General features: G+C 73.0%; 48 protein-coding genes and 1 tRNA gene (1 of these 49 running past the window's edge). 25 read left to right on the top strand and 24 right to left on the bottom strand.

The window, feature by feature from the left end; genetic code table 11:
* Nucleotides 1-116 precede the first annotated feature (116 nt).
* The 4 genes from BGP03_RS22975 to BGP03_RS22960 all read right to left on the bottom strand — a co-directional run bounded on the left by BGP03_RS22975 (nt 117) and on the right by BGP03_RS22960 (nt 3866).
* A complete protein-coding gene (locus BGP03_RS22975; RefSeq protein ID WP_296374691.1) occupies nt 117-626 on the bottom strand; it encodes a (2Fe-2S)-binding protein in 510 nt (169 codons plus the stop codon).
* A 4-nt stretch (nt 627-630) separates the two neighbouring features.
* Nucleotides 631-2940: a xanthine dehydrogenase family protein molybdopterin-binding subunit gene (locus BGP03_RS22970; RefSeq protein ID WP_296374876.1), complete on the bottom strand. Its 2310-nt coding sequence runs from the start codon at nt 2938-2940 to the stop codon at nt 631-633.
* A gap of 174 nt (nt 2941-3114) precedes the next feature.
* Nucleotides 3115-3498, bottom strand: coding sequence for a limonene-1,2-epoxide hydrolase family protein (locus BGP03_RS22965; protein ID WP_296374693.1), 384 nt, complete (start codon nt 3496-3498; stop codon nt 3115-3117).
* Nucleotides 3495-3866 carry a hypothetical protein gene (locus BGP03_RS22960; RefSeq protein ID WP_298796932.1) on the bottom strand — a complete coding sequence of 124 codons (372 nt, stop codon included), beginning with the start codon at nt 3864-3866 and terminating at the stop codon, nt 3495-3497. Before BGP03_RS22960 ends, BGP03_RS22965 begins: the two co-directional genes overlap by 4 nt.
* Before the next feature lie 76 nt (nt 3867-3942).
* On the opposite strand from BGP03_RS22960, the gene BGP03_RS22955 reads away from it, so the two are divergent.
* Nucleotides 3943-5172 carry a cytochrome P450 gene (locus BGP03_RS22955; protein ID WP_296374697.1) on the top strand — a complete coding sequence of 410 codons (1230 nt, stop codon included), beginning with the start codon at nt 3943-3945 and terminating at the stop codon, nt 5170-5172.
* A complete protein-coding gene (locus BGP03_RS22950) occupies nt 5169-5387 on the top strand; it encodes a ferredoxin (RefSeq protein WP_296374699.1) in 219 nt (72 codons plus the stop codon). The genes BGP03_RS22955 and BGP03_RS22950 overlap by 4 nt, the downstream gene beginning before the upstream one ends.
* 11 nt (nt 5388-5398) lie before the next feature.
* On the opposite strand, the gene BGP03_RS22945 is transcribed toward BGP03_RS22950, so the two are convergent.
* A complete protein-coding gene (locus BGP03_RS22945; protein WP_298796936.1) occupies nt 5399-5854 on the bottom strand; it encodes a cupin domain-containing protein in 456 nt (151 codons plus the stop codon).
* A 392-nt stretch (nt 5855-6246) separates the two neighbouring features.
* Between BGP03_RS22945 and BGP03_RS22940 the strand changes: the two genes are divergently transcribed.
* Complete coding sequence (locus BGP03_RS22940; protein ID WP_296374704.1) at nt 6247-6411, top strand: hypothetical protein; 165 nt, start codon at nt 6247-6249, stop codon at nt 6409-6411.
* Nucleotides 6412-6744: 333 nt separating this feature from the next.
* Here the strand turns inward: BGP03_RS22940 and BGP03_RS22935 are convergent, their stop codons facing one another.
* The 3 genes from BGP03_RS22935 to BGP03_RS22925 all read right to left on the bottom strand — a co-directional run bounded on the left by BGP03_RS22935 (nt 6745) and on the right by BGP03_RS22925 (nt 10823).
* On the bottom strand, nt 6745-9102 hold the full coding sequence (locus tag BGP03_RS22935; protein ID WP_298796937.1) for an acetyl-CoA acetyltransferase: 2358 nt from the start codon (nt 9100-9102) through the stop codon (nt 6745-6747).
* Nucleotides 9099-10145: an MBL fold metallo-hydrolase gene (locus BGP03_RS22930; protein ID WP_298796939.1), complete on the bottom strand. Its 1047-nt coding sequence runs from the start codon at nt 10143-10145 to the stop codon at nt 9099-9101. Before BGP03_RS22930 ends, BGP03_RS22935 begins: the two co-directional genes overlap by 4 nt.
* Nucleotides 10146-10223: 78 nt before the next feature.
* Entirely contained in the window at nt 10224-10823 is a 600-nt protein-coding gene (locus tag BGP03_RS22925) for a TetR/AcrR family transcriptional regulator (protein ID WP_296374710.1), read from the bottom strand.
* A gap of 80 nt (nt 10824-10903) precedes the next feature.
* On the opposite strand from BGP03_RS22925, the gene BGP03_RS22920 reads away from it, so the two are divergent.
* Genes BGP03_RS22920 through BGP03_RS22910 form a run of 3 tightly spaced genes read left to right on the top strand, consistent with a single transcriptional unit; the run spans nt 10904 to nt 15389 of the window.
* Entirely contained in the window at nt 10904-13006 is a 2103-nt protein-coding gene (locus BGP03_RS22920) for an acetate--CoA ligase family protein (RefSeq protein WP_298796941.1), read from the top strand.
* On the top strand, nt 13006-14127 hold the full coding sequence (locus BGP03_RS22915; protein ID WP_298796943.1) for a nitronate monooxygenase: 1122 nt from the start codon (nt 13006-13008) through the stop codon (nt 14125-14127). The genes BGP03_RS22920 and BGP03_RS22915 overlap by 1 nt, the downstream gene beginning before the upstream one ends.
* Nucleotides 14124-15389 (top strand): cytochrome P450, encoded by a 1266-nt coding sequence (locus BGP03_RS22910; RefSeq protein ID WP_298796946.1) that lies wholly within the window; start codon nt 14124-14126, stop codon nt 15387-15389. Before BGP03_RS22915 ends, BGP03_RS22910 begins: the two co-directional genes overlap by 4 nt.
* 237 nt (nt 15390-15626) lie before the next feature.
* On the opposite strand, the gene BGP03_RS22905 is transcribed toward BGP03_RS22910, so the two are convergent.
* Nucleotides 15627-16679 (bottom strand): winged helix DNA-binding domain-containing protein, encoded by a 1053-nt coding sequence (locus BGP03_RS22905; protein WP_298796949.1) that lies wholly within the window; start codon nt 16677-16679, stop codon nt 15627-15629.
* Nucleotides 16680-16835: 156 nt separating this feature from the next.
* Between BGP03_RS22905 and BGP03_RS22900 the strand changes: the two genes are divergently transcribed.
* A complete protein-coding gene (locus tag BGP03_RS22900) occupies nt 16836-17348 on the top strand; it encodes a hypothetical protein (RefSeq protein WP_296374720.1) in 513 nt (170 codons plus the stop codon).
* Nucleotides 17349-17608: 260 nt separating this feature from the next.
* Here the strand turns inward: BGP03_RS22900 and BGP03_RS22895 are convergent, their stop codons facing one another.
* Complete coding sequence (locus BGP03_RS22895) at nt 17609-18814, bottom strand: plasmid pRiA4b ORF-3 family protein (protein ID WP_298796951.1); 1206 nt, start codon at nt 18812-18814, stop codon at nt 17609-17611.
* A 1509-nt stretch (nt 18815-20323) separates the two neighbouring features.
* Nucleotides 20324-20411: transfer RNA gene (locus tag BGP03_RS22890), tRNA-Leu, on the bottom strand.
* A gap of 90 nt (nt 20412-20501) precedes the next feature.
* Here BGP03_RS22890 and BGP03_RS22885 point away from each other — a divergent pair.
* Genes BGP03_RS22885 through BGP03_RS22865 form a run of 5 tightly spaced genes read left to right on the top strand, consistent with a single transcriptional unit; the run spans nt 20502 to nt 24365 of the window.
* On the top strand, nt 20502-21818 hold the full coding sequence (locus BGP03_RS22885; RefSeq protein ID WP_296374723.1) for a M20/M25/M40 family metallo-hydrolase: 1317 nt from the start codon (nt 20502-20504) through the stop codon (nt 21816-21818).
* A gap of 24 nt (nt 21819-21842) precedes the next feature.
* Nucleotides 21843-22136, top strand: a complete 294-nt coding sequence (locus tag BGP03_RS22880) for a hypothetical protein (RefSeq protein ID WP_296374725.1) — start codon at nt 21843-21845, stop codon at nt 22134-22136.
* 17 nt (nt 22137-22153) lie between these two features.
* A complete protein-coding gene (locus BGP03_RS22875; protein ID WP_296374727.1) occupies nt 22154-22924 on the top strand; it encodes an SDR family oxidoreductase in 771 nt (256 codons plus the stop codon).
* A complete protein-coding gene (locus tag BGP03_RS22870) occupies nt 22924-23904 on the top strand; it encodes an NADPH:quinone oxidoreductase family protein (protein WP_296374729.1) in 981 nt (326 codons plus the stop codon). Before BGP03_RS22875 ends, BGP03_RS22870 begins: the two co-directional genes overlap by 1 nt.
* A complete protein-coding gene (locus BGP03_RS22865; protein WP_298796954.1) occupies nt 23901-24365 on the top strand; it encodes a GNAT family N-acetyltransferase in 465 nt (154 codons plus the stop codon). The genes BGP03_RS22870 and BGP03_RS22865 overlap by 4 nt, the downstream gene beginning before the upstream one ends.
* Before the next feature lie 272 nt (nt 24366-24637).
* On the opposite strand, the gene BGP03_RS22860 is transcribed toward BGP03_RS22865, so the two are convergent.
* Nucleotides 24638-24898 carry a DUF5703 family protein gene (locus BGP03_RS22860; protein WP_296374733.1) on the bottom strand — a complete coding sequence of 87 codons (261 nt, stop codon included), beginning with the start codon at nt 24896-24898 and terminating at the stop codon, nt 24638-24640.
* Between the two features lie 85 nt (nt 24899-24983).
* Nucleotides 24984-25937, bottom strand: coding sequence for an aldo/keto reductase (locus BGP03_RS22855; protein ID WP_296374735.1), 954 nt, complete (start codon nt 25935-25937; stop codon nt 24984-24986).
* Between the two features lie 43 nt (nt 25938-25980).
* Between BGP03_RS22855 and BGP03_RS22850 the strand changes: the two genes are divergently transcribed.
* Complete coding sequence (locus BGP03_RS22850; protein ID WP_296374737.1) at nt 25981-26802, top strand: undecaprenyl-diphosphate phosphatase; 822 nt, start codon at nt 25981-25983, stop codon at nt 26800-26802.
* Nucleotides 26803-26824: 22 nt separating this feature from the next.
* On the opposite strand, the gene BGP03_RS22845 is transcribed toward BGP03_RS22850, so the two are convergent.
* Nucleotides 26825-26956: a hypothetical protein gene (locus BGP03_RS22845; RefSeq protein WP_298796957.1), complete on the bottom strand. Its 132-nt coding sequence runs from the start codon at nt 26954-26956 to the stop codon at nt 26825-26827.
* Nucleotides 26957-27019: 63 nt separating this feature from the next.
* On the opposite strand from BGP03_RS22845, the gene BGP03_RS22840 reads away from it, so the two are divergent.
* The 5 genes from BGP03_RS22840 to ygiD are packed head-to-tail and all read left to right on the top strand — an operon-like array spanning nt 27020 to nt 30237.
* A complete protein-coding gene (locus BGP03_RS22840; protein ID WP_298796959.1) occupies nt 27020-27736 on the top strand; it encodes a histidine phosphatase family protein in 717 nt (238 codons plus the stop codon).
* A gap of 50 nt (nt 27737-27786) precedes the next feature.
* Nucleotides 27787-28356 carry a DUF3090 domain-containing protein gene (locus BGP03_RS22835; RefSeq protein WP_296374742.1) on the top strand — a complete coding sequence of 190 codons (570 nt, stop codon included), beginning with the start codon at nt 27787-27789 and terminating at the stop codon, nt 28354-28356.
* Between the two features lie 7 nt (nt 28357-28363).
* Entirely contained in the window at nt 28364-29161 is a 798-nt protein-coding gene (locus BGP03_RS22830) for an SCO1664 family protein (protein ID WP_296374744.1), read from the top strand.
* Nucleotides 29162-29204: 43 nt separating this feature from the next.
* The gene (locus BGP03_RS22825; protein WP_296374746.1) at nt 29205-29372 is read left to right on the top strand and encodes a hypothetical protein; all 168 of its coding nucleotides are present in this window, start codon (nt 29205-29207) and stop codon (nt 29370-29372) included.
* 10 nt (nt 29373-29382) lie between these two features.
* Complete coding sequence (ygiD, locus tag BGP03_RS22820) at nt 29383-30237, top strand: 4,5-DOPA dioxygenase extradiol (protein WP_298796962.1); 855 nt, start codon at nt 29383-29385, stop codon at nt 30235-30237.
* A gap of 33 nt (nt 30238-30270) precedes the next feature.
* Here ygiD and BGP03_RS22815 read toward each other — a convergent pair whose 3' ends face one another.
* The gene (locus tag BGP03_RS22815; RefSeq protein ID WP_298796964.1) at nt 30271-31020 is read right to left on the bottom strand and encodes a histidine phosphatase family protein; all 750 of its coding nucleotides are present in this window, start codon (nt 31018-31020) and stop codon (nt 30271-30273) included.
* Nucleotides 31021-31130: 110 nt separating this feature from the next.
* Here BGP03_RS22815 and BGP03_RS22810 point away from each other — a divergent pair, with 110 nt between their 5' ends.
* Nucleotides 31131-31997 carry an LLM class F420-dependent oxidoreductase gene (locus tag BGP03_RS22810; protein WP_296374751.1) on the top strand — a complete coding sequence of 289 codons (867 nt, stop codon included), beginning with the start codon at nt 31131-31133 and terminating at the stop codon, nt 31995-31997.
* Between the two features lie 11 nt (nt 31998-32008).
* Here the strand turns inward: BGP03_RS22810 and BGP03_RS22805 are convergent, their stop codons facing one another.
* Nucleotides 32009-32815: a polysaccharide deacetylase family protein gene (locus BGP03_RS22805; protein WP_298796965.1), complete on the bottom strand. Its 807-nt coding sequence runs from the start codon at nt 32813-32815 to the stop codon at nt 32009-32011.
* 193 nt (nt 32816-33008) lie between these two features.
* Between BGP03_RS22805 and gndA the strand changes: the two genes are divergently transcribed.
* Nucleotides 33009-34457, top strand: a complete 1449-nt coding sequence (gene gndA, locus BGP03_RS22800) for an NADP-dependent phosphogluconate dehydrogenase (RefSeq protein ID WP_298796967.1) — start codon at nt 33009-33011, stop codon at nt 34455-34457.
* A 79-nt stretch (nt 34458-34536) separates the two neighbouring features.
* Here gndA and BGP03_RS22795 read toward each other — a convergent pair whose 3' ends face one another.
* Together BGP03_RS22795 and BGP03_RS22790 are read right to left on the bottom strand one after the other, a co-directional pair.
* Entirely contained in the window at nt 34537-35988 is a 1452-nt protein-coding gene (locus BGP03_RS22795) for an NAD(P)/FAD-dependent oxidoreductase (protein WP_298796969.1), read from the bottom strand.
* Nucleotides 35989-36052: 64 nt separating this feature from the next.
* Nucleotides 36053-36640, bottom strand: a complete 588-nt coding sequence (locus BGP03_RS22790; RefSeq protein WP_298796971.1) for a Uma2 family endonuclease — start codon at nt 36638-36640, stop codon at nt 36053-36055.
* Nucleotides 36641-36821: 181 nt separating this feature from the next.
* Here BGP03_RS22790 and BGP03_RS22785 point away from each other — a divergent pair, with 181 nt between their 5' ends.
* From BGP03_RS22785 to BGP03_RS22770, 4 genes are read left to right on the top strand one after another with little or no spacing between them, the layout of a single operon-like run.
* Nucleotides 36822-38348 (top strand): AMP-binding protein, encoded by a 1527-nt coding sequence (locus BGP03_RS22785; RefSeq protein WP_298796973.1) that lies wholly within the window; start codon nt 36822-36824, stop codon nt 38346-38348.
* A 40-nt stretch (nt 38349-38388) separates the two neighbouring features.
* Nucleotides 38389-39153: a polysaccharide deacetylase family protein gene (locus BGP03_RS22780; protein WP_298796974.1), complete on the top strand. Its 765-nt coding sequence runs from the start codon at nt 38389-38391 to the stop codon at nt 39151-39153.
* On the top strand, nt 39150-40346 hold the full coding sequence (locus BGP03_RS22775; protein ID WP_296374765.1) for a YncE family protein: 1197 nt from the start codon (nt 39150-39152) through the stop codon (nt 40344-40346). The genes BGP03_RS22780 and BGP03_RS22775 overlap by 4 nt, the downstream gene beginning before the upstream one ends.
* On the top strand, nt 40343-40849 hold the full coding sequence (locus BGP03_RS22770; RefSeq protein ID WP_296374767.1) for a DUF2127 domain-containing protein: 507 nt from the start codon (nt 40343-40345) through the stop codon (nt 40847-40849). The genes BGP03_RS22775 and BGP03_RS22770 overlap by 4 nt, the downstream gene beginning before the upstream one ends.
* Here BGP03_RS22770 and BGP03_RS22765 read toward each other — a convergent pair.
* The 4 genes from BGP03_RS22765 to BGP03_RS22750 all read right to left on the bottom strand — a co-directional run bounded on the left by BGP03_RS22765 (nt 40784) and on the right by BGP03_RS22750 (nt 43851).
* Entirely contained in the window at nt 40784-41455 is a 672-nt protein-coding gene (locus BGP03_RS22765; protein ID WP_296374770.1) for a hypothetical protein, read from the bottom strand. The genes BGP03_RS22770 and BGP03_RS22765 overlap by 66 nt on opposite strands.
* Complete coding sequence (locus BGP03_RS22760; protein ID WP_298796977.1) at nt 41412-42470, bottom strand: FAD-dependent oxidoreductase; 1059 nt, start codon at nt 42468-42470, stop codon at nt 41412-41414. The genes BGP03_RS22765 and BGP03_RS22760 overlap by 44 nt, the downstream gene beginning before the upstream one ends.
* Before the next feature lie 104 nt (nt 42471-42574).
* Nucleotides 42575-43564, bottom strand: a complete 990-nt coding sequence (locus BGP03_RS22755) for a threonine/serine dehydratase (protein ID WP_296374771.1) — start codon at nt 43562-43564, stop codon at nt 42575-42577.
* Complete coding sequence (locus BGP03_RS22750) at nt 43552-43851, bottom strand: hypothetical protein (RefSeq protein ID WP_298796981.1); 300 nt, start codon at nt 43849-43851, stop codon at nt 43552-43554. Before BGP03_RS22750 ends, BGP03_RS22755 begins: the two co-directional genes overlap by 13 nt.
* A gap of 163 nt (nt 43852-44014) precedes the next feature.
* Between BGP03_RS22750 and BGP03_RS22745 the strand changes: the two genes are divergently transcribed.
* A complete protein-coding gene (locus BGP03_RS22745; RefSeq protein WP_298796983.1) occupies nt 44015-45508 on the top strand; it encodes a Dyp-type peroxidase in 1494 nt (497 codons plus the stop codon).
* Nucleotides 45509-45559: 51 nt separating this feature from the next.
* Here the strand turns inward: BGP03_RS22745 and BGP03_RS22740 are convergent, their stop codons facing one another.
* Both BGP03_RS22740 and glpK read right to left on the bottom strand, forming a co-directional pair.
* Entirely contained in the window at nt 45560-47218 is a 1659-nt protein-coding gene (locus tag BGP03_RS22740; RefSeq protein ID WP_296374878.1) for a glycerol-3-phosphate dehydrogenase/oxidase, read from the bottom strand.
* Nucleotides 47219-47292: 74 nt separating this feature from the next.
* A protein-coding gene (glpK, locus tag BGP03_RS22735; protein ID WP_298796985.1) for a glycerol kinase GlpK crosses the window boundary here: on the bottom strand, nt 47293-48178 show its 3' portion. 635 nt of this gene lie beyond the right edge of the window; the window shows 886 of its 1521 coding nt (coding positions 636-1521); its start codon lies beyond the right edge, outside the window; it ends in the stop codon at nt 47293-47295.

Here is a 48178-nt window from a genome sequence, read left to right as displayed (position 1 = left end):
GTTCGGAACGTATTCATCAAGATCACCTCAGATCAGAGGGATGTTGCGACCGTTCCTTGAATCCGCCGCCCTCCGCAGGGCACCCACGTACGGCGCACGGCGATCATGGACCTCGGTCAGCGGCTCTTCTCGACGTGCGCGTGGGCGGCGGACCCGGCACCGCCGTTCTCGGCCGCCCACTTCACCGAGTCGACGATCATCTCGTAGCCCGTGCACCGGCACAGGTTGCCCTCGATGCCCTCGCGGATGGCGGCGTCATCGGGGTGCGGCTCGTCGATGAGCAGGCCGGTGGCGGCCATGACCATGCCCGGTGTGCAGTAGCCGCACTGCAGGCCGTGGCACTGCCGGAACCCCTCCTGCACCGGGGAGAGCTCGCCGTGCTCGGCGAGGCCCTCGATCGTGAGGATCTCGCCCTCGTCGGCGGCGACGGTGAGCACGGTGCACGACTTCACCGTGCGCCCGTTGAGCATGACGGTGCAGGCGCCGCAGTTGGACGTGTCGCAGCCGACGTGGGTGCCGGTGAGCCGGCGGGTCTCCCGCAGGTAGTGCACGAGCAGCAGGCGGGACTCCACCTCGTCGGTGGTGGGGGAGCCGTTGACGGTGATCGTCACCTTGTGGTGGGACATGGGGTCAGCTCCCGTTCGCGGACTGGATGGCGCGCCACACCTTCTGGGGCGTGCAGGGCATGTCGATGGTGCGGATCCCGAGGTGGCTCAGGGCGTCGATCACGGAGTTGACGACGGCCTGCGGCGCCCCGGTGGCGCCGGACTCGCCCAACCCCTTGGCCCCCAACGGGTTGAAGCTCGTCGGAGTCACGAGATGGTCGGTCTCGTAGGGCGGCAGGTCCATCGCGCTCGGCACCGTGTAGCCGACGAGCGTGCCCGCGGTGGGCTGGCCGTCGGCGTCGTAGGTGACCTCCTCCAGCAGGGCCTGCGCGATGCCCTGCGCGATGCCGCCGTGGATCTGGCCCTTCGCCGTCAACGGGTTGATCACCACGCCGCAGTCGTCGACGGCCACGTAGCGCTGCACGTCGACGCGGCCGGTGCCGCGGTCGATCTCCACGACGCAGCAGTGCGCGCCCGAGGGATAGGACAGGTTCGACGGCTCGTGGTGCGCGGTCTCGTCGAGGCCGAGCTCCACGTCCGGCGGCAGCAGGTGCGGCTTCATCGCGCGGATGGCGACCTCGGCCATCGTGACGCTCGGGCCGCCGGTCCCGCGGACGGCGAACACCCCGTCGACGAGCTCGACGTCGGACTCGTCGGCCTCCAGCATGTGTGCCGCGATCCTGATCGCCTTGTCGCGCACCTTGTTGGCCGCCTTGAACACCGCCGAGCCGCCGACGGCGATGCCGCGGCTGCCCATCGTGCCGATGCCCTCCTGCACGGTGGCGGTGTCGCCGTGGATGACGCTGATGCGGTCGAACGGGATGGAGAGCTGGTCGGACACGATCTGCGCGAACGCCGTCTGGTGGCTCTGGCCGTGCGGGCTCGTGCCGACGCTGACCACCGCGGAGCCGTCGGTGCTCAGGCGCACCTTGGCCGACTCCCAGCCGCCGACGTAGCCGAACTGCTCGAACAGCGGGGTGGGGCCGAAGCCGCCCATCTCGACGAACGTGGAGAACCCGATGCCCAGCAGCGGCTTCGACGGGTCGGCCCGGCGGGCCTCCTGCTCGGCGCGCAGCGCGGGGTAGTCGATGAGGCCCAGCAGCTTCTCCAGGGCCTTCGGGTAGTCGGCCTCGTCGTAGACGATGCCCTCGAACTGCGTGGCGTAGGGCATCTCGGCGGCCTGGATGAAGTTGCGCCGCCGCACGTCGAGGGGGTCGAGGCCCAGCTCCATCGCGACCGCGTCCATCACCCGCTCGATCATGTACGCGGCCTCGGGACGCCCCGCACCGCGGTAGGCGCCCACCGGCGTGGTGTTGGTGACCACCGAGCGGAAGCTCGGCGCGAGGACCGGGATCTTGTAGCAGCCCCCGGCCATGAACGACGTGAGCGTCGGCAGGCCGACGCCGGTGGTGTCGGGCCAGGCGCCGCAGTCCTGCGTGACCCGCAGGCGTAGCGCGAGCACCGCGCCGTCGTCGGCGAAGCCCACCTCGATGTCGTGGCTCTGGGCCCGCCCGTGGACCATCGAGGTCATGTTCTCGCTGCGGCTCTCCACGTACTTGACGGGACGCCCGAGCCGGCGCGACAGCTCCGCGCAGAGCAGGAACTCCGGGTAGAACGACGCCTTCGCGCCGAACCCGCCGCCGACGTCGGGGGCCACCACCCGCACCTCGTGCTGGGGCAGCCCGAACATCACCGCGATCTCGTTGCGGTTGTGGTGCGGGTTCTGCGTGGTCAGGTACAGCGTCAGACCCTGGGCCTGCCAGTCGGCGAGGCACACCGTGGGCTCCATCGGCACGGCCGCGCACCGCTGGTTCTCCAGGTGCAGCGACAGGCGGTGCGGGGCGGCGGCCAGCTCGGCCTCGCCGTCGGTGGCCGAGAGCTGTTGCTCGAGGACGACGTTGCTCGGCAGGCCCGGCAGGATCGGCTCGGCGCCCGCGGCGGTGGCCGCCGCGACGGAGGCCATCACCGGCAGGTCGGTGTAGTCGACGTGCACGAGCCCGGCGGCGTCGGCGGCGATGTAGGGGTCCTCCGCGACGACGACGGCCACCGGCTCGCCGACGAAGCGCACGCGGTCCACGGCGAGGCAGGGCCGTTCCATGCCGGGCACCGACCGGTTCGCCGGCATCCCCGCCAGGTCGGCGGCCGTCCAGACCCCGAGGACGCCGGGCACCGCGCGGGCCTCGGCCGCGTCGATCCCGTCGATCATGGCGTGCGCGGAGAAGCTGCGGACGTACGCCATGTGGACCGTGCCGGAGAGCCGGATGTCGTCCACGTAGTTCCCGCGGCCCGTCAGGAGGGCGGGATCCTCCTTGCGGATCACCGCTGCGCCGACCATGGAACCCACGGGGGACCTCCTCGTCCAGGCTGTGCCGCCGGTCACAGACAGCGACGTTAGGAACCTAACGTCGCCTCTCCCGGATGGCAAGAAGGTCCGCACCAGCGGCAGAAGGTGCGCTCGAACCCCCGCACGACCACCTGTGCGACGACGGTGCCGCTCGCCGCTCCCCGGTCACGGATCGAGGACATCACCGAGCGTGGCCCGCCAGACCCCGAGATCGACGTAGTCCCGGAACCCGCTGATCAGACCGGTCCCGGGATCCACCTCGACCACGCCGTTGCACGCGACGGCGTACTCGGTGCCGTCGATGACGAACCGGTCCACGCGCTCCAGCCAGGCGCGCTCGGCCGTGTAGCTCGCGGTCACGATCTCCCAGTGCACCCACGACGACCGTTCCAGGATCGGCGCGAGCAGTCCGCGCACGCCGCCCGGGCCGACCACAGGTGGGTGCGGCACGTTGGCGTAGGTGGCCGTGGCGGTGAAGCAGGCCGCGGCCGCCGCGGCGTCGCGGGCGTGCACGGCGTCGAGGAAGCGGCCGACGATCTCGCTGCTCATGGGGTCGATGGTCCGGCTCGCAGGCCCGCTCGCCGGCTGGAGACCACCGGGTACGACGCGAAGTGGTCGCGCGCCGACGCCGGGCCGCGCTCCGCGGGGGTGTCCGGGTCGGCGCGGCCGGCGGCGAGGAACGGCGCGAGCGTGTCGCGCACGGGGTCGCGCAGGATCGTCTTCTCCCCGTAGCGCAACGTGCCGCGGCGGCACAGCCGGTTCTCCATCCGGTGCCGCAGGCGGTGCCCGGCGCCGTGCGGCACCAGCGGGCTGTCGGCCATCACCGCGCCGCCCGCGTCGTAGAGGGCCCGCTGCAGGTCGTGCCGGCGGCAGGCCTCCCCCACGTCCGCGTAGCCGTCCGGGGTGATGGTCTCCATGCGTGGCGACGCTAACAGCTTGACGTGGGTGCCCTAACGACTAAATTTGCGGAACGCGCCGATGGAGGAGCCCGCCGTGACCGCAGTTGCCGCCGAGGAAGCCGCCCCCGAACACCGGACGGTCGTGCTCAGCACGTTCGCCGACGCCAAGGACGCCTACCGGAGCAAGGACCTGCGCCAGTCGCTCTACGACGAGGGCGAGGTCGTGATGGCCGACGTCCTGGTCAACCTGCACGGCGAGGAGCACCGCTCCCGGCGACGGGTGGAGAACCGGATGTTCCGGCGGGAGGTGTTCGAGCGCTACGAGCGCGACCTGTTCCCGGCCGTCACCGACGCGACGATCGCCCCGTACGTGGCGGCGGGCCGGGTGGACCTCGTGCATCTCGGTCACGAGCTGATGCTCAACCTGGCCGCGCTCACAGCCGGCGTCGACCGGCCCGAAGGTACGGCGGAGGAGACCGAGCGGCTCTACGCCTACATGATGTCGTTCATCGAGGGCGCCACGCTCGCGCACTCCACGAAGGACAAGGCGGTGCAGCGTGGCGTCATCGCCCAGGCCCTCGACGACTGGGACGCGGAGTTCCTCGCCCCGTCCATCGCGCGGCGCCGCGACCTGCTGGCCCGCGAGGCGGCGGGGGAGGACGTCGAGGTCCCGCGCGACGTGCTGGCCACGCTGCTGCGCCACGCCGACGAGCTGACGCTGGCCCCCGAGGTGATCCGCCGCGAGGTCGCGTTCTTCCTGCTGGCCGGCGCGCACACCAGCGCCACGGCGTTCGTCCGCGCGATCGACCACATCCTCGGCTGGATCGACGAGCACCCCGAGGACGCGGCCGCCGCGGTGGACGACCCGCTGTTCGTGCAGCGCTGCATCCACGAGACCGTGCGGCTCAACCCGTCGAGCCCCACCGGACGACGCCGCGCCCTGGCCCCGGTGTCGCTGCGCTCGGGCATCGACATCCCCGAGGGCGCCACGGTGGTGATCGACCTGCAGGCGGTGAACCGGGACGTCACGCTGTTCGGCGCCGACGCGGCCGACTTCAACCCGCGCCGCACGCTGCCGCCGGGCGTCGCGCCGTTCGGGCTCAGCTTCGCCGCGGGAATGCACGTCTGCATCGGCCAGGACCTCGCCGCCGGCGTGGTGCAGCGCGCCGACACCGATCCGGGGTCGCACCTGTTCGGGCTGGTCACCGGCGCGGTGCAGCAGATGTTCGCCGCCGGCACCCGGCGCGACCCCGACAACCCGCCCCGGCGCGACGCCGCCACCGCGCGGCCGTACTGGGGCTCGTACCCCGTGCTGCTGGGATGAGCTACCGCGTCGAGATCGACCGGGACGTCTGCATCAGCTCGGGCAGGTGCGTCGCCGATCGGCCCGACCTGTTCCGCTTCGACGACGAGGAGCTGGCCGAACCGGTGCCCGGCGCGACGCTCCCGGCGGACGCCGCCCTGCTCGACCTCGCGCGCACGTGCCCGTCGGGAGCCCTGCGGCTGTTCGACGGGGAGGTGGAGATCGACGCCGGTTGACACGCCGTCCCTCAGGGGGACGGCGGCCCGCCCGCTGCGGACGGAGCAGCCCCCGGACCGACGGGCGGGTTCTCGAGGAACCACTCCACGATGCCGGGCATGCGCGGCTCGAAGGCTCCGGGCGTGTGGACGTTGAGGGCCCCGGCCCGCTCGTCGGTGCGGTTCTGGAAGTCGTGCGGCGTGCCGCCCGGGGCCAGCACGAACGATCCCTCCGGCGCGTCGATCCAGCGGTCGCCGACGAGGAAGGTCATCGTGCCCTCGAGGACGTAGAAGACGTCGTCCTCCGGGTGGGTGTGCGCGCCCGGGCCCGTGGTGTGCGGCTCCATCCACCACTCCGAGATCGAGTACCGGTCGACCGTCTCCGCCCCGTCGGCCTTGAACACCGCGGTGATCGGCCCCATGTCGTACCGGCGCCCTTCCCCGGGAGCGAGGTGGACCGGCGGCCGTCCTGCCTGGTCTGCATCCATGCCGCGACGGTAGCGACGCGGGGGGCGGCCGGGCTTGGACGAATGGGAAGCGCCTACGGCAGGCGCAGGAGGCGGGCGGCGTTCGCGGCCGGGAGCTCCCATCACCGGTCAGCTGCTCGCCGTGGACGGCGGCGTCACCAAGGGCGCGCTGCTGGGCACGGTCCGGCTGAAGTCGACGGACTCCGCCGGAGCGCCTGGTGCGACGATGTGACGCCGCGAGTTCGACCAGTCGATCGACACCCTCCGCGACGCGTTGCCCGGCATCGCCTCGCCGCCGCAGGTCCGGCTGGTGCACAACCTGTCGGACCGGGCGTCGCTGCTGGCCCGCGCCGAGGACGTCGTGTCCGCGGCCCGCAAGGACCTGTTCCTCTCCGGGTGGCCCGCGCATCGCCATGCACCTGGTCGCGGAGAAGTTCACGCCCGACGACTTCGAGTCCTTCTGGACCTCGGACCCGGACCTGCGCCGCCTGCGCGCCGACCACGGCGCCCCCGCCGCGCTGCTGCAGCGGGGCGCCGGCGCGACGGCCCCGGCCCCCCGCGGCCGCCGCTCCTCCTGACGGGCCCGACCCCCGCCCGACTCCATGTGACGGTTGCGGGCGGGGCGGGGCGGGTGACGTTCAGGCGTTCGTGACGCCCGGGCCCGGGCCGCCGTCGATGGTGAGGACGCTGCCGGTGGCCCACTCGGCGGCGAGCAGGTACTCCAGCTGAGCCGCAGGTCGCCGTGCACCTCGTCCACCAACGTGAAGCCGCCGAGACCGGACGTCAGCGGGTGCTCGCCGGTGACCGACACCTCGACGGCCGGCCCGAGCCGCGGGTGCTGCGAGCGCCCCCACTCCCACGCGCCGCGACCCGGCCCACTCCCGTTGTGAGGACACTGACGACTAGTGGGCCTAGCGGTTCGTCCACCGTGGCGCGCGCTTCTGGGCGAACGCCGTCACGCCCTCCGTCGCGTCGGCGCTGGCCATCAGCTCGTCGAGGGCGGGGGACGGGAAGGTGACGGCGTCCACGACATCCGGGATGCCGCGGGTCTCCGCCATGATCTGCAGCGACATCCGCACCGAGGTCGGGGAGCCGGCCAGGATCTCGGCGGCGAGCGCGCGGGCGCCCTCCACCGCCGCACCGGCGTCGGTGACCCGGTTGACCAGGCCGAAGCCGAGCGCCTCGTCGGCCGAGAGGCGGCGCCCGGTCAGGATCATCTCGGTGGCGACGGTGGGCGGCACCGTGCGCGGCAGCCGCACCAGCCCGCCCGCGCCGGCGACGAGGCCGACCCGCACCTCCGAGAGCGCGAACCGGGCCGTCGCGTCGGCGACGACGAGGTGGCAGGCCATCGCGATCTCGCAGCCGCCGCCCATCGCGAACCCGTTGACGGCGGCGATCACGGGCTTGGGCATCGAGCGGCGGCTGGTGAGCCCGGCGAACCCGTTCTTGGGCACCCACATCGGCTTGCCGCTGGCGGAGTAGACGAGGTCGTTGCCGGCGGAGAACGCCTTGTCCCCGGCTCCGGTGAGGATCGCGACCCACAGGTCGGGGTCGGCGAAGTAGGCGTCGAAGATCTCGTCGAGCTCCTCGTTGGCCATGGGGTGCAGCGAGTTGCGGGCCTCGGGCCGGTTGATCGTGATCTCCAGCAGGTGCCCGTCGCGGCGCACCAGCACGTGCTCGTAGCTCTTGCGCAGCCCGGCCGCGCGCGGTGGGTGCAGCTCGTCCATCCGCTCCCGGGAGACCGTGACGCGGTTGCCGACGCCGAACGAGCGGACGTGGACGCGGGTACCGATCGGCTCTCCGGACGAGAGGAGGTCGAGGGCGTCGTCACCCTCGGTCAGCGCCAGGAACCGGCGGCCGTCGGCCTCCAGCCGGCCGACCACGACGCCGGTGCGCGCGCCGCCCCGCCCGTGCTTGACGGTGTAGGTCTCGACGGTGCCCCAGCCGTCGGCCGTCACCGCCTGCGAGACGGTGGGTCCGGCGTCGAGCTCGGCCTGCAGGTCGGCGCTGCGGTCGGAGCGCCACTCCACCGGCGTGGTGGAGTAGACGCCCGCCGAGTACTTGCTCAGGATGCCGCCGTTGGCGCCGACGAACCCGTAGCTGCCGGGTGCGGCGCGCAGGCGGTGCACGGTCTCGGCCACGGCGTGCAGCGAGTAGTTGTTGCCGGCGCCGCCGAAGAACGGCAGCCCGCCGGTGAGCGTCAGGCCGCGGGGGTCGTCGGCGGCCAGCCCGAGACCGTCGGCGACCGCGGAGACGGCGACGGGGAAGCAGCTGTAGAGGTCGATGGTGGTGAGGTCGTCCACGCCGATCCCGGCGACCTCCAGCGCGTGCCGGGCGGCCGCCACCGACGCGGGGGCGGCACCCAGGTCGGGGCGCTCGAGCAGGTCGCGCTCGCGCAGGTCGGCGTGGCCGTGCAGGTACACGCGGTTCGCGGCGGGCACCCCGAGGCGGTCGGCCGCGGCCGTCGACATCAGCAGCGCGGCGGCGCCCTGGTTGACCTGGTCGCGGGCCACCAGGTAGCGCGGGTAGGGGTCGGCGATGGGCCGGTTGCGCTCGCTGGGCGTGACGAGCTCGGCGGCGCTGCGCTCGGTGGGCGCGGCGGCGTGCGGGTTCTTGGCCGCGACGCGCGTGAACGGCGCGAAGAGTGCGCCCATCCCGGCGGCGTACTGCTCGCGGGTCTCGCCGCGGCGGGCGCGGCGGGCGTTGTCGAGCAGCGCGTACTGGCTCGGCGCGTCGCTGAGGCCGTGGGCGACCTGGTGGCGGGAGGTGAGGCCCTTGAGGCCGAAGCCGCGGTCCTCGAGGTCGCCCTCGGCGTGCTCGGAGAAGTCGGGCCTGTCCTCCCGGGCGGCCAGGTGGCGGACGGTGGAGATCGCCTCCGAGCCGAACACCAGCGCCACCTGCGACGACCCGGCCGCGATGGCCCCGGCCAGCTCGGTGATCAGGTGCTGGGGGGACTGGCCGCCCGCCACCTCCAGGATCGCCCGCGCCGGCGCGGCCCCCACCGCGTTCGCGACCGACCGCGGGTAGTTGTCCGAGCGGCCCAGCGGAGCCTGCGCCATCGGCGTCGAGATCTCGAACTGGCGCACCCCGGCCACGGTGTCGATCGCCGCGGCGACGGCGGCGGGATCGGCGCCCGAGTCGGCCAGCGCCTCGGCCGCGGCGACCGCGGCCAGCCCGACGGCGGACAGGCGGCGGTAGCCGGGGTCGTCGATGCGGTCCGACGCCTGGCCGACGCCGACGACAACCGGGGTGTTCGGGTCGAGGCTCATGCTTCGCTCCTGACGGGGTCGCGGAGGTCACCGCGGTCGGTGAGGTACTGGACGTGGGCGCCGGTCTCGGCCAGCGCCCCGATGCGCATCGGCCCGACCTCGGCCCACGGCCGGGACCAGGTCAGGCGTTCGGTGATCTGCCACAGCGTCGGGTCGTCGAGGTCGGCGACGACGGCGAGCAGCTCCTGGCAACGGCGCTCGTGGTGCTGTTGTAGCGCCCTTGTGCGCAGAGCCAGGCCCTGGAACCGGTACTCGTGCGCGGGCAGCACGTCGGTCGTACCGCCGTCCAGCGCACCGATCTTGTCCAGGGACGTGAGGAAGTCCGCCAGCGGCGGGTTGGTCGTCAGCGGCTGCAGTCCGATGTTGGGGGTGATCCGGGGCAGCACGTGGTCGCCGGTGAGCACGAGGTCGTCGTCGGGCAGGTGCAGGCAGAGGTGGCCGGGGGTGTGGCCCGGCGTCCAGAGCACCCGGACCGTGCGGCCGTGGAGCGGCACGAGGTCGCCGTCGTCGAGCAGGAGGTCGGGCTCGGCCATCGGCCGGGTGTGGCCGTCCGGGCCGAAGCTCGTCGAGATGGCCCCCACCAGCTCGGTGATCGCCTCCTCCGGCGCTCCGCTGCGCCGCAACCAGCCGGAGGCGGCGTCGCGGTGCCCACCCTCCCCGACGGCCGCGCGCTGCGGGAGCGAGTCGCGCTCGGCGGGGTGCATCGCCACCCAGGCCCCCGACGCGTCGCGCAGCCGCGCGGTGAGCCCGTGGTGGTCGGGATGGACGTGGGTGGCGACGACGCCCGTGACGTCCGAGGGGGCCGCACCGGCGGTGGCCAGGCCGTCGAGCAGCGCCGTCCAGCCCCCGGGGGTGTCCCAGCCGGGGTCGACGACGACCAGCCCGTCGTCGGCGGTGAGCAGGTAGCACAGCGTGTAGCGCAGCGGGCTGTCCGGGATCGGCACCGGCACCGACCACAGCCCGCCGTCCAGGCGTTCGACCGGCGGCAGCGTCCGCTCCCGCCACGCGGCGTGCTGCGCCGTACCGGTGATCGTGATCTGCACCGTGCCCGCTTCCTAGACGTTCATCGTCTGTAAATCGGTCCTGACCGTAACCCGGCGCCGTCCCGCGTTCAAGGAGGGCTACGTCGCGATCGCGGCGCGCAGCAGGAAGTCGACGAGCCGCTCCGCGTAGTCGTCGACGTCGCTCACCAGCCGGGGCAGCAGGTGGGCCGGGGTGGACGACACGTGCATGGCGACGCCGCCGCACAGCGTGTCGAGCAGCAGGGTGACCGAGGCACTCTCCGGGATCTCGCCGCGCCGGATGCCGCGGCGCACCATCGCGCGGGCCGCCAGCACCTGCGACCCGCGCAGTTCCTCCCAGCGCTGGGCCACGCCCGGGATCGACGGAGCCTCGACGCTGATCCGCTGCACCGCCCGGCTGCTCTCGCCGAGGTAGAGGCGCAGCATCTGCCGGGCCAGGTCGACGAGGTCGCCGCGCAGGGTGCCGGTGTCGGTGTCGGCGATGTCGATGATGCGGGTGGCCAGCGCGTCGGCCAGGAGGCTCTCCTTGGTGCTCCAGCGCAGGTAGATCGACGCCTTGCCCACGCCCGCGCGCCGGGCCACCGCCTCGAGGCTGAAGCCGGCCCAGCCCGCCTCGCCGAACAGGTCGACGGCGGCGAGGGTGATCCGGCGGTCGACCTCCGGGTCGCGGGGCCGTCCGGCGGGGGCGGTGGCGGTCATGTCTCTCCGGTACTTGCTAGACGGTACCCGTCACTATAGCGTCGGTCCGGCTTACTGACGGATGCCGTTCAGGAGATCCCATGACACTGTCGTCCGGCCGGCTCGAGTCCCTGTTCCGCCCGCGCAGCATCGCGCTGGTCGGGGCGGCGAACAAGTCGCTGTTCTCCCACCTCGCCTACACCAACCTCGTGGACTTCGGCTTCGCCGACCGCACGTTCCTGGTCAACCGCCGCGGTGCGGAGACCCACGGCCGGGCCACCGTCACCTCGTGTGCGGAGATCGGGGAGCCCGTCGACGTCGCCTACCTGATGGTGCCGCAGGCCGCCACGCTCGACGCCCTGTCCGACGCCGCGGCCGCCGGCATCCGCAACGCCGTGATCCTGTCGTCGGGCTACGGCGAGGCCGGGCCGGACGGCCGGGCGGCCCAGGACGAGCTGGTGGCCCACGCCGAGTCGCTCGACATGGTGCTGCTCGGCCCCAACCACCTCGGCTTCGCCAACCTCGCCGCACAGATCCCCGTCACGTCCGTGCCGGGGCTGCCGCGCGTCGCCGGGCCCGTGGCGCTGCTGTCGCAGAGCGGCGCCAGCTCCAGCGCGATGCTCGACTTCGCGACCGTCGCCGGCGTCGGCCTGTCCTACCTGGTCACGCTGGGCAACGAGGCCATGATCACCGCGGGGCACGTGCTCGACCACCTCGTCGACGACGACGCCACGCGCGCGGTGGCGATCTTCATGGAGACGGTGCGCGACCCGGCGGTGTTCACCCGCGCCGCCCGGCGCGCCGCGGAGGCCGGCAAGGCCGTGGTCGTGCTGAAGGCGGGCAGCAGCGAGCTCTCCGCGCGCACAGCCGCGGCCCACACCGGGGCGCTGGTGGGCGACGACGCCACGATCGACGCGGTGTTCCGCGACCTCGGCGTGATCCGCGTGGACTCCATCGAGGACATGCTGATCACGGCGGGCGCCGCCGCGCACCTGGGGCGGCTCGCGCGGCCCGGCGTCGGCGTGGTGTCGATCTCCGGCGGGGCGTGCGACATCATCGCCGACCGCGCCCAGGATCTCGGGATGGTGCTGCCCGAGCTCGCCGGGCCCACGCGCGCGGCGCTCGCCGACGCCATGCCCGACTACGGCACCGTGCAGAACCCGCTCGACGTCACCGGCGCCGCGATCATCGACCCCGGCCTGTTCACGCGCACGATCACCGCGATGGCGGACGACCCGTCCGTCGGGGTGGTGGCCGTGGTCAACACCCTGCCGTGGGTGTCGGACGGGCGCCCCTACAGCGGGCAGGTGTTCGTCGACGCCATCGGCGCGGGTGCCGCGCAGGCCGCCGTGCCGGTCGTCTACGTCAACCAGGTGCTGCAGCCGATCACCGACCACACGCGCGCGGTGATGGCCGCGGGCGGGGTGCCGTACGCGATCCCCGGGCTGCGCCAGGCCGTGGTGGCGCTGCGCAACGTGGCGTGGTGGTCGTCGGCGTCGCTCCCGGCCGCGCCGTCGGACAGGGCCGCCGTCCCGGTGCCGGAGGCCGCCGCGCGCCACGGGGCGTGGTCGGAGGACGCCGCCCGCCGGCTGCTGGCCGACGCCGGGATCCCGGTCGTGCCCGCCCGGCTCGTCGGGTCGGCGGACGAGGCCGTCAAGGCCGCGGCCGACATCGGAGGGGCCGTCGCGCTGAAGATCGTGTCGCCGGGGATCCTGCACAAGAGCGACATCGGCGGGGTCCGGCTCGGGGTCCGGGGCGACGACGCGGTGCGCGAGGCCCACGCCGCCGTCACCGGGGCGGCGGGCGGGGCGCCGGTGGAGGGCGTGCTCGTCTCCCCGATGCGCGGGCCGGCCACGGAACTGCTCGTCGGTGTGGTGCGCGACCCGCAGTGGGGCCCGATCCTCGCCGTCGCGTTGGGCGGGATCTTCGTCGAGGTGGTCGACGACTCCGTGCTGTCCCCGCTGCCCGTGGCGCCGGCGAAGGCCGCCGCGATGCTGCGCGGTCTGCGTACCGTCGCCGTGCTCGACGGGGTGCGCGGTGGCCCGCCCGCCGACGTCGACGCGGTGGCCGCCGTCGTCGCCCGGATCGGGGACCTCGCGCTGGCTCTCGGCGACGAGCTGGAGTCGCTGGAGGTCAACCCGCTGCGCGTCGACGGCGCCACCGTCGAGGCCCTGGACGCCGTCGTCACCTGGAGGACCGCCTGATGCGCACCGCGCTGAACGACCTGCTGGGCATCGAGGCACCGCTGGTCGGGTTCAACCGCTCGCCCGGCGTGGTGGCCGAGGTGAGCCGGGCCGGCGGCCTGGGGGTGCTGGCGGCCACCGCCTACACCCCGGCCGAGCTCGATGCCCAGCTCACGTGGATCGAACGGCAGGTCCAGGGCCGGCCCTACGGGGTCGACCTGCTGGTGCCGGGGAAGAAGGCCGCGGGCGACCCCCGCGACCTGGTGGCGAGCCTGCGCGCGCAGATCCCCGACGAGCACGTGCGGTTCGTCGAGGGGCTGCTGGAGCGCTACGACATCCCGCCGGCGAGTCGACCGCCGACGTCGAACGGGGAGCTGGCGGTCAACCTCGATCCCAGCGGCGTGCCCGCGCTGCTGGACGTGGTGTTCGCGCACCCGATCGCGCTGGTCGCGAACGCCCTGGGCACCCCGCCGCCGACGCTCGTCGACCGCGGGCACGCCGCAGGCGTCGTCGTGGCGTCGCTGGTCGGGAAGCCGGAGCACGCCGTCCGCCAGCTCGACGCGGGCGTGGACCTGCTCGTGGCGCAGGGCACCGAGGCGGGCGGCCACACCGGCACCATCGCCACGATGATCCTCACCCCGGAGATCGTCGACATCGCCGGCGACGTGCCGGTGCTGGCGGCGGGCGGCATCGCGTCGGGGCGGCAGATGGCGGCGGCGCTGGCGCTCGGGGCGGCCGGGGTCTGGTGCGGCTCGGTGTGGCTCTCGACCCACGAGGACATCACGCCGCTGTCGGTGAAGCGGAAGTTCCTGGCCGCCACCAGCTCCGACACCCTGCGCTCGCCGCTGCGCACCGGCAAGCCCGCGCGCCAGCTGCGCAGCGCCTGGCACGACGAGTGGGAGCGCCCCGGCAGCCCGGCGCCGCTGCCGATGCCGTTGCAGCCCATGCTGATCGGCGAGGCGTGGGAGCGCATCGACGAGGCCGCGGACCGGGGCCACCCGGGCGCCACCGCGCTGGAGTCGTTCTTCATCGGGCAGGTGGTGGGGGCGTTCGCGGAGCTGCGGCCGGCGGCGGAGGTCGCCGGAAGGATCATCGACGACTGTGCCCGGCGGCTCCGGGAGCTGGGCACACTGGGCGGGTGACGGACACCGATGTCTTCCATCCCGCCGTGTTCGCCCGCGGCGTGCCGCACGAGGCGCTGCGGCACCTGCGCGACCACGAGCCCGTCTCCTGGCAGGCCGAGCCGGCCGTGGGGGAGTGGCCCGCCGGGCCCGGGTTCTGGGCGATCACCCGCTACGACGACGTGCGGTGGGTGCTGCGCACGCCGGAGGTCTTCAGCTCCTCGCTCGGCGCCACCCAGATCCGCGACGCCGACGCCGAGGACCTGCCGTTCATCCGGCGCATGATCCTCAACATGGACCCGCCGGAGCACCAGCGGGTCCGCACGCTCGTGACCGGCGCGTTCACCCGCCGCCGGCTGGAGCGGTTCTCCGCCGCCGTCGCCGAGCGCGCGGCGGCGCTGCTCGACGCCGTGGTCGCCGACGGCCGCTGCGACCTCCCGGCGCAGGTCACCGACGACTTCCCGCTGACGAACCTCGCCGAGCTGATGGGCGTCCCGGCGTCGGACCGGCACCTGCTGCTGAAGTGGACCAACCGCGTCATCGGCTACCAGGACGACGAGCACAGCGGCGATACCCAGGTCGTCCGGGACGTCAACGGCACCCCGGTCAACCCGCGCTCCCCGGCGATGCTGGCCGACATGTTCGCCTACGCCGGGGAGCTGGCCGACCACAAGCGCCGCCACCCCGCCGACGACGTCATGACCGCGCTGGTGGAGGCCCGCGTCGACGGCGAGGCGCTCACCGACACCGAGCTGCAGATGTTCTTCTTCCTGCTGACGGTGGCCGGCAACGACACCGTGCGGACGGCCCTGCCCGGTGGGGTGCTCGCGCTCGTCGAGCACCCCGGGGAGTACCGGCGGCTCCGTGCCGACCCCGGGCTGCTCCCGTCGGCGATCGAGGAGATGCTGCGCTGGCACCCGCCCGTGCTCACCTTCCGCCGCACCGCCGCGCAGGACGTCACGCTGCAGGGCGTCGACATCGCGGCGGGGGACAAGGTCGTCGTCTACCACGTGTCGGCCCACCGCGACGAGCGCCGCTTCCCCGACCCGTTCCGCTTCGACGTCGGCCGAACGCCCAATGAGCACATGGCCTTCGGGCAGGGCCCGCACGTGTGTCTGGGGGCGGGGTTCGCACGCCTGCAGATGCGCGCGTTCTTCACGGAGTTCCTGACCCGGCTGCCCGAGGTGGAGCTCGACGGTGAGCCGCGGAGGCTGACGTCGAACTTCATCAACGGGCTGACGAGCCTGCCGCTGCGCTGGGCTCAGCCGGTGTACGTGTCGTAGCGGGACCCGGTCCACCTGCATCGGGGAACGTGGTGATGTGGTCGGGCGTCCACTCGACGGCCCAGTTGTGCCACGGTGTCGCGGCGACGGCGACGGCGCCGTGGAGCTCCATGAAGTCGACCTCGCCGCCCACCGGCCGGTTCTCCGCGTCGGGCCGCTCGACCGCGTGGTAGGAGGGACCCGACGCGGGCGCGCGGACCCGGCCCTCCCGGCGCCCTAAGCGGGCGCAATCGCTGTTCAGTCGTGGAAGGCCGTCAGCCGCTCGGCCTCCTCGGCGACGGCGCGGCGCACAGTGGACGGGAGTGGTGCGAACGGGGTCGGCACGACACGGCCGTCGATGAGGCGCCAGGTGCCCGCCACGCGGCCGTCGACGAGGAACGTCGGGACCGACTGCGGGATCCTCGTGGAGAAGACCTTGTCGCGGTGCTCGGTGGGCAGGACCCGGGCCCGTTTCGCGTGACCCAGCAGGAGGACGGCGTCGAAGGTCGAGAGGAAGCGCACCGGCGCCGGGGTCGCGCCGTCGGGACGCGGGGCGCCGGGCAGGTCGACCAGCGCCGTGCCGTCCGGGTCGCGCGCGGTGCGCAGCCGCATCCGGCCGAGCACCGCGCGGGCCTCGGACACGGACCAGCCGGCGTAGCGCGCCACGTCGCCGGGGCTCGCCGGGCCGAACCCCCGCAGGTAGCGGGAGACCAGCAGCTCCTCCGCGGTCGCGAGGTCGACGGGGGCCCGACGCCGCAGCCAGTCCTCCGCCAGGCCGTACACGTGTGCGCGGGGCGAGTCCCAGGTGCCGGCCGGCGGCACCCGCACGAGGTCCAGCCACAGCTGGACACCCTGGAACGTCGACCGGGGGAAGCCGTCGGCGTCGAGCCGGGCGACGATCTCGGCCTGCCGCAGCGGACCCCGCGCGAGGTGGGACCGGACGGCGGCCACGGCCGCGGCCATGTCGATGCCCTCCGCACCCGCCGGGGTACGGAGCCACAGGCGACGGCGCTGCTCCCGGACGGCCTCGGTCAGCAGCGGGTGGTCCGCAGCCGAGACCATGTGGATCGTGCTGCGCATCACCCAGCCCTGCACGATCCGCCGGTCCGTCAGCGCGTCGGTGAGGTCGGGGCGGCGGAAGCCCGCCAGCCGTGGCCAGAGCCCGACGTAGGCCGAGGGTGCGTACTGGGTCTGGAGGCCGCCGAGGCGCTCCACCGCCTGGACCGGGGTGAGCGGCGCCCGTTCCAGCAGGAGCTGCCGGGCCAGCACGGCCCGGTTGAGCTCCTGCCAGGACAGCACCCGCTCCGCCACCGCACCTCCGCCACGGCCATGATCGGTGATCCCGGGCCGACGCCGGCACCGGCCCCGGCGTGGAGCACGGTGAGGGGCCGGGGCGCGCCAGGAAATGTCGGGGTCTCCGGTCGGCATCGTGCGGTTGGCCACCGGGCGGCGGGGTACCTACCGGCCATGACGTGGCCGATGGGCGGGCGCCCGGTACCAGTGGTCGTGCGGGTGGCGGCGGGGACGTCCGCGCTCGTGACCGGTCTGCTCGGGCTCTCGGTCCTCAGCACCGGACTCGGCGTCCTCCTCGTCGCCGCGGCGATGCTGTTCGGGGCGGGCGGGCTCGTGCTGGCCCGCCGCGATCCCGGGCGTCAGGTGCTGGGCGACACCGTCTCGTGCGCGCTGTTCGGGTGCTCGTCCGTCCTCGTCGGCGCAGGCCTGACGATCGTGCTCGGCCCGGTGGGGGTGCCGCTCGTGCTGCTGGGGGTGGCGCTGGCGGGGTGGCGGCTGGCCCGCGAGTGGAGCCGCAGCCACGAGCAGCTGGGCCGGGCGCGCGAGGTGGCCACCGTGGAGCGGTTGCGGGACCTGCGCCGCAGTCTGCTCGACGAGATGGAGCGCCGCGATCCGGCCGGGTCCCGCCGGTGGACCGGCGGAGCGGGGTGGATCACCGGGGACTCGGCGCCCTTCCTCGGGACCTGACCCGGGTCTCGACGCCGACGTCCGCGGGCCCGATCTTCGCTCGACCATCCGAGGGAGCACGGTCCTGATGTGTGTCCGAGGGGGACTCGAACTCGCAGGCGTTGCACCCCTGCGTACGGCAGGGGTTCATGCGGATGACGCTAGCGGGGTCGAGCGGATCCGTCATCAGGCCGGGCTGCGCGATCACGGCCCCTCCTCGCCATGGCTCGTCGCTGCCGTGCCCGGCGGTGCGGTGTTGGGCGGTGCGGTCGCGAGCTCGGTCATGTGCGGCTCACGTGCCTGGCCAGAGCTCGGTCGAGGGCGGCGAGGTCGAACAGGCGGGGTGGGGGCGGTTGTTCGTCCGGCCAGTCCTCGACGGGCGCGTCTCCCCGGCCGCCGACGCAGGTGGGCCGGGTCGGGGTGGCGGGCGGCCCGCCGGTCTCGAGCAGCACGGTGTGGTCCCAGCAGTCGCCGAGATCGTAGCGGTAGGACAACCGGGCGCCGGCTCGGGGCAGCGCCTCGGCCAGGGTGAGCTGGTCGGAGTCGGCGCACTCCTGGAGCTCGTGGAACGGGTCGGCGTAGTGCATGCCGTCGACGGTGAAGACGTGCAGGTGGTCCCCGTCCCACTCGAACAGGACCTGGATGATCTCATGGAGTTCGGTGAGGGTGGTTGCGGCGGGCAGCCGTACTCGACGCCAGACCGGTGGGCGGAACCGGTCGAGGTCGATCCGCAGTTCGAGCACGTCGTCCTCGGTCCACGCGGTGCGGGGAGCCGGAGGTCGATCCAGTTCGGGTCGGGCCCACCGACCGAGCGCGGTGACCTTACGGGTCGCGGGATCGAGGGCGCCGCACTCGGCGAGCACCTCGATCGCACCGGTCTCGGGCAGCAGGCCGCGGCGGAACGCGTACCCGATCGTCATCTGATCGCGCAGCGGCAGCAGGTGCAGCACGCCGTCGAGGGCGTCGCCGAACTGGGGGTCGGGTAGGCCGGGTGTCGTGGTGAGGACGTCGAGAGCGGCGGCGCAGACCAGTATGGCGCCGTGGCGTCCGGGGTCGTCGGACTCGGCACGCAGGACGGCGGTGACGCCGTGCCGCCACTGGTCGATCGGGTCGTAGGTGGTCGTGTCTGCGCATGCCCGAGTCGCGCCGACGGTCAGCAGGCCGCCACCCTGTGCGGCGGTCCAGGCCCGGTGCAGTGCGGGCACGTGCGCGGCGCTGACCACCCGGCCCGGGTCGGGCAACCCGGCACTTGCGCATGCCGCGGGGATGTCGGCGCGGCGCAGCACCGCCTTCGCGGTGACCGTACGGCCGGCGCCGACGAACGCGGCCACGGCACGGGCTCGGGTGAGGAGCAGGCAGCCACGTGCCGCGTCGACAACGGCCGGTGTGGGCGTGGCCGCCTCTTCCTCCTCCGCGGCGGGATCACCCGCGCTCTCGTGATCGCGGGGCCGGATCGAGCGGCCCGAACGTTGGTCGCGTTGCAGCATGGCGCGGACCCTACCGACGGCCAGACGTCGACCGAGCACGCGATTCCCCCCTCAACGTGGCCGCGGACTTTCCATGTGCTGGAGGAAATGAGTTGGTGCAGCCAGTGGATGAGCTTGGCCCGTCATGGCCGCCAGTGCCGTGGCCACGGCGTGGATGTCGGCCTTGATGCAGGTCGTGGTCGCGGGTCCGATGCTGTCGGTGTGCCCGGCGTAGGCGCGGACGTTGCCGTAGCCGAAGTGGCGCTCGACCCCAGGTGAGGGTGGTGTGGCGCAACCAATGGGTGGAGACGCCGTGCGTGGCGACCCAGGGCAGCTGCCGGCCGAGGCTGACCGGCTGCCAGCGCAGGGTGCCGCCCTTCTCCTGCAGCCGGATCAGGCAGTTGCCCACGTCGAGGTCGGCCACCCACAGGGCGAGGTCGCCGCCCTCGCGACAGGCCCCACAGGCGGTCCATCATCGTCCAGTAGCTGCCGTAGGTGTGGTTCGCGCCGGGGCCGGCCGCCGCCCGAACGCGCGGAAGGTAGGAGCTCACGGTCGGGATCGCGAACCGCGCGGAGACCCCCAGCGACGCCGGACCCGCAGCTGTGGGCGTGCCGCCGACGGCGCGCCCACCGGCAGGCTGGTCGCTCGCGGCGCGTTCAGCGGCGTTGAGGTCGGCGAGAGTGATGCCGAGGTGGGCGAGGACGTCACGGGCGATCGCGATCCGGGCCGGGTCAGCGCTCATCCCGATGCCCTTCGTGGTTGTCCCGGCTGGGCCGTCGGTGCGGGTCGGCATCCGGGGCGAGGAGCGTCGAGACGCTCATGAGCAGCCCAGCCGCGGTCGCAGTGGGAAGCACGATGAGGCGGTTCGCGGCAGGGTCCGCGACGAGGACGACGGTCGACTCGACCGTGATGTGGCAGTGTGCGCGAGCTGCGGCCGGTAGTGTGATCGCGCCGCGGGCGTCGATCCGGCAGGACGAGGTGGGTCGGTGCGTGGGCGGCATGTGGCGCCGGTCGGCCGCGACGGGCCGGTGCTGATCGGTGCGGGCGTGATCAGCAGTGCGGTGACGTCGTCAGCGGACGCCTCGGTGAGGTCGACGTCCATATCCTCGCCGGGGCGCCACCGCAGGGCGTGCAGGATGCCGCTGTGCCGGAGTCGCCCCGATCTGTCGACCCGCGCGGTGCCGACAATCGGGATCGGCTCGGCCGACCGAGGCCGCGGCGGTGCCGGAAGCCCGGGCAGCGGGACGACGAACGGAGGTGTCGGCCGGGCTGGGCCGGGGACGACGGCACTGATCAGCCGTTCTGGGACGCGGTCGGGTCGGCCACGCGCTGGATGGGGGCTCATGGGATCAGCGTCGCCGTCTGTCGGGCCACCGTCCGCCGCGTCCTGGTCAGCTGCATCGCTCTGCGGTCCGTGCGGCTGGGACAGAACCCGTGCCGACCTGGTCGAGAATCAGCGGGGAGGGATGCGGAGGCACAACTCTCGGTGCTCAGCGGCGATGCCACCGATGGTGGTGTGCCACCGAAGCTGGTGTCCGAGGGGGGACTTGAACCCCCACGCCCGTTAAAGGGCACTAGCACCTCAAGCTAGCGCGTCTGCCATTCCGCCACTCGGACGAGCGGGCGCTGTAGTTCGAGCGCCGGGGGGAAGGATAGCCGACGCCTCCGGGCGCCCGCGACGGGACCCACGATGGTAGGAAGATCCGCATGACCAGCTCCATCACAGCGCAGGACGAGGTCGTCGAGCTGGCCTCCGAGCTCATCCGGATCGACACCACCAACACCGGCGACCCCGACACCGTCACCGGTGAACGGGAGGCCGCGGAGTACGTCGCGGCCAAGCTGTCGGAGGTCGGGTTCGAGATCGAGATGATCGAGTCGGGAGCGGCCCGGCGCGACAACGTGTTCTGCCGGCTCACGGGCGCCGACCCCACGCGGGACGCGCTGCTCGTGCACGGCCACCTCGACGTGGTGCCCGCCGACGCGAGCGAGTGGTCGGTGCACCCCTTCTCCGGCGCCGTGCAGGACGGCTACGTGTGGGGGCGCGGGGCCGTCGACATGAAGGACATGGTCGCGATGACCATCGCCGTCGCGCGGCAGTACAAGCGCGACGGGACCGTGCCGCCCCGTGACATCGTCTTCGCCTTCCTGGCCGACGAGGAGGCGGGCGGCAAGTACGGCGCGCACTGGCTCGTGAAGAACCGGCCGGACCTGTTCGAGGGCTGCACCGAGGCCGTCGGGGAGGTGGGCGGGTTCTCCATGACCCTGGCCGAGGACCGCCGCGCCTACTTCATCGAGACGGCCGAGAAGGGCATCGCGTGGATGCGGCTGCACGCCCGCGGCAAGCCGGGCCACGGCTCGTTCATCCACGACGACAACGCCGTGACGCACCTGGCCGAGGCGGTGGCGCGGCTGGGCAACCACCGCTTCCCGCTCACGATCACCGACACGGTCCGGGCGTTCATGGAGCACATGACGGAGCTGACGGGCCTGGAGTTCCCCGAGGACGACATCGAGGGCTCGCTCGCGAAGCTCGGCCCGCTCGCCCGGCTGGTGGGCGCGTGCGTGCGCGACTCGGCCAATCCGACGATGCTGTCGGCCGGCTACAAGGCCAACGTCATCCCCTCCTCGGCCGAGGCCACGATCGACTGCCGGGTGCTGCCCGGGCGGCAGGAGGCCTTCCTCGCCGAGGTCGACGAGCTGCTCGGCCCGGACGTCACCCGGTCCTGGATCACCGACCTGCCGCCCGTGGAGACCACGTTCGACGGGCCGCTGGTGGAGGCCATGGCGGCGGCGCTGCGCACGGAGGACCCCACCGCCGTCACCGTGCCCTACCTGCTCTCGGCCGGCACCGACGCCAAGGCGTTCGCGGAGCTGGGCATGCGCTGCTTCGGGTTCGCGCCGCTGCGGCTGCCGCCGGACCTCGACTTCGCGTCGCTGTTCCACGGCATCGACGAACGGGTGCCCGTCGACGCGCTGCAGTTCGGCACGCGGGTGCTGGACACGTTCCTGCGCAGCAGCTGACACCGCCGGTGGTTACGGTGGGGCGTGACCAGGAGACGACGTTCGTCCGGATGGCTCGGCCCCTGCGTCCAGGTGGCCGGGATCGCGTGGGCCGCGCCGCAGGTCGTGGCCTACCGCGCGGCCCGGATGGCCCGCGGCGGGTGGCCGCCGAGTGCCCGTGACCGCCGTGAGTACGGCCTGATGGTCCGGGAGAAGATCGAGACCGTTGTGGAGGTCGCGGGGATCGTGGCCTCGTCCCGCCGGCCCACCGTCGGCGCCGTGCTGGAACCCGTCCACCGCCGCGTGATGGCGAATCGCAGACGTCTCGCCCGAGGCTGAAGACAGAGGAGTTGGTCGTGGACCTGTCAGGGAAGGCCGCCCTGGTCACGGGCGGTGCGTCAGGAATCGGAGCAGCCGCGGTGCGGCGGCTCGCCGCCGCGGGGGCGCAGGTCGCCGTCGTCGACCGGGACGAGGCCGGGGCGGAGAAGGTGGCCGCCGAGGTCGGTGGGTTCGCCATCGCGGCCGACGTCACCGACCTCGACGCCGTGACGGGCGCGGTCGCCGCGGCGGAGGAGCGGTTCGGCCGCCTCGACGTCGTGTTCCTCAACGCCGGGATCACGGCGGGCCAGTCGGGCATCGAGGACCTCGACCTCGACGGCTACCGCCGGATCATGGGCGTCAACGTGGACCACGTCGTGTTCGGGCTCACCGCGGCCGTGCCCGCGCTGCGCCGGGCCGGTGGCGGCCACATCATCGCGACGTCGTCGCTGGCCGGGCTGACGGGCATGCCGGGTGACGCGCTCTACACACTCTCGAAGCACGCCGTCGTGGGCTACGTCCGCTCGGCCGCACCGACGCTGGCCGCGGAGAACATCACGGTCAACGCCGTGTGCCCGGGCTTCGCCGACACCCCGCTGATCGCCCACGCCAAGAGCCAGTTCGACGGGTTCCCGCTGCTCACCGCGGAGGACGTCGCCGACGCCGTCGAGGGCATCCTCGACCGCGCGGAGCCGGGGGAGTGCTGGTTCGTGCAGCCCGGCCGGGAGCCTGCGCCCTACGGGTTCCGCGGGGTGCCCGGGCCGAAGGGCAGCACGCCGCCGCCCTCGGTGAGCTGGGAGGCGCACTGATGTGGGGCTGGCAGGTCCGCGAGCTGGGGGAGCCCGCCGACGTCCTGACCTGGACCGAGATGCCCGACCCGGAGCCCGGCCCCGGCCAGGTGCTCGTGCGGGTGGCCGCGGTGGCGTGCAACTTCCCGGACATCCTGGTCTGCCAGGGGAAGTACCAGGAGAAGCCGCCGTTGCCGTTCACGCCGGGGATGGAGATCGCCGGCGAGGTCGTGGCCGCGGGGGAGGGCGCCGCCGCGAAGGTGGGCGACCGGGTGCTCGGCACGCCCCCGCCCGGCCGCGGCGGGTACGCCGAGCTGGCCGTCCTCGACGCGGCGTCGACGCTGCCCTGGCCCGACGGCATGACGCCGGCCCAGGCCGCGGGGATGTTCGTCACCTACCAGACCGGGATCTGCGCACTCGAGCACCGCGGGCGGCTCCAGCCCGGCGAGACGCTGCTCGTGCACGCCGCGGCCGGTGGGGTCGGCAGCGCAGCGGTGCAGATCGGCAAGGCCATGGGCGCGCACGTCATCGGCACGGCGGGCGGGCCGGAGAAGTGCGCGGTCGTCAAGGCCCTGGGCGCCGACGAGGTGATCGACTACTCGTCGGAGGACCTCATCGCCCGCGTCAAGGAGATCACCGGCAAGCGGGGCGCCGACGTGATCTACGACCCGGTCGGGGGCGACATCTTCGACGCCTCGCGCAAGGTCGTCGCGTTCGAGGGGCGGATCCTGGTGATCGGGTTCGTCTCCGGCCGCTTCGCCGACGCCCCCACCAACCACGTGCTCGTCAAGAACTACGAGGTCGTGGGCGTGCACTGGGGCTACTACCGGACGATGAAACCCGAGCTCATTCCGCACTGGCAGCAGCGGTTGGACGAGATGTGGGCGGCGCGCACGATCGATCCGCTGGTCGGGGTGGAGATGCCCCTGCGGGAGGCCCCGGAGGCCCTGCGCCGCCTCGCGTCGCGGGGCACCACGGGCAAGGTCGTGCTCGTGCCGTGATCATCGGCCCGGCCTCGCCCCGGGACGCGGGCGAGATCCTGACCGTCCAGCACGCGGCGTACGTCACCGAGGCCCAGCTCTACGACGACCCGCACATCGTGCCGCTGAACGACACGCTCGACGACGTGCGCGCGGCCATCGTCGCAGGTCAGGCCCTGGTGGCGCGGGACGGGAGCCGGGTGGTCGGCGCGGTCCGGGGGGTCGTGGACGGTGACGTGTGCACGGTCGCGCGCCTGGTGGTGGCGCCCGACATGCGGGGGCGCGGCATCGGATCAGCCCTGCTGGCGGCCGTGGAGGCGCGCGAGGCCGGGCGGGTCGAGCGGTTCGTGCTGTTCACCGGCCACCGGTCGGCGGGGAACCTGCGGCTCTACCGGGGTGCGGGCTACGTCGACACCCACGTCGTCGCGGTCACCGGCACCCTGAGCCTGGTGCACCTCGAGAAAACCCCCGTGCGCGGATAACAGTGTTCCCGCACTGATATCCGCGCACGACCTGCCGATACCGCCGCCCCCTGAGACCTCCAGCACGGCGGCGTTGCCCAGCTGCGCCGACCACGGGTCGATCCCGGGCCGCGGGGGGGAACGCCGGGAGGCCCAGCTTCCCGCGCGCGGCGAGGGCGGCCTTCATCCCGGCGTAGCCGAGTGCGGCCAGGAACGTGGCAACCGGGATCCGACGGCGCATGGCTCCGCCGTGGGTGATCGCCGCCGCCGGCGGATCCCTCGCGCGGGGGAGATCAGAAGGAGAGCTCCGGGAGCATGTGTTTGCTGCGCTTGCGTCGCAGCCACACCTTGCGGACGCCGCCCGGGTAGAGCCGCACCCGGGAGAGCTCCCAGCCGCCGAACTCGGCCTGGATGGCCAGACGCACCGCGGCCGTCAGGCGGGACACGTCACCGGGGAGCTGGAGGGGGCGGTACTCCCAGTCGCCCTCGGTCCAGCCTCCGGGGTGATGATTCCCCTCGCCGTCTCCCTCGACCGTGCCGGTATCTCGTGCCACCGGCCACCTCCTCGCATTCGGTTGATCGCCCAGCCTAGGCGCGGCTCGCGGACGGTGCCAGGTCCGAGTCGCGGTGTGAACCGGTTCAGCCGGGCACGCTGACGTCGTCGAGTGCGGCGCGGATCTCCGCGGGCAGCGTCACCGACTCCGTCGACATCGACGCCTGCAGCTGTGCGGCGTCCCGCGCCCCGACGACGGCCGCGGCGACCCCGGGCCGGTCACGCACCCACGACAGCGCGACGGCCAGCGGCGAGGTGCCGAGCCCGTCGGCCGCGGTGAGCACCGACTGCACGATGCGCGCCGACCGTTCGTTGCGTCGCGCCTCCACGTACGGGGCGAGCGCGGCGGAGGCGGCGCGGGAGTCGGAGGGCGTGCCCTCGGCGTACTTGCCGGTGAGGACGCCGCGACCCAGCGGGGCCCAGGCCAGCAGTCCGACACCGTGGTGCCGGGCGGCCGGCAGCAGCTCGGCGTCGGCGTCGCGGGAGAGCAGGGAGTACTCCACCTGCGCCGACACGGGGACGGTGATGCTGCCCAGCGCCCGGCCGCGCTCGGCGACCGTGGCCAGCTGCCAGCCCCGCGGCGCGACCAGGCCGGCGTAGCGCGCGCGGCCCGACATCACGGCCACCTGCACCGCGGAGAGCGTCTCCTCCAGCGGCACCGAGGCGTCGAACGGGGGGAGCTGCCAGAGGTCGATGTGGTCGGCGCCCAGCCGCTTGAGCGTGGCGTCGAGGCCGGCGAGCAGCGCACCGCGGGCCGCACCGTCGCCGAGCGGGCCGCCGGGCAGACCCCCGCGGCCGGCGATCACCAGGTACTCGCGGGGCACGCTGGCGGCCATCACCTCGCCCAGCACCTGCTGCGCGGCGCCGTCGCCGTAGCCGTCGGAGGTCTCGACGAGCGTGCCCCCGGCGTCGACGAACGCGGTGAGCTGGGCGGTGGCGCCGTCGACGTCGGTGTCCCCCTCGCCGGCACCCCAGGTCATCGTGCCGAGCCCGATGCGCGACACCTCGAGCCCGCTGGATCCCACCCGCCGCCGCTGCACGCCGCAGAGCCTATGGGGAGGGCCTGCCGATACTGTCCCCGGCGTGAGTTGGCTGGAAGTTCTGGTTCTGGGTGTTGTGCAGGGTCTGACCGAGTTCCTCCCGATCTCGTCGTCGGCCCACCTGCGGATCGTCTCCGGAGTGTTCTTCGACAACGACCCGGGAGCGGCGTTCACGGCGGTCAGCCAGCTCGGCACCGAGGCCGCGGTGATCATCTACTTCGCGAGGGACCTGGGGCACCTCGTCGCCGTGTGGTTCCGCGGCTTCCGCACGCCGATGGTGCGCATCACCGCGGACTACAAGATCGCCTGGTTGGTGATCATCGGCACGATCCCGATCGGCATCCTCGGCGTGCTGTTCAAGCACCAGATCGAGACGGTGGCCCGCAACCTCTGGCTGATCGCCACCACGATGGTCGTGTTCGGCATCCTGCTCGGGCTCGCCGAGCGCTTCGGCAGGCAGCGCACGGAGATCAACGACATGCGGCCCCGCGACGGCATCCTGCTGGGGTTCGCGCAGGCCATGGCCCTGATCCCCGGGGTGTCGCGCTCGGGCGGCACGATCACCGCAGGCCTCTTCCTGGGCCTGACGCGTACCGCGGCCGTGCGCTACTCGTTCCTGCTGGCGATCCCCGCCGTCGTCGCGGCGGGGATCTTCACCCTTCCCGACATCGGCGCGGGCGACGGTCCCAGCGGCATCCAGATGGCCGTGGCCACCCTGATCGCCGGGGTCGTCGGCTACGCGGTGATCGCCTGGCTGTTGCGCTTCGTCGCGCGGCACAGCGTCTATCTGTTCGTCTGGTACCGCATGGCCCTGGGGATCGCGTTGTTCGTGGCCCTCGGCGCCGGCTGGATCTCGGCGACGTGACGGCTGAACCGCAGTGGGGGCGTCAGCGGGTCACCGCGATCGTCGACGCTCCGGCCGCCGCGAGCCGCCGTTGCAGCTCAGCGGGGAACAGCAGGTTGGCCAGGTTGCTCTGGAGGAGGACTGCCAGCGCTCGTACGGGTGCTCGAGAGGCCACGCGGGAGCGCTACGTCGACATCGTGATCGCCGGTCTGACCGCACGCACGTAGGCTCGGTGATCGTGACCACCCTGATCCTGCTCCGCCACGGCCGCTCCTCGGCCAACGTCGCCGGCGTGCTCGCCGGCCGCACCCCCGGCGTCGAGCTGGACGAGAAGGGCCGCGAACAGGCCGACAAGGTCGTCGAGCGGCTCACCGGCGTGCCGATCGCGGAGATCGTCTGCTCGCCGATGCTGCGCTGCGAGCAGACCGTCGCGCCGCTGGCCAAGGACCGCGGGCTCACGCCCGTCACCGAGGACGACCTGGCCGAGGTCGACTACGGCAGCTGGACGGGCGGTGCGCTCAAGAACCTCGCCAAGGAACCGCTGTGGAAGGTCGTGCAGGCCCACCCCTCGGCCGCGGTCTTCCCCGAGGGGGAGGGGCTGGCCGGCATGCAGGCCCGGGCGGTCGCCGCGATCCGCAGGCACGACAAGCGGATCGCCGCCGAGCACGGGCCGCAGGCGTTGTGGGTGGCGTGCAGCCACGGTGACGTCATCAAGGCCGTGCTGGCCGACGCCCTGGCGTCGCACCTCGACAACTTCCAGCGGATCATGGTCGACACCTGCTCCATCAGCGTCGTCCACTACACCGAGACCCGCCCGTTCGTGAACCGCGTCAACGACGTCGGCGGCGACCTCTCGGGACTCATCCCGGCCAAGCCGAAGCGCCGCCGCAAGGCCCCGTCGGCACAGAAGGCGCGCAGTTCCGACGCCGTGGTGGGCGGGGACACCGGCGCCTGAACGCCTACGGGCGTGCCCTGCGCCCGGCGGTGGCCTACTCTGGAAGAGCCATGTCACGCGTCATTCATGTCTTCCGCCAGCCCGAGCGCTTCGTCGCCGGGACCGTCGGCGAGCCCGGCGACCGCTCGTTCTACCTCCAGGCGATCGAAGAGGCCCGCACCATCAGCGTCCTGCTGGAGAAGCAGCAGGTCTCGGTGCTCGCCGAGCGCATCGCCGCGCTGCTCACCGAGGTGTCGCGCCGCTTCGGCGAGGGGGTCACCGAGTCGGCGCCCAGCACCGACCTCGACCCCCTGTCCGTGCCGCTCGACGAGGAGTTCCGCGTCGGCACCATGGGCCTGGGCTGGGACTCCGACTCCAAGTCCATCGTGGTCGAGCTGCTCGCCGTCACCGAGGAGGAGATCGACGAGTCGGTGGTGCTCGACGACACCGAGGAAGGCCCCGACGCGCTGCGCGTGTTCCTCTCCCCGGAGCAGGCCCGCGCGTTCGCCGACCGCGCCGAGAAGGTCGTCTCCGCCGGCCGCGCCCCGTGCCCGCTCTGCGCCGAACCGCTCGACCCCGAGGGCCACGTCTGCATCCGGCTCAACGGGTACCACCAGAGGTCACCGGTCGCGGAGGACTGAACCCTTCGTGGACCCTCGTGATCCGGCGGTGCCGGACCTGCTGCGGCGCGGCCGCATCGACATCACCGGACGCCTGGTCGACGCGTCCAACGCCACCCTCTTCGGCACGGTGGGTCTCGACGGGGTCGAGGTGCAGTGCGTCTACAAGCCGGTGCGCGGCGAGCGCCCGCTCTGGGACTTCCCCGACGGCACGCTGGCGGGCCGCGAGGTGGCCGCGTTCCTGGTCTCCGAGGCCGCGGGCTTCGACGTCGTCCCGCAGACGATCCTCCGTCAGGACGGGCCGTTCGGGCCCGGGATGATGCAGGTCTGGGTCGACACCGACGACGAGCGCGAGCTCGTGGACGTGTGCGCGCCGAAGAAGGTGCCCGCCGGCTGGCTGGGCGTGCTGCGGGCACGCGGCGACCGCGGTGAGCCCGCGGTGCTCGCCCACGCCGACACGCCCGCGCTCAAGCGGATGGCCGCGTTCGACGTGGTGGTCAACAACGCCGACCGCAAGGGCGGGCACGTGCTCGCCGGCACCGACGGCCACCTCTACGGCGTCGACCACGGCCTGACGATGCACGTCGAGGACAAGCTGCGCACGGTGCTGTGGGGCTGGGTCGGCCAGCCGCTGCCCGCCGACGTCGTCGAGGCGCTGGAGAAGCTGCGCACCGAGCTCGACGGCACGTTCCTCGACGTGCTGGGCGAGCACATCACCCGCCGCGAGACGCGCACGCTGGTGGCGCGGGTCGCGGCGCTGCTGGACGACCCGCGCTATCCGGAACCGTCGGGCTACGGCCCGGCGATCCCCTGGCCGGCCTTCTAGCCCGCGTGCCGCTGGGTCACGTTGGGGTGACCACCGCACGACCATGAACATCGTGGTCTGGATCCTGTGGATCGTCCTCGCCGCCGTCGGTCGCGCGCTCGTGATGGCCGGCGCCGTGGTGGTGCACGTCCGGCGCGAGGAGGCGTTCATCCCGCCGCTGGTGCTCGGCGTGCTCTCCCTGGTCGTCGCCGTCCTGCGCTTCGCGTCCTAGGGTCGGGTTCATGACAACCATGCCGGCGGCGTTCATCGGGCACGGCAGCCCGATGAACGCCCTGGAGCACAACCGCTACACCGACTCCTGGGCCGCGCTGGGGCGGCGGCTGCCCCGGCCGCGCGCCGTGCTGGTGGTCTCCGCGCACTGGTACATCAACGCCACCGCGGTCACCGCCATGCGCCGGCCCCGCACGATCCACGACTTCTACGGCTTCCCCGACGACCTGTTCGCGCTGGAGTACCCCGCGCCGGGCGCGCCAGAGGTGGCCGCCGAGGTCGCGGAGATCGCCAAGCCGACGTGGGTGGGACAGGACGTCGACAGCTGGGGGATCGACCACGGCACCTGGTCGGTACTCACCCACATGTTCCCCGACGCCGACATCCCCGTCGTGCAGCTCGCGATCAACGCCGTGAAGCCGTTCGACTACCACCTGGAGCTCGGCGCGAAGCTCGCCCCGCTGCGCGAGAGCGGCGTGATGGTGGTGGGCAGCGGCAACGTGGTGCACAACCTCGGCGGCATGGATCCCCGCCGCGCCGAGTCCGGTTTCGACTGGGCGGAGCGGTTCGACGAGGCCGCCCGCGACGTCATGACCGGCACGCCCGACGCGCTGCCGTCCGTGCAGGGCTCGGGCGACTTCGACGCCGCCGTGCCCACCCCCGACCACTTCATCCCGCTGCTCTACCTGGCCGGACTGGGCGCCGCGGCCGGCCACGGGGCCGACGTGCTGGTGGACGGCTTCGCGTACGGCTCGCTGTCGATGACCGCGTACACGCTGGGCCTGCCGGGGGACGCTCCGCTGGACGGCACGGGCGCGGCCGGCTCGGTGCCGTCCGGGATCGCGCCGGAGAACACCAACATCTGACCGTCGCCCGCGGGCCCGCCGCGTGGCTGTGGATCAGCGGCCGAACGACTCGAACCAGGCCCGGTCGATCCACGGCGGCAGGTGCGGGGGCACGGTCATCGCCGTGGTCTCCCCGCGGAACGTGACGGCCGTGCTGCCGTCGTCGCGCACGCGCACCCGGATGTCCTCCAGGTTGTGCGGCTCGCCGGGGTCGGTGCCGAGCGTGGTGGCCAGGAACGCCCGCATCGGCGCCGAGTGCGTGGCCACGACGACCACCAGGTTCTCCACGTCGTCGTCGCGCTCCTCGGCGATCCCGCGCCAGAACCGGTGCGCGGCCACGTGCGGGGGCTCGAAGTACAGCGTCGGGTTGTGCAGCCAGTACTCGATCGGGCCGCCGGCCGCCGCGACCGAGCGGTAGTCGCTGTCGAAGCGGTCGTACTCGCGGGCCCAGTCGGGCAGGTCGCCGTCCAGGGTGAGCCGTTCGGTGATCGCGTCGGAGGTGTCGACGCCCTCGCCGTGCAACGAGTAGCGCAGGTTGTCGAACCACGGCTCGGGGTAGAGCGGCCCGAGGTCCACGCCGTCGGCGAGGTTCTCCGCGAGCGCGGCCCGCACGGTCACGGCCGTGGCGATCGCCCGGGCGGTGCGCGCGTGCGGCATGTGGACGGTGGTGCCCGGCTTGATCTCGGCGGCCAGCGCGGCGCCGCGGTCGCGGGCCTGCTGCTCGCCGCGCTCGGTCAACCCCAGGTCGCCGTCGTAGCCGACGGTCTCGCCGTGGCGCAGCAGGACGACCTCGTACTCAGCCATGACCGTCACGCTACGGGGAGCTCGGCCCAGCCTGGTACTGCTTGTGCCGGGCAGGCGAACGCGGGCGGGACTAGCGTCGGAGATCCGCACCCGTCCACGAGGAGACCCTGTTGGAGATCGGTCTGCACGTCGCGAACTTCACCTACCCGAGCGGGCCCGCCGGGCTCGCCGACGACCTGACGCGGGTGGTGGTGGCCGCCGAGGAGGCGGGCTTCTCGCGCGTCAGCGTCATGGACCACGTCTGGCAGATCGCCCCCGTCGGCCCGATCGAGACCGACATGCTCGAGGCGTACACGACGCTGGGCTACATCGCCGCGCGCACGTCGACGGTCGAGCTGCTGGCCTGGGTCACCGCCGTGTCCTACCGGGAGCCCGGGCTGCTGGCCAAGCTCGTCTCCACCCTCGACGTCCTGTCGAAGGGCCGCGCGATGCTCGGCATCGGGGCGGCCTGGAACGGCGAGGAGGCCGAGGGGCTGGGCCTGTTCTTCCCGCCGACGGCCGAGCGGTTCGAGCGGCTGGAGGAGACGCTGCAGATCTGCCTCCAGATGTGGGGCGGGTCCGAGGAGCCCTATGAGGGCACGCACTACCGGCTGGCCCGCACCCTCAACGTGCCGCAGCCGCTGCGCACGCCGCCGATCCTCATCGGGGGCGGCGGGGAGAAGAAGACCCTGCGGCTGGTGGCGCAGTACGCGCAGGCCTGCAACCTGTTCGGCGGCCCGGACGTGGCGCACAAGCTCGACGTGCTGCGCGGCCACTGCGAGGCCGTCGGCCGCGACTACGCCGAGATCGAGAAGACCGTCATGGGCCCGATCGACCCGGGTGAGAACGGCGAGAACATCGACGCCGTGCTGGCGAGGCTGAAGGAGTGGGGCGAGCTGGGGATCCAGTCGGTGCAGGGCGGGGTGAACCGGCCGTGGGAGCCCGGACGTCTGGAGCTCGTGGGCAGGGAGATCATCGCGGCCGCAGCGGACTTCTAGGCGACGCTCGCCTAGACGGCGGCCCCGACCGCGCGGCTGGTGCCGAACATCTCGTCGAGGGTCACCGGCGTCAGCTGCCGGTCGTGGATCAGCGCCAGGATCTGGTCGAACAGCCCCAGCACGGTGGGGTGGTTCGCGTGGCCGAGCATGATCACGCCCGACTTCAGGTACTTCGCGGCCTCGCTCATGAGGAACTGCGGGGTGACGGTCTCGGAGTCGGAGTACGAGCCGTTCCACAGCACGGCGCGGGTGTAGCCGAGCCCGTCCGCGACCCCGTCGATGGTCGCGTCGTGGAACCCGAACGGCGGGCGGTGGTAGGGCCGCGTGGTGGTGCCGAACGTCGACACGACCCACTCGTCGTTGCGTTCCAGCTCCTCGCGGATCTTCGCTTCGGGGAGCTTGCGCAGGTCCTTGTGGGAGAACGTGTGGTTCATGACCTGCACCTGCCCGGCGGCCACCAGCGGGCGCAGCGCCGCGGCGTGCGGCTGCCACTCGCGGGCGTAGGTGCCGTTCGGGCTGAACGTCAGGTGGGTGCCGGTGCGCACGGCGAAGTCGGCGTAGCCCGCCACGCAGTCGGCGCACGTGCCGTCGTCGACGGTGAGGACGATGCGGCCACCGGTCGTCGGACCGCTGAAGATCACCTTCGACGCCCCCGGCGCCGCGGCGGGCACGGGCGGCAGCGGCGGTGGCGGTGGCGGAACGGCCGGAGCGGGTGTCTCCGCGGCCGGTGCGGCGCACCCCGTCAGCACGGCGGCCGCCCCGACGCCGAGCAGGCCCAGGAACTGCCGCCGGGAGGGCCCGGCACACCCGCGGTGCATACGGCCGACGCTAGCCGTCGCGTCGGCCCGTCGCAGGCCATCGGCGGTTTCACCGGATCGGGCCTGTCGTCCGGTACGCGCGGATCGGCCGGTGTGATGATCGCGTCGTCCGGGTGGCCCGCGTGCGGGTACGCGAGTTCGGGAGAGATGGGTAGCGTCGAGCCCAGTACCAGCGACCTGAGGAGAACCGACCATGAGTGACACCGCCGGGAAGAGCCGCATCGGGGTCACCGGGCTGGCGGTGATGGGCGCCAACCTGGCCCGCAACATCGCCTCGCGCGGCGTGCCGATCGCCGTGCACAACCGCACCACGGCCAAGACCAGGGAGTTCATGGAGGAGTTCGGCCACGAGGGGGCGTTCACCGGCTCCGAGTCGCTGGAGGAGTTCGTCGCCGCGCTGGAGAAGCCGCGCCGGATCATCGTGATGGTTAAGGCGGGCAAGCCCGTGGACGGCGTCGTCGCCGACCTCACGCCGCTGCTCGACGAGGGCGACATCATCATCGACGCCGGCAACTCGCACTTCCCCGACACCGTGCGCCGCACCGAAGAGTGCGCCGCCAACGGCATCCGCTTCATGGGCATCGGCGTCTCCGGCGGCGAGGAGGGCGCGCTGAAGGGGCCGAGCATCATGCCCGGCGGCGACGAGTCCGCGTACGCCGAGGTGGAGGAGATCCTCACCAGCATCGCCGCCGTCGTCGACGGCACGCCGTGCTGCGTGCACGTCGGGCCGGGCGGGGCCGGGCACTACGTCAAGATGGTGCACAACGGCATCGAGTACGCCGACATCCAGCTCATCGCCGAGGCCTACGACCTGCTCACCCACGTCGCCGGGCTCGACGCCCCGGCCATCGCGGCGATCTTCGAGGAGTGGAACTCCGGCGACCTGGAGTCGTTCCTCATCGAGATCACGGCCAAGGTGCTGGCGAAGAAGGACGAGAAGACCGACGGCCCGCTGGTGGACGTGATCGTCGACCGGGCCGAGCAGAAGGGCACCGGCACCTGGACCGCCCTCGACGCGCTCGGGCTCGGCATCCCGCTCACCGGCATCACCGAGGCCGTGTTCGCCCGCGGTCTCTCGGCGCTGCGCGACGAGCGCAAGGCCGCGTCCACCACGCTCGCGGGCCCGAAGCCGGGCGAGGGGGAGAACCCCGACAGCCTCGTCGACGACATCCGCCAGGCGCTCTACGCGAGCAAGGTCGTGGCGTACGCGCAGGGCTTCGCGCAGATGCGCGCGGCGTCCAAGGCCAACGACTGGGACCTCGACCTCGGCGCCATGGCCACCATCTGGCGCGGCGGCTGCATCATCCGGGCGCAGTTCCTCAACCGCATCCGCGACGCCTACGCCGAGCACGGCGACCTCGAGAACCTGCTGATGGTGCCCTACTTCACCGAGGCCGTCGCGAACGCGCAGGACGCGTGGCGACGGGTGATCGTGACGGCCACCCAGCAGGGCGTGGCCATCCCGGCGTTCTCCAGCTCGCTGAGCTACTACGACGGCTACCGCCGCGAGCGGGGCCCGGCGAACCTGATCCAGGGCCTGCGCGACTTCTTCGGCGCCCACACCTACCTGCGCACGGACGCGGAAGGCAGCTTCCACACCCGCTGGGGCCAGGACGGCACGGAGGTCCGCACCGACGCCTGATCCGAGTCTGCAGGCGATGTGGTGCCCTCGCGCGCGAAATGGGCCGCGCAACGACGCAAAATCGCCTGCCAACCGGGTCTTAGGTGAAGGTGTACTCGGACTCGTCCAGCTGCTCCGTGGCCGCCGCGTAGTCGCGCATGTAACCGGGCCAGTTCGTGACGATGCGGCCGCTCTCGTCGCGGTACCAGGAGTCGCAGCGGGTCCAGGCCGTGCCGGCGAAGCGGGCCTGGAGCGCGGTGTCGCCGGCCTGTTCCACCTCCGGTCGGACGTCGATGGTCGTGGCCCCGCGCTCGCGGACCGCGGCCAGCGCCTGGCGCAGGTAGGCGGCCTGGCGCTCCAGGTAGAAGATGATCGACCCGCCCGAGGTGTTGGTGTTGGGCCCGTACATCACGAACAGCGACGGGAAGCCGGGCACGGTCATGCCGAGGTGGGCGTGCGGGCCCTTCGCCCAGACGTCGGTGAGCGCCTGGCCGCCCGTGCCGGTGATCGCCATCGGGAACATGAAGCCGGTGGTGGCGAAACCGGTGGCCCAGATGATCGTGTCGACCTCGTGGTGGGCGCCCTCGCCGTCCTCGATGCCGGTGGGGGTGATCCGGGCGATGGGTGCGGTGACCACGTCGACGTTCGGTCGTTGCAGCGCCGGCAGGTAGGTGGAGCTGAACAGCACCCGCTTGCAGCCGAACGTGTAGTCCGGCCAGACCTTGCGCCGGATGTCCGCATCACGCAGCTGGCTGCGCATGAACGCCGTGGACAGCACGCGCACCACGCGGCCGAGCCGGTCGGGGTTGCGGATCGCCGCGGTGAGCAGCTCCAGGTACTGGGTGAGGAAACCGCGCCGGTAGGCCTGCAGCCCCGGGACGCGGCGGATCGCCGCCCGGATCGGCGCGGGGTAGGGACGGTTGCGGCGCGGCATGAACCAGTTGCCGGTGCGCTGGAACACCGTCATGTGCGCGACGTCCGGCGCGATGGCGGGCACGAACTGCACGGCGCTCGCGCCCGTGCCGACCACGGCGACGCGCTTCCCGCGCAGGTCGTGGTCGTGGTCCCAGCGAGCGGAGTGGAAGGTGTGGCCGGTGAACGTCTCCGCGCCCTCGATCCGCGGGGTGGCGGGCCGGTTGAGCTGCCCGGTGGCCATCACGATCGCGGACGCGTCGAACGTGCGGCCGTCGGCGGCGGTCACCGTCCAGCGCCTCGTGGCGTCGTCGAACACGCAGGAGGTGACCTCGGTGTCCGGCTGCACGAGCCGGTCCACGCCGTACTCGCGCGCCACCCCCTGCAGGTAGGCGAGGATCTCCGGCTGCGGGGAACACAGCCGCGACCAGTCCTTCCGCTGCGCGAACGAGAACGAGTAGCCGTGGCTCGGCACGTCGCAGGCCGCGCCGGGGTAGGTGTTGTGGAACCAGGTGCCCCCGATCTCGGGGGCCGCGTCGAGGATCGTGATGTCGGTGAAGCCGTGGGCCTGCAGCTCGATGGCGGCGGCGATCCCGCCGAACCCGGCCCCGACGATGACGATGTTCCCCTCGCTGGTCACGGGGCGACCCTAGATGTGGGCGGGCGTGCCCGGACAGGCGACACGGGGGCCAGCCGTGGCCCGCTCAGCCGAGCTGGTCGAGATCCAGCCGAACGGGGAACGGGGCGTCGGCGGTGAAGGTGCCGCGGACCGGCTCGGCGTCGACGTAGCCGAACGGGCCGCCGTGGTGGCACGCGGTGAGGCTCGGCCCGTCGAGCAGGTCGATCATCCAGTAGTGGCCGATGCCGGAGTCGGCGTACTCGGAGTGCTTGACGACCGTGTCGGTGCGCTTCGTGCTGGTGGAGTGCAGCTCGACGGCGAGGACAGCGTCGTCGGCGCGCAGCAGCCCGCCCTGGCGCCCCACCCGCGCGAAGGCCTCGCGGGTGACCACGACGAGATCGGGAACTCGTACGGTGCCAGGCTGGGTCGGAGGGACGAGGTGCAGGTCGAGATCGATCTCGAGCAGCACCTTGAGGTGTGGCGGGGTCTGAACCCGTACCTGGACGGAGAGCTCCGCGAGTGCGTCCTGGTGGGCGGGCACCGCTCTGGCGGGCATGACGACGGCTCCCTCCTGCAGCTCGAACCGGTGATCGGGGGTCTCCGGCGTCGCGGCGTACTCGGCTGCCGTCATGGGCTGTGGCTGCGGGGCCAGCTGCACGGGGAGTGCCGTCATGGGGAAAGTGTGGCACGGAGGGCCGACGTGCAGCGGGAGTTGTCCACAGGCCCGTCCGACCGGCTCATGATCGGCGCCCGCCGCACAGTTCCGCCGCACCGAGGCGTTTTCGTGCGGTTCGTCGTGATCATGCTCGGACGGGCTCTCGCGGCGGCGGGCTCCGTCGGCGAGAGTGGAGGACGTGCCCGAGGATGTGCTCGATTCGCTGACCGCCCACGCCGCCGCGATCCCGGACAAGGTCGCGGTGATCGACCCGGAGGGATCCGACGTCACCTACGCCGGGCTGGAGGAGCGGGCCAACCGCCTCGCCCACGGTCTGCGGAACCTCGGCCTCGGGCCGGGCGACCGCATCGTCTGGTGCGGGCCCAACAGCCTCGAGGTGCTGGTCGTGCTGCACGCGGCCCGCAAGCTCGGGCTCGTCGCGGTGCCGCTGGCCTACCGCTTCACCCCCGACGAGATGCGCCACGTCATCACCGACAGCGGAGCGGTGGTGGTGCTCGTCGACGCCGACCCGGCCGCCCGCCTGGCCACCATCCGGGCCGAGCTCACGGCCGTGCGTGACGTGGTGGTGTTCCGCGGCGAGCCGTTCGATGGCGCCCTGGCCTGGGACGACGTCCTCGCCTGCGGATCCGCGGAGCCGCTCCCACCCGTCGAGGGCGGCGGCCAGATGATCTACACCTCCGGCACGACGGGGAAGCCGAAGGGCGCGCTGCGCACCCGCACCGACCCCGAGCAGACCGCGGCGCTCGTGAGCACGCTGCGACTGCGCGCGGGGGAGGAGGTGCACCTGACCACCGGCCCGATGTACCACTCCGGCCCGCTGGCCTGGGCCTCGCTCACGCACGTGCTCGGCGGCACGGTGGTGCTGATGCGCAGCTTCGACGCCGAGCGCTGGCTCGACCTCGTGCGCACCTACCGCGTCACCAACACCTTCACCGCGCCCACGCCGCTCAAGCGGATCGGCGCGCTGCCGCCCGAGGTGCTCGCCCGCGCCGACCTGTCGTCGATGCGCTCGCTGGTGGCCAACGCCGCGCCGGTGCCGTACGCGCTGAAACAGGAGATCGTCGCGAAGCTGGGCGACGGGTTCCTGTTCGAGGTCTACGGCTCCACCGAGCTGGGGGTCGACGCCGTGCTGCCCCCGGAGGAGCAGCTCGCCCGGCCGGGGTCGTGCGGGCGGGCGATCCCCACCGTCGAGCTGCGGGTGGTCGGGCCCGACGGCGAGGTGCTGCCCGCGGGGGAGCCGGGCGAGCTGCAGGTCCGCTCGTCCACGACGTTCGCCGGCTACCACGGCCGCGAGACGCTCGGCGACGACGACTGGAAGTCCGTGGGCGACGTCGCCCACCTCGACGCCGACGGCTACCTGCACATCCGCGACCGCGGCGGCGACCTGGTGATCACCGGCGGCATGAACGTCTACCCCGCCGAGGTCGAGGCGGTGCTGCACGCCCACCCCGACGTGCTCGACGCCGCCGTGTTCGGGCTGCCGTCCGAGGAGTGGGGCCAGACCGTGCACGCCGCCGTCGTGCCGCGCGAGGGCCGGGAGCTCGATCTCGGCGCGCTCGACGTGCACGTCGCCGAGCACCTCGCCGGGTACAAGCGCCCGCGCAGCTGGGACGTGCGCGACGCGCTGCCGCGCACCGAGTCGGGAAAGCTGCTCAAACGGGTGCTGCGCGACGAGCACGTCTCTGACCGGGGCGTTCCCGGGTAAAGGGTTTCCCAGGTCTCGGGGGCGGCTACTGTCCGCGACCGTGACCACCCATCTGTCCCGCCGGGCGTTCCTCGCGGCCGTCCCGGTGGTCGCGGCCGGAGCCTGCGCGGCGCCGGCCGCGACCGCACCGAGCGCCCCCGCCGCGACGGCCGCGGCGTCCGCGACCACCGCTGCTGCCGCACCCAGGACGACCGCGCCGTTCACCGGTACGGCCACCGAGCTCGTCACCGCCACCAGCGGCCGCCCGGAGGTGGCGCTGACCTTCCACGGCGCCGGCGACATCGCCCTCGCCACGAAGATCCTCACCGGGTTCGCCGACCGCGGCGCGGCCGTCACGGTGCTGGCGATCGGCACCTGGCTGCAGCAGTCCCCGGACGCGGTCAAGGTGGTCACCGACCACGGGCACGAGCTGGGCAACCACACCTGGTCGCACCCCGACCTCAGCACGCTCGACGAGGCCGGCGTCCGCGCGGAGATCGAGCGCTGCCGCGACCGGCTCGCCGCGTTGACGGGCTCACCGGGTGACTTCTTCCGGCCGTCCGCCGCCCAGCACGCGACGAAGGAGGTGCTGCGCCTCGCCGGCGCCGCGGGCTACGAGCACGTCCTGTCCTACGACGTCGACTCGCGCGACTTCACCGACCCCGGCGCCGCCGCGATCCGCCGCAACGTCCGCAAGGCCGTCGCCGGCGACGTCGTGAGCATGCACCTCGGGCACCCGGGCACGCTCGACGCGCTCCCCGGCCTGCTCGACGACCTGGCCGCCCGCGGCCTCAAGCCGGTGACCGCCGGCGCCCTGTTCGCGTGAGAGGGACCACCGTGCCGTTCACCATCCGCCGTGCCGTGCTGCTCGGCGCAGCCCTGGCCCTGCTCGCGGGGTGCTCGGCCTCGCCGGACCCCGGTGTCGCCGGCGTCCCGGTCACCGCCGGCCCGGTACCCGTCGCCGCTCCGCCGATCGGTGACCAGCTCCCGGGGATGCCCCCGGTGGCCGACCCGCACAACGTCTACGCGGACGCCGGGCCGAACATGCTCTCGGACACCGCGAAGGCGGCCCTCCCGCTGGTCTACGTGCCGCACACCAAGTCGGGCGACGTGTGGGTGATCGATCCGACGACGTTCGCGGTGGTCGGGAAGTACCGGCTCGGCGGCGAGCTGCAGCACGTCATCCCGTCCTACGACATGACCACGCTGTACGCGAGCGACGACACCACCAACAAGATCACGCCGTTCGACCCGAGGACGGGGAAGCCGGGTGCCAACATCCCGGTGATCGACCCGTACAACATGTACTTCACCTCCGACGGGAAATCAGCGATCTCGGTGGCCGAGGAGCGCCGCGAGCTCGTGTTCTACGACCCGCACACGTGGAAGGTGCAGCAGACCCTCGCCACGCCGCAGTGTGCCGGCATCGACCACTCCGACTTCATGCCAGGAGGTCGCATCGCCGTCTTCACCTGCGAGTTCGACGGCCGCGTCGCCGTGGTGGACCTGGTGAACCACAAGCTCGTGCGCACGATCGACATGCCCGTCCGCCACCACCGGATGGGCCCGCAGGACATCAAGCTCGCCCCCGACGGTTCCGTGTTCTACATCGCCGACAGCGAGGAGGGCGGCGTCTGGGTGCTCGACGGCGCCGCCACGAAGGTGCTGCGCGAGATCCCGACGGGCAAGGGCGCGCACGGGCTCTACCTCTCCCGCGACGCCACGAAGCTCTACGTCACCAACCGCCTCGACAGCAGCGTCAGCGTGCTCGACTCCTACACCGGGGCCGTGCTGACGAAGTGGGCCATCCCCGGCGGCGCGAGCCCCGACATGGGCAACGTGACCGCCGACGGTTCCCAGCTGTGGCTGTCGGGCCGCTACAGCCGCGCCGTCTACGTCCTGTCGACGGCCGACGGGCACCTGATCAGGAAGATCGACGTGGGCGACGGCCCGCACGGGCTCTGTGTGTGGCCGCAACCGGGTCGCTACTCCCTCGGGCACACGGGCATCACACGATGAAGCAGGAGACGCTCTTCCGGATCGCCCTGCTGCTCAAGGGCATCGACGGGGCCATCGAGCTGGTCGGCGCGATCGTCCTGCTGATCATCCCCACCGGCGCGGTCCAGACGCTGATCAACGACGTGCTCTCCCGGGACCTGCTCGGCCCGCCCGACGGCTCGCTGGCGAAGCACTTCGTCTCGGGCACCGCCGAGTTCGCGTCGGGCAACCGGACGTTCGCGGTGATCTACCTGGGCCTGCACGGCATCGTGAAGCTGGCGCTCGTCGTGGCCATGCTGCGGAAGATCCGCCCGGCGTTCCCGGTGGCCGTGGTGGTGCTCGGCGCGTTCGTGGTCTATGAGATCTACCGCGCCACGCAGACGGGCTCGGTGCTGCTGCCGTTCCTCGCCGCACTGGACGTCGCGATCATCGTGCTGATCATCCGCGAGTACCGGTCCCTACGAACCGAGCACGTTGACGGCGCGGGCGACCACCAGCCCGACGGTCACCAGCGCGACCAGTGACTGCAGCGCCATCCCGAGCTTGGCCCACCGCGTGAGCGGCATCGTGTCGGTGGGGCTGAACGCGGTGGCGTTGGTGAACGCGACGTAGAGGTAGTCGACGAAGCGCGGCTCCCACGCCTCGTCGGCCATGTCCGGCAGCTGCATCTGCGGGAAGAGGAAGTCGGGGTGCTCCCGGCGTCCGGCGGCCCGGGCGGCCGGGCCGCCGCGGTCGAACTCCCAGAACAGGAACGCGAACGCGATGACGTTCGTGAGCCAGATGGAGCCGCCGGTGGCGAGCAGGGGCTGTGCGTCCTTGCCGAACTGGCCGCCGACGATCCCCGTCACGAGGTTGAAGGTCGACAACGCGGTGGCCACGGTCAGCGCGATCGCGAGCCCGATGCCCAGCACCCGCAGCACCGTCGACTCGCGGTCGATCCGGAACGGGTTCGCGGCCAGCAGGATCAGCAGGATCAGCGCCTCCAGGCCGGGCAGGATCCAGCGGCTGCCGAACGACATCTGGTCGGGCAGGAGCAGCTGCAGCACGATCGCCGCGACGACGGCGAGCACGGCGGGCCAGCGGTGTTCACCCCGCGTCGGTCGCCGCCACGCGGGCTTCGGGATGGTCACGGCGAGAATCTAGGCCGAGGAGGACCACCACCTCGTGGGCGGCCGCCCGTCCGGCGCGATTGGCCCCGATCGTGCTGGCGCTGGGGCCGTAGCCCACGAGGTGCACCCGCGGGTCGGCCGCCACGCGGGTGCCGTCCATGGCGATGCCGCCGCCCGGCCCACGCAGGTGAAGTGGCGCGAGGTGGCCGAGTTCGGCGCGCCAGCCGGTGGCCCACAGGATGACGTCGGCGGGCTCGCGGCTGCCGTCTGCCCACACCACGCCGTCGGGCTCGATGCGCTCGAACATCGGACGGCGGGGCAGGGCCGCAGCGGTGGCGGGCAGGCCGGTCACCGACACCACGCTCTGCGGCGGAAGCCCGGCCCGCACCCGCTCGTCCACGCGGGCGACGGCGGCGCGGCCGGTCCGGGCGTCGAACGCGTCGTGGAACACGGGCGGGCGGCGCGTCACCCAGGTCGTGGACGCGGCCACCGGCGCGATCTCCAGCAGCGCCTGCACCGCCGACGTGCCCCCGCCGACCACCACCACCCGCAGCCCGGCGAACTCGTCGGGCCCGCGGTACTCGACGGTGTGCAGCTGGCGGCCCCGGAAGGTGTTCCGGCCCGGGTACAGCGGGCGGAACGGGCGGGTCCAGGTACCCGTGGCGTTGATCAGGGCGCGGGTGCGCCAGGTGCCGCGGTCGGTGTCGACGAGCAGTTCGGGAGCATCGTCCCGCACCGCGGTGACGCGGACGGGCCGCAGCACCGGGAGGTCGAACTCGCGCTCGTAGCCGGCGAAGTAGGCCGGAACCACCTCCGACGCCGGGCGCGCCGGGTCGGACTCCGGGCGGGTGAGCCCCGGGAGATCGTGGAGGCCGTGGACGGTGGCCATCCGCAGCGTCGGCCAGCGGTGCCGCCACGCCCCACCGGGCCCGTCCTCGCCGTCGAGCACGACGAAGTCCACCCCGGCCCGGCGCAGGCCGTAGGCGGCCGAGAGCCCGGCCTGCCCGGCCCCGATCACGACGACGTCCGCCTCCACACCGGCGTCAACACCCTCGCCCCGCCGCACCTTCCACCCGTAATGGCGGTGATCAGGGCACTGACGACGTCAGTGGATCACGGCGAGCGACATCAGCGCCTTGATCACCGCGGTGGGGCGGGGGCCGGGGTGGCGGAGAACCGGGCCGTCCAGGTCGTCACGTCCGCTGTCGTCACGTTGCCGCCGCAGACCACCAGGCCCAGGCGGGCGTTCGGGCCCACCCGTTCCAGGACCTGCCCCGCCGCCGGAACCAGGCAGCCCGCCGCCGGCTCCGCCCACACCTTCGCCGCCTCGGCCAGCGTCAGGGTGCCGCGCACGGCGTCGGCGTCGGGGATGACGAGCACGTCCTCCACCAGCTTGCGGACGTGGTCCAGCGTCAGCGGTGAGACGTGCGGGGCGCTGAGCGTGCTCACGATCGACGTCGGGGTGATGGGCACCGGGGCGCCCGCTTCCAGGGCGCACGTCATGGCCTCGGCGCCCTCGGTCTCGACGCCCCACACCCGCACCCCGGGGCGCAGCGCCCGGAAGGCGGTGGCCACACCCGCGATCAGCCCGCCGCCGCCGATGCTCACCAGCACGTCGGTGACCTCCGGCGCGTCCGCGGCGAACTCGGCGCCCACCGTGCCCTGCCCGGCGATCACCCCGGCGTCGTCGAAGGGGTGCACGAGGGTCATGCCCGCGGCCACCAGCTCGTCCATCAGCGCGAACGCGCCCGGCATGTCCGGGGTGAGCCGCACATCGGCGCCCGAGGCCCGCGCCGCCGCGACCGACCGCGCGGGCGCGGCCTGCGGCATCACGACGGTGGCGGCGATGCCGAGCGCCCCGGCGGCGTCGGCGAGAGCGGTGGCGTGGTTGCCGCCGCTGACCGCCACCACCCCGGCCGCGCGCTCGGCGTCGCCGAGCCCGAGCAGCTTGTGGAACGCCCCGCGCGCCTTGAAGGACCCGGTGCGCTGCAACAGCTCCAGCTTGAGCGTGACGGGCACACCGAGCAGCGCGGTCAGGCCGGGGGAGGGCACCGTCGGGGTGCGCAGGACGTGTCCCGCGATGCGCGCCGCGGCGGCGGTGATGTCGTCGAGGGAGATCAGATCGGCCACGGCCCCACGGTACGGGCCCCACCGTCCGGGTCGCGGTCCGCGGCCGGCGCGAAGATCATGAGCGCCGCGAACGCCGGGTTGCTGAAGTACGCCGCCTCGACCAGCGCGAGGTGGACGAGGCTGTTCGAGACGAGCGTGGCGCGCGCCCCGGGCTGCCGCGCGACCCCGGAGAGCACGGCCGCGCCGATGGAGCCGTTGCCGGTGGCCGCCTCGCCGTGGTGTCGATGTGCCGGGCCGCCGGGAGGCTCGGCACGGCCTCTCCCCGGCCCCCGCAAGATGGAGATCATCGGACTCAGCGGCGCGAGGGTGCAGCAGTCCGCCGGGAGGCTCGTGCGCCGGCGGCTGCCCGAGCAGCCGGCCGTTCGGGCCGGCGCCGCGCTGACGCGGCGTATCAGCGGGCCCGCGGCGCCCTCCTGCTGGGGACTGACCCTTCGCCGAGAGAAGCCCACCATGGTGCGCGACATCAGTGCCGAGCCGTTGTTCCCGACCACCGACATCCAGGGAGACATCCTCGTCGGTCTTCTGAAGAAGAGCGAGAAGTGGGTGTTCTTCCGCATCCAGGACACCGAGAAGTTCCGGGTGTTCCTACGCGGCCTGGAGATCACCAGCATGCAGGACTGCCTGGACCAGCGCGCCGCCGTCGCCGCCGGCCGGGCCGCCGGGAGCACGGGCCTGCTGCCCACCCCCGGCCTCAACATCGCCTTCACCCGCGCCGGCCTCGAGACGCTCGGCGTGGACGGGCTGGTCCAGGACAGCGAGTTCGGCCGCGGCATGGCGGCGAGCTCCGCCAGGCTGGCCGACCCCGACCCCCGGGGCTGGGACATCCTGGGCCCGAACGAACCGGTCGACGGCGTGTTCCTGGTGGCCGGAGCCACCGAGGCCGAGGTGAACGGCACCATCGCGCTGCGCCTGGCGCCGCCCGCCGCCAACGGCTGGTCGCACGTCCGGACCGAGACGGGCACGGTGCGCCCCGACCCGGTGGCGGGCCACGAGCACTTCGGCTACGCCGACGGTGTCTCCCAGCCCGCGGTGCGCGGGCGGATCGCACCGGGGGTGCCGCTCGATCCGACCCTCGGGCCCGACCAGGACCAGGCTGATCCCGGTCGGGACCTGCTCTGGCCGGGCGAGTTCCTGTTCGGCTACCCCGGCCAGGACCCCTTCGGTGCGGACTTCACCGTGCAGGGCACGGTCGCCGAGCCGCCCGTGGAGCTCATGCGCAACGGCGCGTTCCTCGTCTTCCGCCGCCTCGCGCAGCAGGTCCCGGAGTTCGACGTCGCGGTCAAGGAGGCCGCCGCCGCGATCGACCCGGCGGCGTCGGACGCGGCGTCGGCCGACCTGCTGGGCGCCCAGATGGTCGGCCGCTGGAAGAGCGGGGCCGCCCTGATCAACGCCCCCCGCCACGACGACCCGACGGTCGCCGACGGCACGCCCGGCGTCAACGCCTTCGAGTTCGGCGGGGACCGCGAGGCGCTCGCCTGCCCGTGGGCGGCCCACATCCGCAAGGCCTACCCGCGGGACGACGTCCGCCACGACACCTCCCCCGCCGAGGACGAGGTGGCCGGCGCCGAGGCGTTCACCCAGAGCCACCGGATGATGCGCCGCGGCATCGCGTTCGGCCCGGAGCTGACGGCGGACGAGGCGCTCGACGGGGAGACCGTCGAGCAGCGGGGGCTGCTGTTCGCCTGCTACGTCACCGACATCGACGACCAGTTCGAGTTCGTGCAGGCGGCCTGGGTGAACGCCGACGACTTCAGCCAGCCGGGGAGCGGCGTCGACCCGATCATCGGTCAGGGCGGGGCCGGGCTGCCCTTCCTCGGCGCGGCGCCGTTCTCGAAGCAGGCGGGCCGCAAGCCACAGCTGGGCTTCGACCGGTTCGTGCACATGCAGGGCGGCGAGTACTTCTTCGCGCCGTCGATCCCGGCGATCTCCGAGCTGGGGAAGTAGCCACCGGTCCGGCCGCCCCCGTGGGGCGGGCGGCCGGACCGTGCGCCGTTCTCAGACCAGCGGCACGACCTCGGGTGCGCCGAGGCGCGCGGAGTCGGCCGTCTCGTCGTCGGGCATCTTCTGGCTCTCCCGCTCGGCGTCGACGCGCTTGCGGTAGTGCTCCACCTCGCGCTCGATCTGCTCCTCGCTCCAACCCAGGACCGGAGCGGCGAGCCTCGCCGCCTCCTCCATCGAGCTCACACCGCGGTCGAAGGTCTCGATCGAGATGCGGGTGCGCCGCGCCAGGAGGTCCTCGACGTGCCGGGCCCCCTCGTGCGACGCCGCGTAGACGATCTCGGCGCGCAGGTAGTCGGGCGCCCCGGCCAGCGGCTCGCCCAGCGTCGGGTCGGCGGCGACGAGCTCCAGCACCTCGTCGACGAGCGACCCGTGGCGCCCCAGCAGGTGCTCGATGCGGGCCACGTGCAGCCCGTACTGCTGGGCCAGCAGGTAGCGGTTGTTCTTCACCGCGTCGTAGCCCTCGGCCCCGAGCAGCGGCACGTTCTCCGTGACCGACGCCGGCACCTTGGCGTCCAGGGCGTGCACCGCCGCGTCCACAGCGTCCTTGGCCATGATCCGGTAGGTGGTGTACTTCCCGCCCGCGACGACGACGAGCCCCGGCGCGGTGTGGGCCACGGCGTGCTCGCGGGAGAGCTTGGACGTGGAGTCCGACTCGCCCGAGAGCAGGGGCCGCAGACCGGCGTACACGCCCTCCACGTCGGCGTGCGTGAGCGGCTGCTCCAGCACGGCGTTGACGTGGGTGAGCAGGTAGTCGATGTCGGCGGCGGACGCGGCCGGGTGGGCCTTGTCGAGGTCCCAGTCCGTGTCGGTGGTGCCGATGATCCAGTGCCGGCCCCACGGGATGACGAACAGCACCGACTTCTCGGTGCGCAGGATCAGGCCGGAGTCGCCCTGGATGCGGTCGCGCGGGACCACCAGGTGGATGCCCTTGCTGGCGCGCACCTTGAACTGCCCGCGCTCGCCCACCAGGGCCTGCGTCTCGTCGGTCCACACGCCGGTGGCGTTGATGACCTGCCTGGCGTGGATCTTGACGGTGGCGCCCGACTCCAGGTCGTGCACCTCGGCGCCGGTGACCCGCTCGCCCTCGCGCAGCAGCCCGACCACCCGGGCGCGGGTGGCCACGTGCGCCCCGTACGCGGCGGCCGTGCGGGCGATGAACATCGTGTGCCGCGCGTCGTCGACCTGCGCGTCGTAGTACTGCAGGGCGCCGACCAGCGCGTCCTTGCGCAGCGACGGCACGATCCGGCGCGCACCCCGGCGCGTGAGGTGCCGGTGCAGGGGCAGCCCGGCCCCGTTGCCCGACGCCTTGGCCAGCGCGTCGTAGAGCGCCACGCCGCTGCCGGCGTAGAACCGCTCCCACACGTGGTGCTTGAGCGGGTAGATGAACGGCACCGGGCGGACCAGGTGGGGGGCGAGCTTGTCGATGAGCAGCCCCCGCTCGGACAGGGCCTCGGCGACGAGCCGGAAGTCCAGCATCTCCAGGTAGCGCAGGCCACCGTGGATGAGCTTGCTGGACCGGCTCGACGTGCCGGAGGCGAAGTCACGGGCCTCGACGAGCCCGACGTTCAGGCCTCGGGTGGCGGCGTCGAGGGCGCTTCCCGCGCCCACGACACCACCCCCGATGACCAGCACGTCGAGTTCGGTCGCGGCCATCGCCGACAGCGCGGCGGACCGGTTGTCGGGAGAGAGTGCGACCGATCGCATGATGATCCTTTCGTAGGCCTAGCTCAGCTGACGTCTACCCAGTCCAACGTGCGCGTGACCGCCTTGCCCCACTTCGCGTAGCCCTCGTCACGCTGTTCCTTGGACCACTGCGGCGTCCAGCGCTTCGACTCGTTCCAGTTGGAACGCAACTCGTCGGTGTTCTTCCAGAAGCCCACGGCGAGCCCGGCCGCGTACGCCGCACCCAGGGCCGTGGTCTCCGCGACCACCGGACGGCTGACCTCGACGCCCAGCACGTCGGCCTGGATCTGCATGCACAGCTCGTTGGCGGTGACGCCGCCGTCGACCTTGAGCACCTCCAGGTGCACCCCGGAGTCCTTCTCCATGGCCTCGGCCACGTCGCGGCTCTGGTAGCAGATCGCCTCCAGCGTGGCGCGCGCCAGGTGGGCGTTGGTGTTGAACCGCGACAGGCCGACGATCGCGCCGCGGGCGTCGGAACGCCAGTACGGGGCGAAGAGCCCGGAGAACGCCGGCACGAAGTACACGCCGCCGTTGTCGGGCACCTGCCGGGCCAGCGACTCGCTCTCCGATGCGCCGGAGATGATGCCGAGCTGGTCGCGCAGCCACTGCACGGCCGACCCGGTGACGGCGATGGAGCCCTCCAGGGCGTACACCGTCGGTTCGTCGCCGAACTTGTAGCAGACCGTGGAGAGCAGGCCCGCCTTCGAGCGCACCAGCTCCGTGCCCGTGTTGAGCAGCATGAAGTTGCCGGTGCCGTAGGTGTTCTTGGCCTCGCCGGGGGCCAGGCAGACCTGGCCGACCATCGCGGCCTGCTGGTCACCGAGGTCGCCGTTGAGGGTGACCTCGCCGTTCAGTGGCCCGTTCTTCAGCGTCGTGCCGTAGCCCTCGCCCGGGGCGGAGCTGGGCTTGATCTCCGGCAGCATCGCGCGC

Source organism: Pseudonocardia sp. 73-21 (genome assembly GCF_001899645.1).
Taxonomy (GTDB): Bacteria; Actinomycetota; Actinomycetes; order Mycobacteriales; family Pseudonocardiaceae; genus Pseudonocardia.
Note: the sequence above shows the minus strand (reverse complement) of the source record. Positions and strands in the feature narration are given on the sequence as shown.

Coding starts and splice junctions, on each gene's coding strand:
- BGP03_RS22975 (WP_296374691.1), bottom strand. CDS start 626: ATGTCCCACCACAAGGTGACGATCACCGTCAACGGCTCCCCCACCACC.
- BGP03_RS22970 (WP_296374876.1), bottom strand. CDS start 2,940: ATGGTCGGCGCAGCGGTGATCCGCAAGGAGGATCCCGCCCTCCTGACG.
- BGP03_RS22965 (WP_296374693.1), bottom strand. CDS start 3,498: ATGAGCAGCGAGATCGTCGGCCGCTTCCTCGACGCCGTGCACGCCCGC.
- BGP03_RS22960 (WP_298796932.1), bottom strand. CDS start 3,866: ATGGAGACCATCACCCCGGACGGCTACGCGGACGTGGGGGAGGCCTGC.
- BGP03_RS22950 (WP_296374699.1), top strand. CDS start 5,169: ATGAGCTACCGCGTCGAGATCGACCGGGACGTCTGCATCAGCTCGGGC.
- BGP03_RS22945 (WP_298796936.1), bottom strand. CDS start 5,854: ATGGATGCAGACCAGGCAGGACGGCCGCCGGTCCACCTCGCTCCCGGG.
- BGP03_RS22940 (WP_296374704.1), top strand. CDS start 6,247: ATGCACCTGGTCGCGGAGAAGTTCACGCCCGACGACTTCGAGTCCTTC.
- BGP03_RS22935 (WP_298796937.1), bottom strand. CDS start 9,102: ATGAGCCTCGACCCGAACACCCCGGTTGTCGTCGGCGTCGGCCAGGCG.
- BGP03_RS22925 (WP_296374710.1), bottom strand. CDS start 10,823: ATGACCGCCACCGCCCCCGCCGGACGGCCCCGCGACCCGGAGGTCGAC.
- BGP03_RS22920 (WP_298796941.1), top strand. CDS start 10,904: ATGACACTGTCGTCCGGCCGGCTCGAGTCCCTGTTCCGCCCGCGCAGC.
- BGP03_RS22915 (WP_298796943.1), top strand. CDS start 13,006: ATGCGCACCGCGCTGAACGACCTGCTGGGCATCGAGGCACCGCTGGTC.
- BGP03_RS22900 (WP_296374720.1), top strand. CDS start 16,836: ATGACGTGGCCGATGGGCGGGCGCCCGGTACCAGTGGTCGTGCGGGTG.
- BGP03_RS22895 (WP_298796951.1), bottom strand. CDS start 18,814: ATGCTGCAACGCGACCAACGTTCGGGCCGCTCGATCCGGCCCCGCGAT.
- BGP03_RS22885 (WP_296374723.1), top strand. CDS start 20,502: ATGACCAGCTCCATCACAGCGCAGGACGAGGTCGTCGAGCTGGCCTCC.
- BGP03_RS22870 (WP_296374729.1), top strand. CDS start 22,924: ATGTGGGGCTGGCAGGTCCGCGAGCTGGGGGAGCCCGCCGACGTCCTG.
- BGP03_RS22835 (WP_296374742.1), top strand. CDS start 27,787: ATGTCACGCGTCATTCATGTCTTCCGCCAGCCCGAGCGCTTCGTCGCC.
- BGP03_RS22825 (WP_296374746.1), top strand. CDS start 29,205: ATGAACATCGTGGTCTGGATCCTGTGGATCGTCCTCGCCGCCGTCGGT.
- ygiD (WP_298796962.1), top strand. CDS start 29,383: ATGACAACCATGCCGGCGGCGTTCATCGGGCACGGCAGCCCGATGAAC.
- BGP03_RS22815 (WP_298796964.1), bottom strand. CDS start 31,020: ATGGCTGAGTACGAGGTCGTCCTGCTGCGCCACGGCGAGACCGTCGGC.
- BGP03_RS22805 (WP_298796965.1), bottom strand. CDS start 32,815: ATGCACCGCGGGTGTGCCGGGCCCTCCCGGCGGCAGTTCCTGGGCCTG.
- gndA (WP_298796967.1), top strand. CDS start 33,009: ATGAGTGACACCGCCGGGAAGAGCCGCATCGGGGTCACCGGGCTGGCG.
- BGP03_RS22790 (WP_298796971.1), bottom strand. CDS start 36,640: ATGACGGCACTCCCCGTGCAGCTGGCCCCGCAGCCACAGCCCATGACG.
- BGP03_RS22770 (WP_296374767.1), top strand. CDS start 40,343: ATGAAGCAGGAGACGCTCTTCCGGATCGCCCTGCTGCTCAAGGGCATC.
- BGP03_RS22750 (WP_298796981.1), bottom strand. CDS start 43,851: ATGATCTCCATCTTGCGGGGGCCGGGGAGAGGCCGTGCCGAGCCTCCC.
- BGP03_RS22745 (WP_298796983.1), top strand. CDS start 44,015: ATGGTGCGCGACATCAGTGCCGAGCCGTTGTTCCCGACCACCGACATC.
- BGP03_RS22740 (WP_296374878.1), bottom strand. CDS start 47,218: ATGGCCGCGACCGAACTCGACGTGCTGGTCATCGGGGGTGGTGTCGTG.